Annotated in this window: 56 protein-coding genes (1 of these 56 running past the window's edge); 21 read left to right on the forward strand and 35 right to left on the reverse strand. The window is 34.7% G+C overall.

Annotation, left to right across the window (positions count from 1 at the left end; genetic code table 11):
- Nucleotides 1-401: 401 nt before the first annotated feature.
- From OA86_RS12955 to OA86_RS12995, 9 genes are all read right to left on the reverse strand, one after another.
- Nucleotides 402-881, reverse strand: coding sequence for a hypothetical protein (locus OA86_RS12955; protein ID WP_039354097.1), 480 nt, complete (start codon nt 879-881; stop codon nt 402-404).
- A gap of 233 nt (nt 882-1,114) precedes the next feature.
- Complete coding sequence (locus OA86_RS15410; RefSeq protein ID WP_052257521.1) at nt 1,115-1,846, reverse strand: hypothetical protein; 732 nt, start codon at nt 1,844-1,846, stop codon at nt 1,115-1,117.
- A 71-nt stretch (nt 1,847-1,917) separates the two neighbouring features.
- Nucleotides 1,918-4,530 carry a DNA gyrase/topoisomerase IV subunit A gene (locus OA86_RS12965; protein ID WP_039354100.1) on the reverse strand — a complete coding sequence of 871 codons (2,613 nt, stop codon included), beginning with the start codon at nt 4,528-4,530 and terminating at the stop codon, nt 1,918-1,920.
- A complete protein-coding gene (locus tag OA86_RS12970) occupies nt 4,530-5,009 on the reverse strand; it encodes a hypothetical protein (RefSeq protein ID WP_039354103.1) in 480 nt (159 codons plus the stop codon). The genes OA86_RS12965 and OA86_RS12970 overlap by 1 nt, the downstream gene beginning before the upstream one ends.
- A gap of 31 nt (nt 5,010-5,040) precedes the next feature.
- On the reverse strand, nt 5,041-6,924 hold the full coding sequence (locus OA86_RS12975; RefSeq protein ID WP_039354106.1) for a DNA topoisomerase IV subunit B: 1,884 nt from the start codon (nt 6,922-6,924) through the stop codon (nt 5,041-5,043).
- Between the two features lie 117 nt (nt 6,925-7,041).
- Nucleotides 7,042-7,590 (reverse strand): NADPH-dependent FMN reductase, encoded by a 549-nt coding sequence (locus OA86_RS12980; protein WP_039354108.1) that lies wholly within the window; start codon nt 7,588-7,590, stop codon nt 7,042-7,044.
- Nucleotides 7,591-7,705: 115 nt separating this feature from the next.
- A complete protein-coding gene (locus tag OA86_RS12985; RefSeq protein ID WP_039354109.1) occupies nt 7,706-8,500 on the reverse strand; it encodes a T9SS-dependent choice-of-anchor J family protein in 795 nt (264 codons plus the stop codon).
- A gap of 97 nt (nt 8,501-8,597) precedes the next feature.
- Nucleotides 8,598-9,689 carry a redox-regulated ATPase YchF gene (gene ychF / locus OA86_RS12990; RefSeq protein WP_039354110.1) on the reverse strand — a complete coding sequence of 364 codons (1,092 nt, stop codon included), beginning with the start codon at nt 9,687-9,689 and terminating at the stop codon, nt 8,598-8,600.
- 149 nt (nt 9,690-9,838) lie between these two features.
- A complete protein-coding gene (locus tag OA86_RS12995) occupies nt 9,839-10,390 on the reverse strand; it encodes a ferritin (protein ID WP_039354112.1) in 552 nt (183 codons plus the stop codon).
- A 258-nt stretch (nt 10,391-10,648) separates the two neighbouring features.
- Here OA86_RS12995 and OA86_RS13000 point away from each other — a divergent pair, with 258 nt between their 5' ends.
- From OA86_RS13000 to OA86_RS13030, 7 genes are all read left to right on the forward strand, one after another.
- Nucleotides 10,649-11,014 (forward strand): BlaI/MecI/CopY family transcriptional regulator, encoded by a 366-nt coding sequence (locus tag OA86_RS13000; RefSeq protein WP_039354115.1) that lies wholly within the window; start codon nt 10,649-10,651, stop codon nt 11,012-11,014.
- The gene (locus OA86_RS13005; RefSeq protein ID WP_039354118.1) at nt 11,014-12,618 is read left to right on the forward strand and encodes a M56 family metallopeptidase; all 1,605 of its coding nucleotides are present in this window, start codon (nt 11,014-11,016) and stop codon (nt 12,616-12,618) included. The genes OA86_RS13000 and OA86_RS13005 overlap by 1 nt, the downstream gene beginning before the upstream one ends.
- Before the next feature lie 34 nt (nt 12,619-12,652).
- The gene (locus tag OA86_RS13010) at nt 12,653-13,519 is read left to right on the forward strand and encodes a GLPGLI family protein (RefSeq protein ID WP_039354121.1); all 867 of its coding nucleotides are present in this window, start codon (nt 12,653-12,655) and stop codon (nt 13,517-13,519) included.
- An 89-nt stretch (nt 13,520-13,608) separates the two neighbouring features.
- Complete coding sequence (locus OA86_RS13015) at nt 13,609-13,842, forward strand: HP1242/YdcH family protein (RefSeq protein ID WP_039354124.1); 234 nt, start codon at nt 13,609-13,611, stop codon at nt 13,840-13,842.
- Nucleotides 13,843-14,051: 209 nt separating this feature from the next.
- Complete coding sequence (gene typA, locus OA86_RS13020) at nt 14,052-15,857, forward strand: translational GTPase TypA (protein WP_039354127.1); 1,806 nt, start codon at nt 14,052-14,054, stop codon at nt 15,855-15,857.
- Between the two features lie 187 nt (nt 15,858-16,044).
- Complete coding sequence (locus tag OA86_RS13025) at nt 16,045-17,613, forward strand: glycoside hydrolase family 10-like protein (protein WP_039354130.1); 1,569 nt, start codon at nt 16,045-16,047, stop codon at nt 17,611-17,613.
- 91 nt (nt 17,614-17,704) lie between these two features.
- Entirely contained in the window at nt 17,705-18,478 is a 774-nt protein-coding gene (locus OA86_RS13030) for an ion transporter (RefSeq protein WP_039354134.1), read from the forward strand.
- Nucleotides 18,479-18,608: 130 nt separating this feature from the next.
- Here the strand turns inward: OA86_RS13030 and OA86_RS13035 are convergent, their stop codons facing one another.
- The 9 genes from OA86_RS13035 to pdhA form a co-directional block, all read right to left on the reverse strand.
- On the reverse strand, nt 18,609-21,347 hold the full coding sequence (locus tag OA86_RS13035) for a sodium-translocating pyrophosphatase (RefSeq protein ID WP_039354137.1): 2,739 nt from the start codon (nt 21,345-21,347) through the stop codon (nt 18,609-18,611).
- Between the two features lie 145 nt (nt 21,348-21,492).
- Nucleotides 21,493-22,104, reverse strand: a complete 612-nt coding sequence (locus OA86_RS13040; protein WP_039354139.1) for an inorganic pyrophosphatase — start codon at nt 22,102-22,104, stop codon at nt 21,493-21,495.
- A gap of 8 nt (nt 22,105-22,112) precedes the next feature.
- On the reverse strand, nt 22,113-22,622 hold the full coding sequence (locus OA86_RS13045) for a DUF7935 family protein (protein WP_039354140.1): 510 nt from the start codon (nt 22,620-22,622) through the stop codon (nt 22,113-22,115).
- A 36-nt stretch (nt 22,623-22,658) separates the two neighbouring features.
- Nucleotides 22,659-23,534 carry a hypothetical protein gene (locus OA86_RS15415; protein WP_052257522.1) on the reverse strand — a complete coding sequence of 292 codons (876 nt, stop codon included), beginning with the start codon at nt 23,532-23,534 and terminating at the stop codon, nt 22,659-22,661.
- A complete protein-coding gene (gene radC / locus OA86_RS13055) occupies nt 23,531-24,208 on the reverse strand; it encodes a RadC family protein (RefSeq protein WP_039354143.1) in 678 nt (225 codons plus the stop codon). Before radC ends, OA86_RS15415 begins: the two co-directional genes overlap by 4 nt.
- Before the next feature lie 49 nt (nt 24,209-24,257).
- A complete protein-coding gene (locus OA86_RS13060; RefSeq protein ID WP_039354146.1) occupies nt 24,258-24,815 on the reverse strand; it encodes a murein L,D-transpeptidase catalytic domain-containing protein in 558 nt (185 codons plus the stop codon).
- A gap of 17 nt (nt 24,816-24,832) precedes the next feature.
- Entirely contained in the window at nt 24,833-25,501 is a 669-nt protein-coding gene (locus OA86_RS13065) for an ABC transporter ATP-binding protein (protein WP_039354245.1), read from the reverse strand.
- Nucleotides 25,502-25,745: 244 nt separating this feature from the next.
- Nucleotides 25,746-27,431 carry a dihydrolipoamide acetyltransferase family protein gene (locus OA86_RS13070; protein WP_039354148.1) on the reverse strand — a complete coding sequence of 562 codons (1,686 nt, stop codon included), beginning with the start codon at nt 27,429-27,431 and terminating at the stop codon, nt 25,746-25,748.
- Nucleotides 27,432-27,504: 73 nt separating this feature from the next.
- The gene (gene pdhA, locus OA86_RS13075) at nt 27,505-28,509 is read right to left on the reverse strand and encodes a pyruvate dehydrogenase (acetyl-transferring) E1 component subunit alpha (RefSeq protein ID WP_039354151.1); all 1,005 of its coding nucleotides are present in this window, start codon (nt 28,507-28,509) and stop codon (nt 27,505-27,507) included.
- 165 nt (nt 28,510-28,674) lie between these two features.
- Here pdhA and OA86_RS13080 point away from each other — a divergent pair, with 165 nt between their 5' ends.
- The 3 genes from OA86_RS13080 to OA86_RS13090 all read left to right on the forward strand — a co-directional run bounded on the left by OA86_RS13080 (nt 28,675) and on the right by OA86_RS13090 (nt 31,613).
- Nucleotides 28,675-29,277: a phosphatase PAP2 family protein gene (locus OA86_RS13080; protein WP_039354154.1), complete on the forward strand. Its 603-nt coding sequence runs from the start codon at nt 28,675-28,677 to the stop codon at nt 29,275-29,277.
- 4 nt (nt 29,278-29,281) lie between these two features.
- Entirely contained in the window at nt 29,282-29,761 is a 480-nt protein-coding gene (locus OA86_RS13085; RefSeq protein WP_039354248.1) for a BlaI/MecI/CopY family transcriptional regulator, read from the forward strand.
- 61 nt (nt 29,762-29,822) lie between these two features.
- Nucleotides 29,823-31,613 carry a DUF4153 domain-containing protein gene (locus tag OA86_RS13090; protein WP_052257523.1) on the forward strand — a complete coding sequence of 597 codons (1,791 nt, stop codon included), beginning with the start codon at nt 29,823-29,825 and terminating at the stop codon, nt 31,611-31,613.
- A 47-nt stretch (nt 31,614-31,660) separates the two neighbouring features.
- On the opposite strand, the gene rbp is transcribed toward OA86_RS13090, so the two are convergent.
- Both rbp and OA86_RS13100 read right to left on the reverse strand, forming a co-directional pair.
- Nucleotides 31,661-32,041, reverse strand: a complete 381-nt coding sequence (rbp, locus tag OA86_RS13095; protein WP_230379899.1) for an RNA-binding regulator — start codon at nt 32,039-32,041, stop codon at nt 31,661-31,663.
- 138 nt (nt 32,042-32,179) lie between these two features.
- Nucleotides 32,180-33,043, reverse strand: a complete 864-nt coding sequence (locus OA86_RS13100; RefSeq protein WP_039354156.1) for an aldo/keto reductase — start codon at nt 33,041-33,043, stop codon at nt 32,180-32,182.
- A 104-nt stretch (nt 33,044-33,147) separates the two neighbouring features.
- On the opposite strand from OA86_RS13100, the gene OA86_RS13105 reads away from it, so the two are divergent.
- A complete protein-coding gene (locus tag OA86_RS13105; RefSeq protein ID WP_039354158.1) occupies nt 33,148-34,611 on the forward strand; it encodes a T9SS type A sorting domain-containing protein in 1,464 nt (487 codons plus the stop codon).
- Between the two features lie 312 nt (nt 34,612-34,923).
- Nucleotides 34,924-35,790: a sigma-70 family RNA polymerase sigma factor gene (locus tag OA86_RS13115; protein WP_039354162.1), complete on the forward strand. Its 867-nt coding sequence runs from the start codon at nt 34,924-34,926 to the stop codon at nt 35,788-35,790.
- A 46-nt stretch (nt 35,791-35,836) separates the two neighbouring features.
- Here the strand turns inward: OA86_RS13115 and OA86_RS13120 are convergent, their stop codons facing one another.
- The 3 genes from OA86_RS13120 to OA86_RS13130 form a co-directional block, all read right to left on the reverse strand.
- Nucleotides 35,837-36,424: a Crp/Fnr family transcriptional regulator gene (locus OA86_RS13120; protein WP_039354167.1), complete on the reverse strand. Its 588-nt coding sequence runs from the start codon at nt 36,422-36,424 to the stop codon at nt 35,837-35,839.
- Nucleotides 36,425-36,435: 11 nt separating this feature from the next.
- Nucleotides 36,436-36,810: a bacillithiol system redox-active protein YtxJ gene (gene ytxJ, locus OA86_RS13125; RefSeq protein WP_039354169.1), complete on the reverse strand. Its 375-nt coding sequence runs from the start codon at nt 36,808-36,810 to the stop codon at nt 36,436-36,438.
- 115 nt (nt 36,811-36,925) lie between these two features.
- Nucleotides 36,926-37,462: a YfiT family bacillithiol transferase gene (locus OA86_RS13130; RefSeq protein ID WP_039354172.1), complete on the reverse strand. Its 537-nt coding sequence runs from the start codon at nt 37,460-37,462 to the stop codon at nt 36,926-36,928.
- Nucleotides 37,463-37,605: 143 nt separating this feature from the next.
- On the opposite strand from OA86_RS13130, the gene pncA reads away from it, so the two are divergent.
- Together pncA and OA86_RS13140 are read left to right on the forward strand one after the other, a co-directional pair.
- Nucleotides 37,606-38,211 (forward strand): bifunctional nicotinamidase/pyrazinamidase, encoded by a 606-nt coding sequence (pncA, locus tag OA86_RS13135; protein ID WP_039354174.1) that lies wholly within the window; start codon nt 37,606-37,608, stop codon nt 38,209-38,211.
- Nucleotides 38,212-38,306: 95 nt separating this feature from the next.
- Entirely contained in the window at nt 38,307-39,851 is a 1,545-nt protein-coding gene (locus tag OA86_RS13140) for a S41 family peptidase (RefSeq protein ID WP_039354255.1), read from the forward strand.
- Between the two features lie 69 nt (nt 39,852-39,920).
- Here the strand turns inward: OA86_RS13140 and OA86_RS13145 are convergent, their stop codons facing one another.
- Nucleotides 39,921-40,298, reverse strand: coding sequence for a GreA/GreB family elongation factor (locus OA86_RS13145; RefSeq protein WP_039354176.1), 378 nt, complete (start codon nt 40,296-40,298; stop codon nt 39,921-39,923).
- 467 nt (nt 40,299-40,765) lie between these two features.
- Between OA86_RS13145 and tpx the strand changes: the two genes are divergently transcribed.
- Entirely contained in the window at nt 40,766-41,338 is a 573-nt protein-coding gene (tpx, locus tag OA86_RS13150; protein ID WP_082017337.1) for a thiol peroxidase, read from the forward strand.
- An 80-nt stretch (nt 41,339-41,418) separates the two neighbouring features.
- Here the strand turns inward: tpx and OA86_RS13155 are convergent, their stop codons facing one another.
- The 4 genes from OA86_RS13155 to OA86_RS13170 form a co-directional block, all read right to left on the reverse strand.
- On the reverse strand, nt 41,419-41,718 hold the full coding sequence (locus OA86_RS13155; protein WP_039354180.1) for a type II toxin-antitoxin system RelE/ParE family toxin: 300 nt from the start codon (nt 41,716-41,718) through the stop codon (nt 41,419-41,421).
- Complete coding sequence (locus OA86_RS13160; protein ID WP_052257526.1) at nt 41,696-42,043, reverse strand: hypothetical protein; 348 nt, start codon at nt 42,041-42,043, stop codon at nt 41,696-41,698. The genes OA86_RS13155 and OA86_RS13160 overlap by 23 nt, the downstream gene beginning before the upstream one ends.
- 79 nt (nt 42,044-42,122) lie before the next feature.
- Nucleotides 42,123-42,800: a peptidoglycan DD-metalloendopeptidase family protein gene (locus OA86_RS13165; protein ID WP_039354182.1), complete on the reverse strand. Its 678-nt coding sequence runs from the start codon at nt 42,798-42,800 to the stop codon at nt 42,123-42,125.
- Between the two features lie 221 nt (nt 42,801-43,021).
- A complete protein-coding gene (locus OA86_RS13170) occupies nt 43,022-43,744 on the reverse strand; it encodes a DUF6261 family protein (RefSeq protein ID WP_052257527.1) in 723 nt (240 codons plus the stop codon).
- A 418-nt stretch (nt 43,745-44,162) separates the two neighbouring features.
- On the opposite strand from OA86_RS13170, the gene OA86_RS13175 reads away from it, so the two are divergent.
- A complete protein-coding gene (locus OA86_RS13175; RefSeq protein WP_039354185.1) occupies nt 44,163-45,236 on the forward strand; it encodes a type I restriction endonuclease in 1,074 nt (357 codons plus the stop codon).
- A gap of 62 nt (nt 45,237-45,298) precedes the next feature.
- Here OA86_RS13175 and hutU read toward each other — a convergent pair whose 3' ends face one another.
- Both hutU and OA86_RS13185 read right to left on the reverse strand, forming a co-directional pair.
- Nucleotides 45,299-47,284: a urocanate hydratase gene (hutU, locus tag OA86_RS13180; RefSeq protein WP_039354188.1), complete on the reverse strand. Its 1,986-nt coding sequence runs from the start codon at nt 47,282-47,284 to the stop codon at nt 45,299-45,301.
- Between the two features lie 145 nt (nt 47,285-47,429).
- Nucleotides 47,430-47,723: a hypothetical protein gene (locus OA86_RS13185; protein ID WP_039354190.1), complete on the reverse strand. Its 294-nt coding sequence runs from the start codon at nt 47,721-47,723 to the stop codon at nt 47,430-47,432.
- A 306-nt stretch (nt 47,724-48,029) separates the two neighbouring features.
- Here OA86_RS13185 and OA86_RS13190 point away from each other — a divergent pair, with 306 nt between their 5' ends.
- Nucleotides 48,030-48,434, forward strand: a complete 405-nt coding sequence (locus OA86_RS13190) for an acyl-CoA thioesterase (protein ID WP_039354193.1) — start codon at nt 48,030-48,032, stop codon at nt 48,432-48,434.
- Between the two features lie 51 nt (nt 48,435-48,485).
- On the opposite strand, the gene OA86_RS13195 is transcribed toward OA86_RS13190, so the two are convergent.
- Nucleotides 48,486-48,737: a hypothetical protein gene (locus tag OA86_RS13195; protein ID WP_039354195.1), complete on the reverse strand. Its 252-nt coding sequence runs from the start codon at nt 48,735-48,737 to the stop codon at nt 48,486-48,488.
- A gap of 175 nt (nt 48,738-48,912) precedes the next feature.
- Here OA86_RS13195 and OA86_RS13200 point away from each other — a divergent pair, with 175 nt between their 5' ends.
- The 3 genes from OA86_RS13200 to OA86_RS13210 all read left to right on the forward strand — a co-directional run bounded on the left by OA86_RS13200 (nt 48,913) and on the right by OA86_RS13210 (nt 53,605).
- A complete protein-coding gene (locus OA86_RS13200; RefSeq protein WP_039354198.1) occupies nt 48,913-51,372 on the forward strand; it encodes an FtsK/SpoIIIE family DNA translocase in 2,460 nt (819 codons plus the stop codon).
- Nucleotides 51,373-51,435: 63 nt separating this feature from the next.
- A complete protein-coding gene (gene lolA1 / locus OA86_RS13205) occupies nt 51,436-52,083 on the forward strand; it encodes an outer membrane lipoprotein periplasmic chaperone LolA1 (protein WP_039354201.1) in 648 nt (215 codons plus the stop codon).
- Between the two features lie 67 nt (nt 52,084-52,150).
- Complete coding sequence (locus tag OA86_RS13210; RefSeq protein WP_039354205.1) at nt 52,151-53,605, forward strand: LptF/LptG family permease; 1,455 nt, start codon at nt 52,151-52,153, stop codon at nt 53,603-53,605.
- Between the two features lie 134 nt (nt 53,606-53,739).
- Here OA86_RS13210 and OA86_RS13215 read toward each other — a convergent pair whose 3' ends face one another.
- The 4 genes from OA86_RS13215 to OA86_RS13230 form a co-directional block, all read right to left on the reverse strand.
- Complete coding sequence (locus OA86_RS13215) at nt 53,740-54,309, reverse strand: glutathione peroxidase (protein WP_039354208.1); 570 nt, start codon at nt 54,307-54,309, stop codon at nt 53,740-53,742.
- A gap of 187 nt (nt 54,310-54,496) precedes the next feature.
- On the reverse strand, nt 54,497-55,159 hold the full coding sequence (locus tag OA86_RS13220) for a histidine kinase (RefSeq protein WP_039354211.1): 663 nt from the start codon (nt 55,157-55,159) through the stop codon (nt 54,497-54,499).
- Nucleotides 55,160-55,321: 162 nt separating this feature from the next.
- Nucleotides 55,322-56,062 carry a 3-deoxy-manno-octulosonate cytidylyltransferase gene (gene kdsB, locus OA86_RS13225; protein ID WP_039354215.1) on the reverse strand — a complete coding sequence of 247 codons (741 nt, stop codon included), beginning with the start codon at nt 56,060-56,062 and terminating at the stop codon, nt 55,322-55,324.
- Nucleotides 56,063-56,066: 4 nt separating this feature from the next.
- Entirely contained in the window at nt 56,067-57,320 is a 1,254-nt protein-coding gene (locus OA86_RS13230; protein ID WP_039354217.1) for a pyridoxal phosphate-dependent aminotransferase, read from the reverse strand.
- Between the two features lie 317 nt (nt 57,321-57,637).
- Between OA86_RS13230 and OA86_RS13235 the strand changes: the two genes are divergently transcribed.
- Nucleotides 57,638-57,671, forward strand: partial view of a hypothetical protein gene (locus OA86_RS13235; protein WP_052257528.1) — the beginning only. It continues 791 nt past the right edge of the window; only the first 34 of its 825 coding nucleotides appear in the window; the start codon lies at nt 57,638-57,640; its stop codon lies beyond the right edge, outside the window.

The following is a 57,671-nucleotide window of genomic DNA, read 5'->3' on the forward strand; positions in this document are numbered from 1 at the left end:
ATCTGATCAACCTATTCCTCATTAGTTGCTCCTCAGCAGAGCTAATTTCCGCTTCAGTTGATAACAACAAATGTAAAACTATTTTAGGACTAAAATTTAAATGTAAATTTGTACAAGGACTATCAATAAATAAAAGTTAAATCTGTAAACTTTTTTTAGGACGGGTCAGAACCTCAAAATTGAGCCTCCGAACCTCAAAAATGACGTTACCTAACCCCAAAAATGGGGTTCCGAACCCCCATCGATGAGCCGACGAACCCCATCGATGGAGCAATTTGCGCCATGCATGAGGTTCTGAACCTGAATTCCTTTTTATAATAATCTGGATGATCATTTGTTGAACAAGAAAAAACCCATCTCAAATCGAAATGGGTCTTTAATCAAAGGGAAAAATTGATTGCTTACTCGGGAATCGCTGGCGCAGTTTTACCACTTCGGTTAAAAAACTGTTTAAGTTCATTTTGTTTTGTCTCATAACCCAGCGTTCCACCTCCCGCCCGATAAGAGGTATAGGCATAATCTGCGAGCGCAGTTTGATAATTATCGTAATCGTGCAGAATTTTTGCATTTCGCATGTTGAGCACCAGAGATTCTAAACGCGCGATCAAACTTTCATAATTTCCACGGCTGTTATAATCGCGGTCAAACTCGTCCCAGTCTACATCGGTTACCGAAAGTTCGGGACTGTTGGTATGAAAGTCTTTCACTTTGTTCACCAAAAGTTTGTTCTGTTCATTGATGCTTCCATAGCGCAGGCGATCTTCTGGGGTTAAGGGAACATTTACATTTTGTAAGGTAGTTTCTAAATCGGTCATCGCCTGCTTGATGGTGGCGAGTTCGGCTGGTGTAAGATGTACACTTCTTAAATTAATGAGTGGCATAATGTTAATTTTTAATTGATTAATAGCCTAAAGATAAAATCATTCCTCAAAAATATACTGAGAGAAAACACCCTTTCTTGCTGGGTTTAATCACCTAAAAATTTGCATAAAAAAGACGCTCTTTAAAAAAAGCGTCTTTATTATAAACTTTTAAGAAATAAATAAGTGAGTGTTCAATTTTTTAGCGGACACCACAACTTAAAATACTAAAAGTCGGTGGAGGATAAAGCTATTTAATTCGTTTGATCATATTCCTTCATTCCTATGTAGTTTTCAGTCAGTTTAATTTCTGGTCGTCCTAAAACGACACCCATATTGACAGCGCATCGAACAAAATATTCTTCTCCTCTTTCTACATTAATCTGTACTTCCTCCTTCGTCTCCAGAGTTCCCGAGAAATTTTGAGATCCAAATACTTTGGTTTTGTAAACAAATTTTTCTCCATTTCGCAAGCGTCCAATAATGGAATCTTTGGAATCTTTGATCTTATAACCCAGCATTGCACCCGCTCCCGCAGAAGGTCTGTAAAAATGGATCAATGCATAATCGCTGTCTTCAGCAAGTCGCGATTTGTTTCTGCTGTTTCTTTTATCTGCAATGTTAACCATAGACGCTTGATCCATATTGCGATATAATTTCGCCGTGATCCTGTAGCACGTACTTCCTAAGGCGGTAGGTTTTTTCACCTGATTTAACTGAATGATATTGGCACCCGCATTTTTGGCAGAACTGGTTGCCTCTGCAATTACTGTATTATAACCACAGTCTGTGCTGAAGCCAGAATCTCCAACTTTTAGATCACCGATGAACTCTGAATTCGTTGGTAATGCTTCTTCTTTTTCTAAAATATAAACCGGCGTGCTTTCCCCTAATTTCTGATAGCTTTTGTTCGCTATTTTTGTTGAAACACTCGCAGCACAACTGGATAATAAGATTGTTAAAGAAAAGAGTAATGATTTGTTCATTTTAATTTGATTAATTGCTAAATTTTTAATGGATTTTGTTCTGGTGTACAGGTAATAAATAAATTTAAATTCTATTCTTCCGGAAATTCAAACAGATCACCAATCGTTCCCTCTTCCGGGAAATCTGCGTCTTTCACATCTTCGTCAATAAAACTGATATGACCTTCCGTAGATTCTACCACATCGAAACCTTCATTAATTTCTTCTGTTGGTTCAGGAAGCGTGATGTTGATCGTCTTCACCTTGCTTTTCGTCAACTGATTTCCGAGGGCTTTTATTCCTTTGATCCCTATAAATTCATCGGTATTGATGATCTCCGGATCTTTTTGTTTGTCCTTATCTTTCGCAAAAATGAGTTCTAAAGTAGAATTGTTCGCCACAATTACATTCTCGATAAACGATTTCGGATGGTCTGAAAGCATGAACTGCTGTACATTGGTCGTGTTTTCGAGTAAAAATCTTTTGATAAAGTAGATCTGCTTTTCCCCATCAAAATAAATAGCGGTGATCGCCTGCTCTGGATTCCATTTTTCCAGGATCAAATAATCGTCATCGAAACGGTTGCTCAATTCAAACGTAATAAGTTTGGCCTCTCCCTGAGAATTGATGGTCAGAATTTTATCATCGCCTTTAAAACTACCCAGCAAAGTTCCTCTCGCATCGGCGTTTAAACGTCGTACGGTATCATCGAACCAAATTTTTCTCGGTGCTAAAGTAGAATGACCTTCTTCTTTGAGATCCACTTTTTTCACCGCATATTTGGTGACGAGATTTCCTTTTGAATCTCTTCCTTTGATACCTAACTCCGAGAAATCAAGTTCAATTTTATTTTTGCGGACTCTGGCATTAGGTTTCAATAAAACGGTTACAGATTCTGCTTCACCATTAGGATTTGCAGAGAAGTAAAGCATTTCTGAACCTTTTTTATCAGAGGCTAATTTGTAATCTGTATTTCGCGTAACACCTGTAACAGAAAAGCGTTTCATGTAAAACGGACCTTCTTTTCCTTCCCGATAGATCATATTGTAAACCGTTCGTTTATCATTCTTTTTCCAGATCGCGACGTGCTCGATATTTTTTCCGATGAAGGTTTTTGGTTCTACTTTGACCACTTTCATGGTACCATCTTTTTGGAAGGTAATAATATCATCAATGTCGGAACAGTCGAATAAATACTGGTCTTTCTTCAGGGAAGTTCCGATAAATCCTTCTTCAAAATTCGCGTAGAATTTTTCGTTTGCCACGGCAACTTTCGTCGCATCGATGGTATCGAAAATTCTGAGTTCAGTTTTGCGTTCTCTTCCTTTGCCGTATTTTTTCTGAATATTAAGGTAATACTCGATCGCATAAGGGATCAAATGCAGCAAATGGTGTTTTACCTGCTCTATTTTTCCTTCGAGTGCTACAATATTTTCTTTGAATTTATCGAGATCAAAACGCGAAATTCTTTTAATTCGAATTTCTGTTAATCTTAAAATATCTTCTTCTGTTACGGCTCTTAATAAATGTTTGGTGTGCGGTTTTAATCCTTTGTCAATGGTCGAAATTACATCTTCCCATGATTTTACTTCTTCAATATCATGGTAAATTCTGTTCTCGATGAATATTCTTTCCAAAGAAGAAAAATGCCAGTTTTCCTGCAATTCGTGGAGTTCAATTTCGAGCTCTTTTTTCAAGAGAGAAACCGTGTGATCGGTATTTCTTCTTAATATTTCTGAAACCGTTAAAAACTCCGGTTTGTCACCAACAATAACGCAGGCATTCGGCGAGATCGGAATTTCACAATCGGTAAATGCGTATAAAGCATCGATGGTTTTGTCGGGCGAAACATCATTATTCAAATAAATATTGATCTCTACTTTATCGGAAGTGTTGTCTTCGATTTTTTTGATCTTGATCTTGCCTTTTTCGTTGGCTTTAATGATCGAATCAATTAAATCACTGGTATTCTTCCCAAAAGGAAGTTCATTAATGCTGAGTGTATTTCTGTCTTTTTGAATGATCCTTGCTCTTGCACGAATTTTTCCGCCACGTTCACCATCGTGATAACTGGAAACATCGAGCATTCCACCCGTTAAAAAATCTGGAAATAATTCGAACTTTTTGCCTTTCAAATGTGCAACTGAAGCATTGATCAATTCATTAAAATTGTGAGGCATGATCTTCGTTGACAACCCTACTCCAATCCCTTCAACTCCTGCAGCGAGAAGCAGCGGAAACTTTACAGGCAGATCGATCGGTTCATTATTTCTGCCATCGTAAGATTTGGACCAGTCAGTCGTTTTCGGATTGAAAACAACCTCTAAAGCAAAAGGTGTTAATCTTGCTTCAATATATCTTGCTGCAGCTGCAGAATCTCCCGTGTAAATATTTCCCCAGTTTCCCTGAGTGTCGATCAATAATTCTTTTTGACCGATTTGCACCATCGCATCGGTAATCGACGCGTCTCCATGAGGATGATACTTCATGGTATTTCCTACAATATTCGCAACTTTGTTGTAACGACCGTCTTCCAACTCTCGCATCGAATGCATAATTCTACGCTGAACCGGCTTGAATCCATCGAAAATTGAAGGAATGGCGCGATCTAATATTACGTAAGACGCATAATCTAAAAACCAGTCTTTGTATAAACCGGAAACTTTTCTTAATGATTCTTCGTGGTGATTTTCTTGTTCTTCCATTAACTTTTTTCTCTCTCTTTATTTGCTTTAATCACTTTGCTTAACGAAAATTTCAGGTCATTTAACTCTTTTTTCTTTAAGTACGAAATGTCATATTTCAAAATAATCGAATTATTTTTTTTGCTTGAAATTGTGATATACAATCTTCTAAGAATGACAAGATCGAGTATTTCATATTTCAACAGTTTATATTTAGGAAATTCATCAGTCGTTGCTTTATTTAAAAACGGAAATATATTCCTGTTCTTAAAAATTAAAGCTTCGCCATCACTGTCATACTCGAAAATTTGTCTTCCTCTAAAATAAAAGACGAGTAAGATCAATGTAGGAATAATTAAGAATAATACAGAACTCGAATCCAGATAATCATAAAAATAACGCTCTAAAAAAAAAGCTAAAACTCCAACCAAAAAAATCATAATGACCAAAGTACTTAAAAAGTGGTATAAGCCAATTCTGCTGCGGTTATTTAATCTCATCTCTCTTAATTTCTTATTTTTTGTGATCTATTTAGAGTTCAATATCACTCAAAACTTCTTTTTTATCGATATCCGGATCTTCAACCACCAGATTTTCCAAGATAAAAGCTTGTCGGTCCGGCGTATTTTTGCCCATATAAAATTCCAGAATTTGTTCGATTGTCTGATCTTTTCCTAAAACTACAGGCTCCAAACGGATATCTTTTCCAATAAAATGTTTAAACTCATCGGGAGAAATTTCTCCTAATCCTTTGAATCGGGTAATCTCAGGGTTTTTTCCAAGTTCGTTTAAAGCTTTAATTCTTTCGGCTTGAGAATAACAATAGCGTGTTTCTTTTTTATTACGAACTCTAAATAAAGGCGTTTGCAAAATATAAAGATGTCCGTTTTTAATTAGATCCGGAAAGAATTGCAGGAAAAAGGTGATCATCAACAAACGGATGTGCATTCCATCAACATCGGCATCTGTAGCGATAATTACGTGATTGTAACGCAGATCTTCCAGAGAATCTTCGATGTTTAAAGCTGCCTGCAAATAATTGAATTCCTCGTTTTCGTAAACAACGCGTTTCGTTAAACCATAACAGTTCAGCGGTTTTCCTTTTAATGAAAATACAGACTGCGTTTCTACATCACGGGATTTGGTAATTGAACCAGAGGCGGAGTCTCCTTCCGTAATAAAGATCATGGTTTCTCCTTTTCTCAGGGCTTTCTGATCATTATAATGCTGTCTGCAATCACGAAGTTTTTTATTGTGAAGAGAAACCTTTTTCGCTCTTTCTCGTGCGAGTTTTTGGATGCCAGAAAGTTCTTTTCGTTCTCTTTCGGAAATAATAATTTTTCGGTGAATTGCTTCTGCAATATCCTGATTTTGATGCAGGAAATTATCGAGTTTATTTTTTAGGAAATTGGTAATGAAAGACCTAACCGTTTCCTTTCCAGGCTCCATTTCATTAGAACCCAGTTTGGTCTTGGTTTGTGATTCGAAAACAGGTTCAACCACTTTGATGGCAACCGCCGCAATGATCGATTTACGAATATCTGCCGCTTCAAAATTCTTATTGAAATATTCCCGGATCGTTTTCACATAAGCTTCCCGGAAAGCATTTAAGTGCGTTCCACCTTGCGTTGTATTTTGTCCGTTGACAAATGAAAAATAAGTTTCAGACTGTGATTTATCAGAATGCGTGATCGCGACTTCGATGTCTTCATCTTTCAAATGAACGATCGGATAGATAATTTCGCCTTCAATTTCTTCCTGAAGCAGATCTTTCAATCCATTTTCAGAGAAATACGTTTCGCCATTAAAAACTATTTTCAAACCTGGATTCAGGTAGCAATAGTTTTTGAGCATCTTTTCGATATACTCTTTCCGAAACTTGTAGTGCGTAAAAATACTGGCATCAGGAATAAAAGTAATTTCGGTTCCGTTTCGATCTGTTGATTCCGTTTCTTTGAAATCTTCTGTAATTATTCCTCTGGAGAATTCCGCGATCTTCATTTTGCCGTCGCGAATAGATCTTACTTTGAAAAACTCTGAAAGCGCGTTCACCGCTTTACTTCCTACTCCATTTAAACCGACTGATTTTTTAAAAGCTTTTGAATCGTACTTTCCACCGGTATTCATTTTAGAAACTGCGTCAACGACTTTTCCTAAAGGAATTCCACGACCATAATCGCGAACTACGGCTTTACCGTCGTCGATCTTAATTTCAATTCTTTTTCCAGATTTCATTACGAATTCATCGATCGAATTATCGATGATTTCTTTGAGCAAAATATAAATTCCGTCGTCTGCAGAAGAACCGTCGCCTAATTTACCAATATACATTCCCGGACGAAGCCGAATATGTTCCTGCCAATCGAGGGTTCTAATATTATCTTCGGAATAATTAACAATGTCGTTTTCGCTCATATTTTTTTGAAAGTGCTTTAAATTCAGGAACTCACAAAAATAGTGAAAGGAAACTGATTTTTAAAATTTTGTGGAAAAGTTTTGATGATGTTCTCAATGTAAATGCAAAGAATTTTATTAAAATCTTTGGATCCACTTCTCGAAAGCGATCATAAAATCGGTGATGAATTTTTCTGTGGCTTCGTTTACAGTTATAGCATCTTCTAACAAACGGTCTTTAACTCCGCCTATATAAGCTGCAGGCTGTTGCATCATTGGAATGTCTAGTGACATCGCCGCATCACGTATATTGTGATTTGCTCCTAAACCGCCAATTGCACTGGGCGAAACGGTTGCAATTGCACCAGGTTTTCCTTTCCAGGAGTTTTCTTTCGGAGGGCGTGATCCAATTTCCATGGCGTTCTTTAAAACTCCGGGAAGAGTTCTGTTGTATTCAGGTGAAACAAAAAGCACGGCGTCTGAATTCTTAATTTCATTTTTAAAATCGGTCCATTCCTGTGGTGGTGACTTTTCAATATCTTCATTAAAAAAACCGAGATCTTTGATTTCTACGATCTTTAATTGTAAATTTTTCGGGGCAAGTCGAATCATTTCGTTTGCTATTTTTCTATTGAAAGATTCTTTGCGTAAACTCCCGACTATAACTGCTACTTTTTTGTTTTCCATAAAATAATTTGATCCCAATTTACGTAAAAAAAACAGGATATTATGAAGTCTGAAAAATTAATTTTAGTCCTAAAAAAAGCGAACCGAAGTCCGCTTTATATTGTAATTGAAATAGTTATTTCTTGATGAATTTTCTGGAGATGATCTCATTTTCAGTATAAACATTAACGATATATTGTCCTTTTGCAAAGGCTTGAACATCGATCTCTTTTGCAGAAGTTTGTTTTACTAATTTTCCGGTCATATCAAAAATACGAACTGTTTTAATGTCTTTAACATTGTCGATCTTAATAAAATCTGAGCTTGGATTTGGATAGATTTTAATCTGATTTTTTTGTGAATCTGATACCGCGAGAGAACTTTGAGTTACCGTAACATCATCAATTCCAAGATAGAAAATATCAGTACAATCGTAATGTCTAAAAACTAATTTCACGTCCTGACCTTTGTAAGAAGAAACATCAACATTAACTACTTTCGCTGCGGCAAGATAACCGCCATCTAAAGTTTCCTCGAATACTGGAGTTTCAGTGCCCGTAAAAGTAGTATTTGCCGGAATTACATAAACTGCGTAATGCTCATCAAATAATTCTTCATCACCAGCTGCTACCTTAAACGTTAATTCTAAATTTCCCGTTGCAGGAAATGTAATTGCAGGACTTGTTAAAGTATTATCGGGAGTGAAAGCTTCTAAATACCAGGAAAATGAAGTCGCAAAATATCCCTGAAAAGAATCAACTTCATTAAGCTGTGCATCTAAAAATTCCCAACTTTCGGTATCGCCATCACGATCTCCGATGGTCCATAATGCTGCAGTTGCTGGTTCAAAATTTTCTTGAAAAACAACTGTTTGTCCGTAATACAATGCACCTAATCCGAGAGCAGATGCCAAAAATAATTTTTTAACCATAACTAATTTAATTTTTTTTAGGCCGCTAATATATAAAAACAAAAAAAGTTTACCGGCAAAACGGTAAACTTTATGATATAAAAAAGTGCTTTTTTAATTACACGTTAAATCTAAAATTCATCATATCACCGTCCTGAACGATGTATTCTTTTCCTTCAACTCCCATTTTTCCGGCTTCTTTCACTTTGGCTTCTGATCCGAATTTCAAAAAGTCTTCATACTTGATCACTTCTGCGCGGATAAATCCTTTTTCGAAATCGGTGTGAATAACTCCGGCTGCTTGTGGCGCGGTCCAACCTTTTCCAATTGTCCAGGCACGAACTTCTTTTACACCTGCTGTAAAATAAGTCTGCAACTGCAACAGATCGTAAGCTTTTCTGATCAACCGGTTAACGCCGGGTTCTGTTAAACCTAATTCTTCCAAAAACATTTCACGCTCTTCGAAAGTATCCAATTCATTGATATCTGCTTCGATCTGCGCGGCTAAAACAACTACTTCGGCATTTTCGTTCTTTGCCATTTCTTCGATCTTCGCGATCCAGTCATTTCCGTTTTTGATTGAATTTTCATCAACATTACAAACATATAAAACCGGTTTATTGGTCAACAACTGAACTTCCGAAATAATTGGAGTAGAAAAATCGTCCATTGGAAATTCACGGGCATTGTTACCTTCCTCCACAAATTTCTGAAGATTAAGTAGCGTTTCGTAAGTCATAACATCCTCCTTTTTACCAGACTTGATGAATTTCTTCGCCTTCTCAACTGATTTTGCCAAGGTTTCAATATCTTTCAACTGAAGTTCGATATCGATAATTTCTTTATCTCTGATAGGATCTACCGTTCCTTCAACGTGAATAATATTTCCGTCTTCAAAACATCTTAAAACGTGAATAATAGCTTCACATTCACGGATGTTTGCCAGGAATTTATTTCCTAAACCTTCGCCTTTACTTGCACCTTTTACCAAACCGGCAATATCTACAATTTCTACCACAGCCGGCAACACTCTTTCGGGTTTTACTAATTTTTCCAGTTCAAACAAACGCTCATCCGGCACAGAAACTGTTCCGATATTGGGTTCGATGGTACAGAAAGGATAGTTAGCCGATTGTGCTTTGGCATTGCTTAAACAGTTAAAAAGGGTTGATTTACCTACATTGGGTAAACCTACGATTCCACATTTCATATCTTTAGTTCAAAGTTTAAAATTGCAGGTTTAAAGTTGATTTAAACCCAGTAAATAACAGTTTGCAAAGATAAAGATTTTGATTGGGTTTATTGCATAAAAAAATCCAGACCGATTTGGACTGGATTTTATAGATATTGTGAAATATTTTAAGGATTTTCTGAATTTGCATTTCTAGCCAGTTCAGCGTCATCTTCAGCTTTTCCTAAATCTTTATCTAAATTGAAAAGGGATTCATCGGTCGCTCGATCGCCGCCTGCAATTTTTAATTTGTCAATAAGATCCATCGCCAGTGTTTCTTCTTCAATCTGTTCTTTTACAAACCATTGTAAGAAATTCCAGGTTGCCCAGTCTTTTTCTTCAAAAGCCATATTAACCAGGTTGTAGATTTTTTCGGTATTTTCAACTTCATGTTTGAAAACTCTGTTGAAACAATCGGTTAGATTTTGAGGATCTCCTTCAGCTCCTTTCAAGGCACTTACGGTTGGTTTTCCGCCTCTGTTTAAAACATATTGCATGAATTTAATGGCATGATTTCTTTCTTCCAGAGAATGTCGCATCAAAAAATTTCCAATTCCATCGTAACCTTTATCAGTTGCCCATATTCCGTAAGACAGGTACGTGTGAGATTGAAACAGTTCAACATTCATTTGTGTGCTTAATGCCTCTTCCAGAGTTGCTGAAATTCTTTTAGTATCCATATTTTAAATTTTAATGATTTTCGTATTTAATATCAAGAATAATTCCTTTGTTCAATTCTTACATTATTTTAAGGATTTTTTAACAAATCAGATAGAAAAAATTAATGTTCAGATGGTTTTAATAATAATTTTTAGCTTGAATTAGTAATTAATTGCATTGATTATCAGTTAAATAAATAAAAGCCTAACTTATCACTACAAAAATAGTTGTACATTAAAAATTTAATTCTACATTTGTATCACTAAACAATTAGTGATATGCAAATTTCTCAATTAACAAAAGCGGAAGAACAAGTGATGCAATATCTGTGGGACTTGCAAAAAGCCTTCCTTAAAGATATTCTGGAGCAGTTCCCAGAACCGAAACCACACACGAATACGGTTTCTACAATCCTGAAAGTTTTAAAAGAAAAAGACTTTGTTGATTATGAAGTTTTCGGGAGACAACATCAATATTTTCCTCTGATATCAAAAGAGAAGTACAGCGGGAAATCAATGAAAAGTCTGGTGAAAAATTATTTTGAAGGATCTTACACGAATGCAGTTTCTTTTCTCGTAGAAAAAAATGAAATCAGTGTCGCAGACCTGGAAATGCTATTGGATGAACTTAAAAATAAAGACTGATGGAAGCACTTTTTTTCTATTTCGCCAAAGTTATTTTGAGTTCGGGAATACTGTTTTTGTACTATAGATTGTTTCTTAAAGACAAGACTTTTCATCATTACAACCGGTTTTATCTGTTAGCAGCAGTTATGATCAGTTTGTTATTGCCTCTATTGAAAGTGAGTTATTTTACACTTGAAGTAAACAGCAATGTGTATTTCCTGATTGATCGATTACAAAACATAAGTTCTCCGAATAATTCTAACAATGATTTCAATTATATTAAAATTGGCGCTTTACTTACTGGATTGGTTGCTGTCTTTTTTCTAGCAAAATTAGTTTTAGGACTGCTTAAAATTCAGATCTTAAAAAAGAAATTTAGGAAAGAAAATTTCGAAGGAATCAGTTTTTATCAAACCAATTTAGAAGAAGCACCATTTTCTTTTTTCAAAAATTTATTCTGGAAAAATTCAATTGAAATTCATTCAGATCTAGGACGTCAAATTCTAAAGCACGAAATGGTTCATATTGAACAGAAACATTCCTGGGATAAAATTTTCCTGGAAATCATCACTTCCCTATTTTGGTTTAATCCTTTCTTTTATCTGATCAAAAAAGAAATCAATTTAATACACGAATATCTGGCTGATAAAAAAGCCCTAAAAAACTCGGACACCAAAGCATTTGCGCAGATGCTTTTGGCAAGTCACTTTTCCGGAAAACTGTTACCTGCAACGAGTCCATTTCTTAGTTCTAACCTCAAAAAAAGATTAACAATGCTTAAAAAATCTAAAACAAAATTCAGTTATGCGCGGCGAATATTAGCGTTGCCTTTATTATTCACTTTAGCTTTTCTGTATTTGGTGAATGCGAAAAATAAAGAAATTAAAACGACAAATCAGGAAATTGAAAAATTAGTTTCCCAATTCAAATCAGAAGATCTTTCTGCTCAAAAAAATAGTGAAAACAAAGAACAAAAAAATTTCGCTTTCGGAACTGATGTAACAAAAACTCATCAGGAACATCCAGAATTATTCATTAATAAGGATACTATCAAATCAGAAAGTCTTCAGAATTCTGCTACTGATCAGAAAAGGATTTTAGATGCTGACAGAAAAGCAGCGGAAGCAGATCAATTAGTAAATTCAAAAGAATTCAAATTGAAAATAAGAATTGCAGAAAAGCGGGCAAAAAAAGCAGACGCACGTGCAAAGGAATTTGAAAAAAAATATAATTCTCCGGAGTTTAAAAAGAAAATTCAGGATGCGGTAGAACAAGCTGTAGAAGCAGACAAAACAATGAATTCTCCGGAATTTAAAAAGAGAATTGAAGATGCCGTAAATAGTGCTGTAAATGCGGAACAGCAAGCAAAAGAAGTAGATAAAGCAGTGAATTCTCCAGCATTTCAAAAGAGAATTAAAGATCCGGAAAAAAACGGTCAAAAATCTTCGGTGAAATTTCTAGGAAATGCAGGTGAAAATATTGATATTTTCATTGATGAAAAACCCGCGACTTCTGCAGAAGCAGAAAGCTTAAACCCCGATAAAATTGAATCAATGAATGTTTATAAAAAAGGATTTGATGGGAAAGTTAAAGGTGCGATTTATATTAAATTGAAAAAGTAATTTATATTTTAAAATAATTTCTAATTCTTCAAAGATGAACAAACTACTTTTTCTTTCAATCTTTATTTTCTGTTTAGGAAATGCTCAAAATCAGCGATTCAGTTATGTCTATCAATTTGTTCCTGATTCTACCAATCAGGCAGACGTAAAATCTGAAATGACGATTCTGGATGTTGTGCCGGAGTTTTCGAAATTCTATAGTGAAACGGTTTTCAAAAGTGATTCCGCTTACAAGAAAGTTTTGGAAAAAGAAATTATTGCAAGTGGCACAATGAATGTAAAAATGGAAAACCGTAAAGGTTTGTTCAGACATACCATTATTAAGGAATCTCCGGAATTCAAGACATTTTTGGTTACAAGAAGCGGGCAAACGAAACTTAAAGTATTAGACGAAAGAAAAATAAACTGGAAAATTTTACCCGAGAAAGAAAAGATCGGCGAATTCCAAACTCAAAAAGCAGAAACGGAAATGTACGGTAGAAAATGGACCGCTTGGTTTACGACCGAGATCCCACTTCAGGAAGGACCTTATAAATTTCATGGTTTGCCCGGATTGATTGTAAAAATTGAAGATCAAAATAAAAGTCATTCTTTCATGCTAAATGCAATAAAAAACCTGACGCAGGAAGAAGTGAAAAATATTGATCCCAATAAAAATTTCGTCTTCGATTCAGGGGATTATCTAAATATGGATCGAGCTGCCTATAAAAAGTTTTATCTGGATAACAGAAATGATCCCAACAAATCGATTCGTTCATCGTTACAGCAATCTAATATTGTACAGGTGAGCGTTGCAGGACAAAAAACAGATATGACTGAATTTCTGCGGGAGCGCGAAAAAAAGGAAAAAGAAAAAATTGCAAAAGACAATAATATTATCGAACTTGATTTACTGAAATAAATTAAAGAAGATAACTGACAATTTTCATATCTCTTTAGATTGAATTTTTCCCTAACTTTATTCTATTAAAAATTCAAAAAATTATCGTCATGGAAAATCACAATCTTACCCACGAATTCCCAGAGCTGGAAGAAAAAATCAATGATTTTAGACTGAATGATGAAGGCTTCAAAAAAATGTATGTGAATTATGAAGAAGTTAACGCACTCATTCAGCATTATGAAGAAGGGGAACAAAATCATACAACAGACGACCATTTAACAGATTTACGAAAAAAAAGAGTTTCCCTAAAAGATAATCTTTATTCCTATTTAAAGGAATAATCGATTTATAACTAAGAATTTATTTGTTTGAGCGACTGAAAAGTCGCTTTTTTGTTTGTTAAAAACCTTATTTATACTAAAGTTTTTATATTTGGGCTTTCTTATTTTTTAAACTTTCTGTAATTTTTAGCATAAAATTTTATTAAATTCTAATACTTACGTTCGTTTTTCACGAAAAAAGCTTACTTTTGCACCGTCAAAAAACGATTATGCAAAACATTAGAAATATCGCAATCATTGCGCACGTTGACCACGGTAAAACGACTTTGGTTGACAAAATCATTCACGCTACCAGTGTTTTCCGAGACAATCAGGAATCTGGAGAATTGATCATGGACAATAATGATCTGGAACGTGAAAGAGGAATTACCATTTTATCAAAAAATATTTCGGTGACTTATAAAGACACCAAAATTAATGTTATCGATACTCCCGGTCACGCCGATTTCGGTGGTGAAGTAGAAAGAGTTTTGAAAATGGCAGATGGTGTTCTACTTCTCGTAGATGCTTTTGAAGGACCAATGCCACAAACAAGATTCGTCTTGCAAAAAGCATTGGAATTAGGATTAAGACCAGTTGTGGTTATCAATAAAGTTGATAAATTAAACTGTCGTCCTGATGAAGTTCACGATAAAGTATTTGATTTATTTTTCAATCTTGATGCTACTGAAGAGCAGTTAGATTTTCCTACTTTCTACGGATCGTCAAAACAAGGCTGGTTTAATACTTCATTGGAACAAACAGAAGATATTTTTCCATTATTAGATGGTATTTTACAATATGTTCCCGCTCCGGAAGCAAAAGAAGGTCCTTTGAGAATGCAGATTGTATCATTAGATTTCTCTTCATTTTTGGGACGAATTGCGATTGGTAAAGTGATGCAAGGTTCTGTAAAAGAATCAGAATGGATTGGTTTAGCACAAGAAGATGGTAAAATCGTCAGAGGAAAAGTAAAAGAACTATACGTTTTTGAAGGTCTTGGAAAAAAGAAAGTTCAGGAAGTAAAAGCAGGTGATATCTGTGCAATCGTTGGTTTTGATAAATTCCAGATTGGTGATTCATTTGTTGACTTAGAAAATCCAGATCCATTGCCAAGAACGGCGATCGATGAGCCAACTTTGAACATGACATTCTCTATTAACAACTCTCCTTTCTTTGGAAAAGATGGTAAATATGTAACTTCAAATCACCTGAAAGAAAGGTTGATGAAAGAGTTAGAGAAAAATTTAGCTTTAAGAGTTGAACCTACCGAAGATGCAAATACATTTTTAGTATTCGGACGTGGTATTCTTCACCTTTCTGTTTTGATCGAAACGATGAGAAGAGAAGGTTACGAGATGACCATTGGTCAACCACAAGTAATCATCAAAGAAATTGATGGTGTAAAATGTGAGCCTTATGAATCTATGGTTGTTGATGTACCGGAAGAATTTTCTTCTAAAGTAATCGATTTGGCAACTCAGAGAAAAGGTGATCTTCACATTATGGAAACAAAAGGTGAAATGCAACATATGGAATTCGAAATTCCTTCAAGAGGTTTGATTGGATTGCGTTCTCAAATGTTGACAGCAACTGCAGGAGAAGCAATTATGGCGCATCGTTTTACAGAATACAAACCTTACAAAGGAGTAATTCCTGGAAGGTTGGTTGGAGTATTGATCAGCAAAACGCAAGGTCCGGCTACAGAATATTCGATTGCCAAATTGCAGGATCGAGGTAAGTTTTTCGTTAGTCCAGGCGAAGAAATTTATGCAGGAATGATCATTGGTGAGCAAAACAAACCGGTAGATATGGTTGTAAATATTGTTGAAGCAAAACAGTTGAACAACATCCGTGCTGCTGGAAAAGATAAAGACGGAAGCATTGCTCCAAAACAATTGTTTTCCTTAGAAGAATGCATGGAATATATTCAGGGTGATGAAGCGATCGAGGTAACTCCAAACTTCATTAGAATGCGTAAGAAAGTGCTTTCCGAAGACGAAAGAAAACGTATTGAAAGAGGCGCGAAAGCTTAATTTTTCTTTACCTATAAAAACATATTAGCTTTTGCTAAATTGATAAAAGAGTTCCAAATTTATTTGGGACTCTTTGTTTTTAAAACACTTTATAGGTTTTTTTGTGCTTAAATCAAAGACTAAATTCTTATCGCTTTTTATATATTTGTAAAATCTTAAAATAAATCTCCACATTCAAATATTAATAATGTCAAAATATTTTTCTAAAGTATCTCTCCTCCTCCTTTTTTTATTATTGATCATTTCTGCATGTACGACACAGAAAAAACCGATAACGAAATCTACTGTTAAAAATACGCCTTCAATTCCAAAAAATCCAAAAGAAACACCAGTAAAAGAGGAAGCAATAAAACTCAATTTACCCGAAGTCAACCGTGAATTTCGTGCAGCCTGGATCGCAACTGTTGCGAATATAAACTGGCCTTCAAAAAATAATTTGACCTCACAGCAACAAAAAGACGAAGCGATTAGAATTTTAGATCTGCTGAAAGATGCTAATTTCAACGCGGTTATCTTTCAGGCAAGACCTTCTGCAGATGCGATGTATAAAAGCAATTTAGAACCGTGGTCTTATTTTTTGACGGGAGAAATTGGCAAAGCTCCTACTCCATATTATGATCCTTTAGAATTTTGGATCACAGAAGCACACAAAAGAGGAATGGAACTTCACGTTTGGCTCAATCCGTACCGAGCTCAACACACGACAGGCGGACCGATTACAAGCGAATCTATCGTGAAAAAAATGCCGGAGCAAATCATTAAGTTGAAAAACGGAATGTTTTGGATGGATCCATCCGACGAAAAAACGCAGGATCATGTTTCTGCAGTCATCAAAGATTTGGTGAAAAGATATGATATTGATGCGATTCATATTGATGATTATTTTTACCCCTACAAAGAATACAATGGAGGAAAGGATTTTCCTGATAGCAGAACCTGGAATATTTACCAGAAATCCGGCGGAAATTTATCGAAAGCAGATTGGCGACGGGGAAATGTAAATAAATTTATCAAAAGAATTCACGACGAAATTAAATCTGAAAAAAGCTACGTTCAGTTCGGAATCAGCCCATTTGGAATCTGGAAACCAGGTTTCCCAGAAGGAATCAAAGGTTCATCGCAATATGACGAATTGTATGCCGATGCCAAATTATGGTTAAATCAAGGTTGGCTGGATTATTTTTCGCCCCAACTTTATTGGAAAAACGACGGACCACAAAGTTTCACCTCATTATTAAAATGGTGGGAAAGTGAAAACACGCAAAAGCGCCATCTTTATCCGGGATTAAATACGGTTGGATTACGCGATGTTTCCGATCGTCCCGCAGAAATTGTACGCCAGATCAATTCTACGCGAAATATCCTTAAAAATGCAGCAGGAACCATTCATTATAGTGTTGATGGATTGTCAAAAAACTTAACAATGTACAATGCGGTGAAAAATTCTTACAAAACCAAAGCTTTGGTTCCTCAAACACCCTGGATCAAAACGACGTCTCTCGATAAGCCAGTTTTATCGATTGATAACGGCAGTAATTCAGCAAATGCGAAATGGAATGCGCGTGATAACCAAAATGTTTTCCAATGGATTCTATATATAAAATACGGCGATACCTGGGAAACCGAAATCCTGGAAAAGAATATTGTCTACAGAAGTTTACCTTTAAATAAAAATGGTAAAAAACTCAACACAATCGCGCTGAAATCTGTGGATCGCTTAGGAAATGAAAGTGATTATGATGCAAAGAGATTATGATTTTGTTGATTTAAATACAGGAAAAACAGAAAACTAAAAACGTTTTTGTACTTATAAAAGAATATCCTACATTTAATAAAAATAAAACTAAATGTTAAAAACAAGAGTGTATGCATTCTTAAATGAGAATTCATATTTTCAGAAATTCATTTATACTTTAATAATTTTAAATGTATTTTCCTTAATTATAGCATCTTACAAAGAAATTTATACTCCTTATGAAATCATTTTCGATGGATTCGAATTTTTCTCTGTAATTGTATTTTCAATCGAATATATATTGAGGTTTTGGACGGCCGATTTAGCATTTGAAAAAGGTTCATCATTTTCTAAAAGAATAAAATTCAGTTTTTCAACATTTGGTCTGATTGATTTATTTGCAATTTTACCTTTTTACCTGCCTTTCATTTTTCCTTTTGATTTGAGGGTTTTAAGAATTTTACGACTATTCAGGCTTTTAAGAATATTTAAATTAGGTCGCTTATCAAAGTCACTTCAAACAATCACCAGTGTTTTAAAAGAATCAAAATCGGAGTTATCAATAACGATTTTCGTTGCATTTATTTTGATGATTTTATCTTCAACATTAATGTTTTATGTGGAAAATGATGCGCAACCGGAAAAATTTGAAAATATTGGACAATCGCTTTGGTGGTCTGTAGCAACTTTGACTACCGTTGGCTATGGTGATATTTATCCGATTACCAATTTGGGTAAGATTTTAAGCTCAGTGATTGCATTGATCGGAATCGGTTTTGTTGCTTTGCCAACCGGAATAATAAGTTCTGCATTTATCAGCCGGATGCAGAGTGAAAAAGAAAAAGGAAAAGGTTGTAAATGCCCAAAATGTGGGACAGAATTTTAAAAAGAACTCTCCCTCTTTATTTTGACATTTCAAATTTCTGATTTTGAATTTCTTCCAATAGATTCCAAGATATTTTAACAAAAAAAATCCCAACTTTTCAGCTGGGATTTTCTATTTAATAAGTAAGATGTTAGAAACTTAAAACTCTTACATCAATTCTTCTGTTTTGTGCTTTGCACTCGTCGGTATCATTATTCACGCAAACCGGAAATTGTGAACCGTAACCTTCAGTTTCTACTCTGTCGGCAGCGATTCCCATCTCCAGTAATTTCAGTTTCGCAGTTTTTGCACGAAGACTTGAAAGTTTCAAGTTGGTATCATCATTTCCTGTATTATCAGTATAACCACCTAATTTTATTTTCATGTTCGGATAAGCATTCATAATCTCCGCTAAGTTGTTAAGCTGAGTTTCAGAACCTGGTTTCAATTCGCTGCTTCCACTTTGAAAAAATAAATTTTCGATCGTAAACCATTTATCATTAGTTAGAACTGATTGATCTTTTGATTTTATTCCATTGTATAAAGCAAATAATTTACTATTTTCACCTAAGGCAATAGTTTTATCAGCTAATTTCACTTGCTGAACATTTCCAGTGTTATATACGTAATCACCATCTGAGTTTAATGTTCCTGTTCCTTGAGTCGCAACAACTGGCGTTGTAGAATTGACTCCCACAACTGTTGCAGTCCCTGCAGAAATTCCTGCTAACCTGTTGAGAGATTCTAATTTTTCTCTTCTGTTTTCCTGAATTTTATCTTTATGTAAAACTGCCAAAGTTGGTGCAATCACCAAAGAAACGATTGACATTAATTTAATCAAAATATTCATCGATGGTCCAGAAGTATCTTTAAATGGATCTCCCACAGTATCTCCTGTTACGGATGCTTTGTGAGGTTCAGAACCTTTGTAATAAGTCTGTCCGTTGATTTCTACTCCTTGTTCAAATGATTTTTTTGCATTATCCCACGCTCCACCTGCATTGTTTTGGAACATTCCCATCAAAACTCCTGTTACAGTAGCTCCTGCTAAAAATCCTCCTAAAACTTCAGGACCGAAAATAAAGCCCATTAATAAAGGGGAAACAAGTGCGATTGCACCTGGAAGCATCATTTTTTTAATGGAAGCGTCTGTAGAGATTGCTACACATTTTTCATATTCAGGAGTTGCTGTTCCTTCCAAAATCCCTGGAATTTCACGGAACTGACGACGAACTTCTTCTACCATTGCCATTGCTGCAGTTCCTACCGCTTTAATTGCTAAAGAGGAGAAAATAAATGGAATCATTCCACCTACAAATAAACCAGCTAAAACATCTGCGCGGTAAATATCAATACCATCGATTCCTGCAATTCCCACGAAAGCTGCAAATAATGCAAGCGCTGTTAAAGCTGCAGAAGCAATTGCAAACCCTTTTCCTGTTGCAGCTGTTGTATTTCCAACCGCATCTAAAATATCAGTTTTTTCCCGAACTTCTTTTGGTAATTCGCTCATTTCAGCAATTCCACCTGCATTATCTGCAATCGGTCCGAATGCATCAATCGCTAATTGCATTGCTGTTGTAGCCATCATTCCGGCTGCAGCAATTGCTACCCCGTAAAGTCCCGCACAAAGAAATGATCCGTAAATACCTCCGGCTAAAACCAGAATCGGTAAAAACGTAGATTCCATACCAACAGAAAGCCCACCGATAATGTTGGTAGCGTGACCTGTAGAAGATTGTTTAACAATACTTTTAACCGGGCCTTTTCCCATTGCGGTATAATATTCAGTGATGATACTCATCAAAGTTCCTACAACCAAACCAACGATTATCGCTCCGAAAACTCCCATCTTGGTGAATTCGTGACCTCTTAAAGTCATGGTTTCGGGCATCAAATAATTTACAAGGAAATAAGAAGAAATTGCGGTCAAAACAATACTTCCCCAGTTTCCTAAGTTTAATGCATTTTGAACTGGTGTCGTATCTAATTCGGCAGTTTCTGCAATTTTGACAAATAAAGTTCCGATCATGGAATAAATAATTCCTGTACCGGCGATTAACATTGGTAAAAGAATCGGTGCAAATCCTCCGAAAAGATCTTGAGAAATCGTTTCGTTACCCAAGACCATGGTCGCTAAAACCGTCGCAACGTAAGAACCAAATAAATCGGCTCCCATTCCGGCAACATCTCCTACATTATCTCCTACGTTATCAGCGATCGTGGCTGGATTTCTAGGATCATCTTCCGGAATTCCGGCTTCTACTTTTCCAACTAAATCAGCTCCAACATCGGCAGCTTTAGTATAAATTCCACCACCTACTCTGGCGAAAAGAGCAATTGATTCTGCACCTAAAGAAAATCCGGTAAGGATTTCAATTGCTTTTTCCATCTCATGAGAATTGGCCATTGCATCTGGTGCAAAAATTTGTTTAATAACCAGGTATAATGAACCCAATCCTAAAACTGCTAAACCAGCAACACCCATTCCCATTACAGAACCTCCGGTGAAAGAAACTTTCAAGGCTTTTGCAAGAGAAGTTTTTGCAGCTTCTGCCGTTCTCACATTCGATTTTGTGGCGATTTTCATCCCAATAAAACCTGCCGAAGCAGAAAGAATAGCACCTAAGATAAACGAAATACCCAAACTCCAGTGGGAATTTGAACTTGAAGCGCCCATTAAACCAAGTAAAACGGCAACGATAATTACGAAATAACCCATCACTTTGTATTCCGCTTTCAAAAACGCCATCGCTCCATCAGAAATGTAGCCAGCAATTTCCTGCATTCGGGTGCTTCCTGCGTTTTGTTTGGTCACCCAAGAACTCTGAATAAAAGTGTAGATCAAGGCAATAATACCAAATATTGGTACTAAATAAAATAGATTCATAGTTTATAATTTAATGTTAATTTTTTGTTAAATAAAATGCAAGCCGAAAGTACAAATTTTATTTTAAAATGTGGCTCATTTTCTTCGTAAAAACAAAAAAGACAGAGTAGAAATTCTGTCTTTTTATAAATATTAATCGTTTTAATTAACCTCCAAATTTATTTGCATAATCTTGCTCTGAAGCCTGGATCACTTTTTTAGCGTGTTCTGCTCCATAAACCTCCTGTATTCTACATTTTGCAGGTTCATCCGGAAGATTTTTATAGGTTAAGAAATAATGCATCAGTCTTTTCACTTCAGCTTGTGGCAAATCTTCGATATCGCGGAAATGACCGAAAGCATGATCGCCTTTCATCACTGCAACGATTTTGTCATCAGCTTCGCCTTTATCGATCATTTTGAATCCACCAATTGGAATTGCTTCCAACAACATTCCACCTGAATGGATATTGTGAGAACTCAAAACACAAATATCCAGCGGATCTAAATCACCCGTTGTGACATCGGTTGCGCCACTTTCGATCGCAAGTTTTAAAACTTCGTCATGACAATATGTTCTTGGAATAAAACCATATAATGCCGGAATGATATTCGAGAATTGCTGCGGACGGTCAACCTTTAAGTAGCCACTCTCTTTATCCACTTCATATTTAATGGTATCGCTTGGAACGATCTCCACAAAAACATTCACAATATCTGGCGCCTCGCTCCCTACGGGAATTCCATGCCAAGGATGGGCTTTAAAATTTGGTATCATTATTATTTTTAATTTACTATTAAGTTTTCTTTTCTTAAATCTTCGATCGTCTGTGAAATAAAATCTGCGTCATTCATATAATTCATTAAAAAAACCGTTTTGAAATCATCCAAAGTCGAATTATCGTTTAGATTTTCATACGTTTTATGCAAAAGATGCAGGGTATTATTTTTACAGTTGACTACATTTTTCCATAAATTTTTGGTGAGATAAAGTTGTTGCGATGCGTTGTAGTCAAACTCTTCATTAATGGTTTTTTCAACCAAAAAGATAAATTCGTGCGGCGCTAAATTTCGGTCAAATTTGGTCACTAAATTTGAGGGTTTCAATCGCTCCAGAAACAAAGTTATTCTTTCGTAGGCATGAACTCGTTGCTCAGAATTTCCTTTTACCGTTAATAATTTGATCTCCTGATTTTTCAATTTAATGTAGCTGAAAACAAACTGTCGGATATAAATCAGAAAAGGTAAAGCAATCACTAAAGCAAATGCATACGGAAAATAAGGCCAATCAATCATATGGAATATTGAGGTTGCAAAATTACTAATAATTTGCTACTTTTTATAAAAGTTTTTCAACAAATCTTTTTTGGAATTTTCCAGCACTGGATATTCCTGCAAAACCGAGCCAAAACTTTTGAAGAAAACCTCAATTCCACGGATGCTTCCACCCATAAAGTTAAAAGATTTTTCGTGAATGTTTTCTTTCAGAATGCGGTCAATCAGGAAGGAAGCACCATTATCAGATTTATATTGATCATCATTGATTAATCCTAAAAGTGAAAATTGATTTTCATCATCAATAATAATTGCCATATTCGTAAGATCATTTTCTTTGTAGGAACCAAAAAGCCTTAATTTATTTTCACTTTCTAAGAAATTCATGTACGTGAAAAATTGATCCATATCTCCTTTTTTATCTAAACCTTTGAAATTATTTTTGATAAAATCTAAAAAATCAGCAGCTCTTAATTCTTTAAAATTCAAATATTGCGCGGTTTTTACAGTAGATTTTCTTCCTTTAAAATAGTTTTTTCTTAAAAGTTGATAGTCGGTCTTCTCAATAAAATAATTTTTTTTCTTTTTTAAATTTTGGGCGAGTAAATTTTTATCATTAAAAAAATAAGAAAATACTTTGAAGTTTTTCTGCAAAAAGTTTAAAAACTGAAGTTCGATTTCGTCGTTACTTTTTAGTCCAAAAACCCCAAGTTGCTGACAAAAAAGCGGCATGATCACAATTCGGAAACCCAATTTTTTCTTGATCGGAATCGGCATTACAAATTCATAATCTCCATAAACAAGAAGTTCCCAAGACTCGCAAAGCACATCGAGTACCTCCTTTTTTGCGTACTGATTTTTTTGTAAAGACTGATCTAAACACTTGCTATACCGAGAAAAATCGACTTCTTTATATTTCAGTTTTTTGATCATAATAAATTTTCGTCGGCAAAACTTAAATAAGAATTTTGGGTAATAATTAAATGATCGAGCAGTTGAATATTCAAAATTTTTCCGCCTTCACTTATTTGTTTGGTTATTTTCAAATCTTCCTGACTTGGTTTTAAATTTCCTGAGGGATGATTATGAGCGATGACAATTCCCGTTGCAAAATTTTCAAGGGCAGCTTTGAATAAGATTCTTACATCAACCACAGACTGGTTGATTCCGCCTGATGAAAGTTTTGATTTTCCTAAAATTCGATTGCTTTGATTCATGAAAACAACCCAAAACTCTTCAGTTTGTAAATCTCCCAAAAACGGCTGCAAAACTTTAAAAAGATCTGAACTCGAATTGATCTGAATTTTTTCGGGAACTTCCTGCGAGGCTCTTCTTCTGCCGATTTCCAATGCTGTTGCTATTGAAATTGATTTGGCTTCTCCAATGCCTTTAAATTTTATAAGATCTGAAATTTGCAGGAGTGATAAATTATGCCAGTTATTTCCGACGGAATCGAGAATTTTTCTTCCTAATTCTACGGCCGAATCTTCGCGGTTTCCGCTGCCCATAATAATCGCTAACAACTCTGCATCAGAAAGCGAATTTTTACCTTTCAGTAAAAATTTTTCTCTGGGGCGATCGTCTTCTGCGAGGAATTTTATAGACATTTATTTGATGAGTAATAAGTGAATAATAATTAATATAACTCTCTTGTAATTAATAAAATGCGTAGAGAATTAAAGGTTTTTTGGAGTTATCAATATATTTTTCTGCTGTTCGAAAAAATTCTTTCGAAATCATGGGACAACCTAAACTCAAACAGGCAGGTTCAGAGCTTTCTTCATTTTTAATACAGGGAAATGAATGCATAACAATTGCACGTTTCACAGCATTACTATTGGTTCTGTCAAGTCCTTTTAAACGATAAGATTTTCCAAAAGTTCCAAGATAGGAATTTCCAATTTCATATTTCCCCACGGAACTTTGATAAGAATTTTCAATATTACTGAAACGCAACGAATTGGAATTTTTGATAACTGAACCTGAACCGTGCGAAACAATCGCTTTTTCCACTATTCTTTCCTTTTTCAAATCATAAATAAAAAATCTGAATTTGCTGGAAGGAATTTTAAAATCTATAAAAATCGCGAGGTCTTGATTATAATTTTTTCCTTTGATGAAATTTTTAACTTCTGAAATTTTTGCACTGGAAATTGATTGTGCTGAGATGCCACAAAAAAGTAAAAAACTAATTACAAGTAAAATCTTTTTCAAATCCTGATATTATATTTTTAATAAATAATTTGACCGTCTTTCATTACCAATTTACGGTCGGTTGTATCTGCAAGATGAATGTTGTGCGTCACGATCACAAATGTTTGATTGTATTTAGATCGTAAATCAAAAAATAGTTGGTGCAGATCGTCGGCATTTTTTGAGTCTAAATTTCCTGTTGGTTCATCGGCAAAAATAATTTTCGGAGAATTGATAAGCGCTCTTGCAACTGCAGCTCTCTGCGCTTCTCCTCCCGACATTTCGCTCGGTTTATGATGAAGTCGATGTGCAATATTAAGATCTTCAAAAAGGGAATAGGCTTTTTCTAAAGATTCTTTTTCGTTCTTACCCGAAATTCTGGTAGGTAACAAAACATTTTCTAATGCTGTGAATTCTGGTAAAAGCTGATGAAACTGAAAGACAAATCCAATATTTTCATTGCGGAATTTCGAGAGTTGGCGGTCATTCATATTGATAAAAGACTGTCCTGCTAAAGTAATTTCTGTGTCAAAATTTTTCGGATTTGTAGGCGTATCCAAAGTACCGAGAATCTGCAGAAGTGTTGATTTTCCGGCACCTGATTCACCGACAATCGAAATCACTTCGCCTTCTTTGATATGGATGTCTACGCCTTTCAAAACTTCTAAATCTCCGTACGATTTATGAATATTACTTGCTTTTATCATGGTTTCAAAATTAGTGAAAATGATTGTAATCTGCGATTTATTTAATGCCTTTTTGCGCAAGGGCGAAGTGCATTGTTGGAGCTCGTTTATAAATTAGGCGGCGGCTTTGCCGTCGCCTAATTTATAAACAGCGACTGCACGCAGACCGACCCGAGAAATGGCAGAAGCTTTGGCGAGGGTTGCGCCCAAATAAAAAATCCTTCCAACATTAATTGAAAGGATTCATATAAAGTACTGTTAAAATTTAGAGCAGCAACGTTAACGGCTGTTCCAAATAAGTTCTTAAAGTCTGTAAAAATTGTGCTCCAGTTGCACCATCAACAACGCGATGATCGCATGCAAGAGAAAGTTTCATCGTATTCCCGACAACAATTTGTCCGTCTTTTACGATTGGTTTTTCGATGATCGCACCAACGGATAAAATCGCTGAATTCGGCTGGTTGATGATTGAAGTAAAGGTTTCGATCCCGAACATTCCTAAATTAGAAATGGAGAATGTAGAACCTTCCATTTCGTTGGCTTTCAAACCTTTCGATTTCGCTCTTCCTGCTAAATCTTTTACGCTTTCAGAAATCTGGTTATAATTCATTTGATCTGCATTTTTCAACACAGGAACAACCAAACCGTCTGGAATTGCTACTGCAACGCCAACATTGATATTTCCGTGGTGAATAATTTTATCAGCTTGCCAACTTGAATTTACCTGCGGATGTTTTCTTAAAGCCATCGCAGTCGCTTTAATGATCATATCGTTAAAAGAAATTTTGGTATCTGGTAAGGAATTGATTTCTTTTCGAGCTACAATCGCTTTATCCATGTTGATCTCAACAATCAGATAATAATGAGGGGCTGTAAATTTACTTTCAGAAAGTCTTTTCGCGATAATATTTCTAACCTGAGAATTTGGGGTCTCAGAATCCTGTCCCTGAACGAAATTCATTGTTGTCTGAGCCGGCGCTGCGGAAACCGTATCACTTGGCTTGTTATCACTCGCAGCAACTTCTTTCGTACTTGGCGTGAATCCTTCGATATCTTTTCTTACAATTCGTCCGTTTTCCCCAGTTCCTTTTAAAGAATGAACATCGATTCCTTTGTCTTCTGCCATTTTCTTGGCTAAAGGAGAAATCGCAACTCTTTCAGAATTGCTTGCAGAAACTTGTTTGGTATTTTCAGTTTGTTCAGATTTCGGAGTTTCTGTTATTTCTGTTTTCTCAGGAGATTTGTGTTCAGAAACTGCAGCTTTCGGCGCAGCATCTTTTTTTCCACCGCCAGAAACGACAGCAGAGACATCAGTTCCTTCCGGTCCAATGATTGCTAAAACAGAATCAACCGGATTTGCTCCACCTTCCTCTGTTCCAACATATAATAAAGTTCCGTTAAATTCTGATTCGAAATCCTGAACAGCTTTATCGGTTTCAATTTCAGCCAGGATATCTCCTTCTTTAACTGCATCACCAACTTTTTTGTGCCATTTCGCCACTTTTCCTTCCGTCATGGTATCTGAAAGTCGGGGCATGGTAATCACTTCAACTCCAGCAGGAATTTCTGCAGAACCTTTGCTTTCATCAGATTTAGAAGTTTGCTCAGTAGAAACTTTTTCCTCCGTTTTATTTTCTTCTGTTGATTTTTGGTCCGCAGTATCTGACTTTTTATCTTCAGAACTACCACCTTTTAAAGCAGAAATATCTTCACCTTCCGCACCAATAATGGCTAAAACTGAATCTACGGGAGATGATCCACCTTCTTCAGTCCCAATATATAAAAGCGTTCCATTGATTTCCGATTCGAAATCCTGAACGGCTTTGTCTGTTTCAATTTCGGCTAAGATATCGCCTTCTTTTACGGTGTCGCCTACTTTCTTGTGCCATTTCGCCACTTTTCCGTCTGTCATCGTATCAGAAAGTCGGGGCATGGTTATTACTTCTGCCATAATTTTTATTTTTTAATTATTCCTTACCCTAAATCCCTCTCTAACAGACAGTGATTTTTTGAGCAGGTAATTTTTAGTTATTCTCTAATTTATTTAAAAACGGATAATCTTCCTGGGCGTAAACATATTCGTACAATTTATCCTGCGTTGGATATGGAGATTGCTCCATAAATTCTACACATTCGTCAACAAATTCTCTGGATTTTTCATCAGTAGCAGCTAATTCTTCTTCAGTCGCCCATTTATTTTCTAAAATTCTATGTTTTACGATTTCGATCGGATCATCTTTTTTGCGTTCTGCAACTTCATCTTTGGTTCGGTAAGCTTCTGCATCAGACATTGAGTGTCCTCTGTAACGATAAGTTCGCGCTTCAATAAATGTTGGTCCGTCTCCTCTTCTTGCTCTTTCGATCGCTTCATAAGCTGCTTCTGCAACTTTTACAGGATCCATAGCATCTACAGGAAGACAAGGCATTTCATAACCTAAACCTAATTTGTAAATATCTTCGTGATTCGCAGTTCTTCCAACGGAAGTCCCCATCGCATACCCATTATTTTCAACTACAAAAACGACTGGTAATCTCCAGTTCATTGCCATGTTGAACGTTTCGTGAAGTGAACCTTGGCGTGCTGCTCCATCTCCGAAGAAACAAATATTTACACCGCCAGTTTCAAAATATTTATCAGCAAAAGCGATTCCTGCTCCCAAAGGAATTTGACCGCCTACAATTCCGTGACCGCCATAAAATCTTTTTTCTTTGCTGAAAATGTGCATAGAACCACCCATTCCACCAGAAGTTCCAGTAGCTTTACCGCATAATTCTGCCATAATTCTTTTCGGATCCACTCCCATTGCCATTGCGTGAACGTGGCATCTATAAGCGGTGATCATGCTGTCTTTGGATAAATCCATGGCATGAGCAAAACCTGCAGGAATTGCTTCCTGACCATTATATAAGTGTAAAAATCCTCTGATTTTCTGTTTTAAATAAAGAGATCGGCATTTGTCTTCAAACCTTCTCCACATTGTCATTTCTTCATACCATTTAAGGTAAACTTCTTTCGAAAATTCTTTCATGAGTTAGCTGTTGCTTTTTTAGATACACAGAACCGTTCGGTTTTATGTCTGTTGGAAATATTCAGCAAAAATAATAAAAATCTTTGTCTTTATTGGTAGCATATCAAAACAAAGTTGAGTTTCTAACCAATAAAAAATATTACTTTTGAAAGCACAATCTTATTTATGATGAAAACCCGCGATTCGTTTATTATTACCATTTCAAAAATCATCTCTAATTTTTTCAATCCACTGACTTCGCTTTTTATATTTTTTATTTATCGCAATTTACAATTACATACTTTCAAAGAAACTATTTATCTATTTTTACCCCTATTTCTCTTTACCGCTGTTCCTATTTATTTATGGATCATATGGAATGTAAAAAAGGGAAAATACACGAATATGGACGTTTCTAACCGTAAACAAAGGAAAAGTCTTTACTTTGTGATCGCTGGTATTTTACTAGCTTACCTTTTATATGATTATTTGGTCAATCAAAATACAGACCTGATCATTTTATTTATTCTTCTTTTGCTTTTCGCAATGCAGGTCAGTAACTATTTTATTAAAAGTTCAATGCACACTTCATTCAATATTTTTGTAGCGGCTTTGTTTTTTGCGGTAAATCCGATGATGGGATTGATCTGGTTCGGAATTGCAATTACAGTTGGGGTTACCCGAATTATTCTAAAAATGCATACGACTAAAGAAGTGTTTGCAGGAGCAGCGGTCGCGATTTTAGTTTCTTTTATTTACCTTTATGCCAATATCCAAATTCAGTCTTAAACTTATGAAAATAAATCATCTTACACCTTCCGAAGAAATCTTAATGAGTATTTTGTGGAAACTCGATTCTGCTTATATGAAAGATGTCATCGAGCATTATCCTGAACCAAAACCGCATCAAAATACAATTTCTACTTTCATGAAAATTTTAGTGGAAAAAGAATTTTTGACCACCGAAAAAGAAGGCCGAATTTTCAAATACACCGTTGCAGTTCCGTTTGATGTCTACCGAAAGTTTCTACTGAAGAATTTTTTGAAAAGTTATTTTGATGATTCTGCGAGTGAATTGATGAAAACTTTGCTGGATGAAAACTTGCTCCAATTTTCAGATCTCCACCAGTTTTTTGAGATAAAAACCATTGGCAATCCGATCGTGGACCACAGAGAAAAAGACGAATCTATAAGCGATTTTATTGAAGAAATTACCTCCAAAAAGAAATCAAAAAAGAAAAGTAAAAAAAAGAAGGATAAGAAGAATAAATAGAAAATTATTACATCAACTTTCATTTGTATTACAGTTAATCAAATCATTTAAATTAAGCAGAATGCGAGAAAAATTCAGAGAGATTTTTGGTAAGACAGATGATATTTTTCGCGAATATCCCATGGTTTTACTCATGGCATTTTTAGCTGCGGTATCTTTTATGGCGACTGCGCGAGGAAATTTTAACCTAAATCATAATGATTTTGTTTTCGTTAAATTTGGTTTAGTTTCCTGTTTGGGAATTTCTTTAATGTTTGGTTTAAAAATACTTTCACAACGCATTGGAAAAGGTATTTTATTTGAAATATTAGGTGTTATTTTTTTAATTTTATTTTACTATTTACTTCCAGAGACAGAAAAATATTTTACAGAACCCTATGCGTTTCTGCTTATTCCCACTTTCATTTTATCGCATTTACTCGTCTCATTCATAGCCTTTTTTGGAGAAAAAAAAGAACTCAATTTCTGGCAATACAATAAAAACCTTTTCATCAATATCTTCTTAACTTCAGTATTTACTGGAGTTTTAATTGGCGGCGTTGAACTGGCAATTTTGGCAGTTGACAAGCTCTTTGATTTTAATTTTAATAGTCATTATTATCTCCAAACCTTTTATTTTCTTGCAATTTTTGGCAGTTGTTTTATCTTTCTACTCTTTAATGAAAAGGGGTTGCAAGATTTAGAAAAAGATGGAAACTATCCTTTAATTCTAAAATTTTTTACGCAGTATATTCTGATTCCTCTCCTTCTTATTTACGTAGTTATTCTTTATTTCGATGGCGCAAAAATTTTGATCAATTGGGAACTTCCGCGCGGATGGGTTTCTTACTTGGTTTTAGCTTATTCTATTGTAGGGATTTTAGGTTTGTTGCTGGTTCATCCATTAAAGCAAGAGGCTGCAAAATCCTGGGTGAAAATATTTTCTAAAATATTTTATTATACGATGATTCCTTTGATCGTCTTACTTTTCATTGCAATTTTTACCAGAATTCTACAATACGGCTATACAGAACCGAGGTATTTCGTTCTGTTACTAGCACTTTGGCTCACTGCAGTTGTTTTGTATTTTGTATTTACAAGAAGAAATACCATCAAATTTATTCCAATGAGTTTATTTGCTTTTGGTTTATTTGCTTTGATTTTCCCTTATCTCAATACATTTTCTGTAGCAAAGAGAAGTCAAAAAACTGAATTACAAAAGATCTTGGTTGAAAATAAACTATTGGAAAACGGAAAGATCAATTTTGCTAAGAAAGTTTCCGATACTATTGCAGATGAAATATCCGATAAGTTTAAATTTTTGGCAGAAAGGAAAGCAGGAGATTTTTTGTTCAAATATTTAAAAGCAAATGATCAAAAAATATTTGCTAAAAATATAGAGAAAGCTGATTTTTACAAGATAGAAAATGATATCAGAAATCGCTTTTCAAACATTGAAAATACAAACAGAAAAACAGGAGAAATTCGTTTGGAATTGGTCTCTCTAGCGAAATTTGAAAGTATTGAAAACTTTGATTATATGATCAATGTTCCTTATTCAGAAGAAAATAAATTCATTTTAAACGGCGATAAATTCCAGATCAATAATCAACAATACAAAGAGAAATTGTTGACCATCAAAATAAGTGATAAAGAATGGAATCTTACCCCATTTATCCTTCAGACTTTGAAAAAATACGAAGGTCAAAAAGGAAATATCGAAGTCACTGAAATTACTGCAGAAAAAGATTTAGGAAATTATCGTTTAAAAATAGTGTTCGCCAATTTGGTCAACGAAAAGATGGATAATGTGAAAATGTTAAACAACGGAATTTATTACAGTCCACCAATTTTATTAGTAAAAAAGAAATAAAAAAAAGCGACTTTAAAAAAAGTCGCTTAAATTATTTAGGTAAGTTTCTACCAGTTAGATCCACCTCCACTTCGGCTTCCACCTCCGTATCCGCTTCCACCACCGCTTCCGCCACGACTTCCACCGCCGTAACCACCACCTCCGCCTCCGCTTCGGTTGTTGTCAAAACTTCTTCTTGGTTTGTCTTCTCTTGGTTTAGCTTCAGAAATGTTAAGTTCTTTACCATCCAATTCTTTTCCGTTTAGAGCTTCGATAGCATTCTTGCCATCTTCGTCGCTCATTTCTACAAAACCGAAACCTCTGGATCTCCCAGTTTCTCTGTCTGTAATAATTTTGGCAGACGATACGTCACCAAATTCTGAAAATAAATCTTGCAACGATTGTTCTTGAGTTGCATAGTTAATGTTTGAAACAAAAATGTTCATCATAAAAAAAATTAAAAAATTAATACTTGATTGTAAATTATAAATGAAACTCAACAATGGATGAACATCAATTGACTTCGCATATAAAAACAGGTGCAAGATACAATATAAAATTAATAATAACAATATTTTATTTAAAGTTTAATCAACTATTTTTCCTTCTTTCGCTTCTAAAAGTTTGAACCAATCTTCCCGCTCCAAATTAACGCTTAAACTATTTTTAAATTTAATAATATTCTCTGCGCGCGAAGTCCCGATAACAGGAAATATTTTGGCTGGATGTTTCAAAATAAAGGCCAGTAAAATTTGATTTTCTTCTGCATTATATTTTTCGCAAAGAGTCCCAAGAATTTTTTTTATTCTTGAATTTTCTGCAGAATCTTCCGAAAAATAATTTCCCATGACAGAATAAGCCATTGGTTTTAGTTTTTTGAGCATCATTTGATCCAGCGTTCCATCGTAAAAAGCTTTAGTTTGATTCAAAGATATTTCTACCTGATTGGTGATTATTGGAAAAGCATTATTAATCAAATCAAATTGGGACGGCGAAAAATTTGAAACTCCGAAATGACGGACTTTATGCTGCTCTCTTAATATATTGAAAGTTTCAGCGATTTCATCTGGATTCATTAATGGTGATGGACGATGAAGCAGGAGCAGATCAAGATAATCAGTCTTTAAATTTTCTAAACTTTGGTCAACCGATCTTAAAATATGTTCCTTCGAATAATTGTAAGATTTAAGGGTGAAATTTCTATTTTCGCAGGGCATTTCGATTGCACATTTAGAAATAAACTGCACTTCTTCCCTCTTCACATTCATTTCCGAAAATGAATCACCAAATAATTTTTCCGTCGTGTGATTTCCATAAATATCTGCATGATCAAAGGTGGAAAGCTTTTGTTCCACAGAAGTTTCAATTAATTTTTGTACTTCTTTTTTGGAATGATTAGCGCCCCAAATTCCCCATCGCATGGTTCCTATAATGATTGGTGAAAAATTCATAATGATATTTTTTTCAAAATTAAAAAATAACCTCTCAAGTTTTAACATTTGAAACTTATATTTTCAGCATAATATTTTTAACTTTGAGAAAAATTTTATCAGTTATGAAGAAGCTTTCTATTTTTTTACTGTCCTTATTTTCGGTTTTAATGTTTTCGCAATTTGTAAGTCCGGGAACTGGAATTACCTATAATTTAGCATCACTTTCAACGGCAGCTCCCACTGTGGTTGTAAATAACGGCACTTATTACCAAATGACAGCAAATGTGACCATTTCTGTAGGCGATAAGCTTTTGATGGATGAAAATACTACTCTGAAAATCGACGGCGCAGTACAACTTACGATTTTTGGAACTTATGATACAACTTCAACTAATTTTCTAATTACCGCAACCACTCCGGCAACTGTTTTTAAAGGAATTAGATTTGAAGAAGGTTCGGCGGCAACTTTTAAAAATACCATTTTAGAATATGGTGGTGGAATTCAGGTTTTGACTGCTACTTTTTTAATGGATAACTGTACAGTAAGAAATTTTAAATCAGGATTGGTAACCGGTGCTGCAATCAACTTCTCCCGCGGAAATCCTGTGGTTAAAAATTCTACTTTTAAAGATAATGATCTGCCCGCAGTTGCTTCAGGAGCGAACCAATCTGTAGTCTTGGAGTTTTCAAATAATTATCTTTCCGGAAATACGAAATTAAACTCCAATCGCCCACAAATTAATATGGGACCAAGTGGAACTGGTACAACCAAGATTTTAAATAATATTGTACTCGGAGACAGAACTCTAACCAAAGTAGGTGGCATTTCTGTTTCTTCACTTTTAGGAGTAGAAAACAATGTGTTGATCGATGGAAATACGGTTACAGACAACCGTTACGGAATTACATGCGCAGGAAATGCTTCTTCTGGAACGATTTCTAACAATATTTTGACGAATAATAATTCTGAAAATATTCCAAACAACGGCGGTAGTGGAATTTCTTTAAACGGAAGCGGAACTGTTGGTGCAGGATTTAAAATTGAAAAAAATCAGATTCGTGGGAATCTTTGGGGAGTGACGATGATCGGAACAGCGACCGCTGATTTTGGAGGCGGAACTTTGGGAAGTGTTGGTCAAAATATTTTTAAAGATAATGGAAACGGTGGAAATCTTTTCGCCCTTTTCAACAATACGCCAAATGCTTTAAGTGCAACCAATAATTGCTGGAGAGAAGGCGAACTTTCAGATGATGCGATGGTAGAAGCTGTAATTTCGCACAAAGTTGATGACCCTGCTTTGGGATTGGTCAATTTTAAACCTTACTTGTGTGCTGCTCCTTTGGCTACTAATAATTCATCAACTATTCAAAATAAAATTTATCCGAATCCGAGCAAAGGAACTTTTACTTTTGTCGCAGAAAATTCTGGCAATATAAATATTTCTGATGCTTCTGGAAAATTAATTTATTCGGGAACCGTTAATAAAGGAAATAACACAATTTCTGTAAAAGCAAAATCTGGCGTTTACTTTTTGAGGTATGAATCGCAAAGTAAAAAAGAATCTACTAAATTAATTATTAAATAATTGAAAGTCCTCTAATTAATTTGAACTCATTCTGTGCCACTGCAGAATGAGTTTTTTTTGAAAAATGATCTTTCTATAAGATGCATAAACCGCGACCCGGCTTGAGTGGAGCTCTTTTTGTGAAACGCAGTGGAACAAAAAAGCGGGAACGGAAGACGGAATTGTTCGCCAAAAACAAAGAAAAAACACGATATAGCAAGCATCAAATTTTCACTAAAATAAATATTCTACAAATATTACTGAACTTTTGTAACCTTTTGATAATTCTTATCGTATAATATAATGCAGTCCTAAAGTGGATTGTTTTACTACATGAGACAATTAAAAATTACAAAGCAGGTTACCAACAGGGAAACCGCATCGCTGGACAAGTATTTACAGGAAATCGGAAAAGTAGATTTGATTACCGCCGACGAAGAAGTTGACTTGGCGCAAAAAATTCGTGCTGGAGACCGTGTTGCCCTGGAAAAATTGATTAAAGCCAACTTGCGTTTCGTGGTTTCTGTATCTAAACAATACCAGAATCAAGGTCTTTCTTTGCCCGATTTAATTAACGAAGGAAATCTTGGTTTGATGAAAGCTGCGAAAAGATATGATGAAACAAGGGGTTTTAAATTTATCTCCTACGCCGTTTGGTGGATTCGTCAGTCGATTCTACAGGCTTTGGCAGAACAGTCGAGAATTGTAAGATTGCCATTAAATAAAATTGGATCGATCAATAAAATTAACAAAGCTTACGCACATTTGGAGCAGGAAAACGAAAGACCTCCGTCCCCAGAAGAGTTAGCGGAAGTTTTGGATATGAGTGAAGATGACATTAAGGAATCAATGAAAAACTCCGGAAGACACTTGTCGATGGATGCGCCATTGGTTGAAGGTGAAGATTCGAATTTATACGACGTTTTGCGTTCAGGTGAATCTCCAAGTCCGGATAAGGATTTGATGTTGGAATCTCTTCAGATTGAGATCGAAAGAGCATTGCAAACTCTGACTCCGCGTGAGGCTGATTTGGTTCGTTTGTATTTCGGTTTGAACGGAAAACATCCAATGACTTTAGAAGAAATCGGTGAAACTTTTGATCTAACAAGAGAAAGAGTTCGTCAGATCAAAGAAAAAGCGATCAAAAGATTGAAACATAATACAAGAAGTAAGATCTTGAAATCTTATTTAGGTAAATAATAATTATCAGAAATATAAAAAAGGAACTCAAATCGAGTTCCTTTTTTTATGAAATTTCAAAATTCTTCCGCGCCAGTTCTTTTCGAACCCTGCTCAAACTTTCCGGCGTAATTCCCAAATAAGATGCAACCATCCATTGTGGAACTCGCAATAAAATATCGGGATACATCTTGATGAAATTCATATAGCGTTCTTCTGCTGTATCTGCTAAGAGCGAATTCACGCGATTCTGTAAATTTCGAATGTGCTTCTGCAATAATAAATCATTTTTTTCTGCGGTATGCGGATAAATTTCAATGAGCTGGCTGAAGAAATCTTTTTTCATCAAAATCACTTCTGTATCTTCAACTGCTTCGATATAATAATGAGATTTTTCGTTGAAGAAAAGAGAACTTCGATCAGACATCAACCATTTTTCCGGTGCAAATTGTATGATGTGTTCCTTGCCGTTTTTATCAATTGAATACATTCTCAACAAACCTTTTTCTACAAAATAGGTTTCATGACAAACCTCGCCTTCCTGTAGCAAAAATTTATTTTTATCTACTTTTTTGGAGTGATAAAAATTACTGCAATACGAAACAGCATCCTTTGGAATTTCTAAAGTTTCTGACAAATAATCTTCGATATCCATTTGAAAAGAAATTAAATTATTGAAACAGAAATGCTTTGGTGAGAAGCATTTTTTATAGCTTTTCCATTTTCCAGAATAATTAGTTGTGGACTTTGATGAGTGACGTCAAATTGATCGGCGATTTTATTGGAGATATTTCGGTGTGCCAGCAAATCCAGAAAATAATAGGAAACGTCTTTATCAGAATTCGCAACTTCTCTTTCAAAATTTTTCAAAACAGTTTTGCTGATAAAACAGCTCGTGGAATGTTTAAATATCGCCACTTTCTTAGTGGCAGACTCTTCTACTGCTTTATCGAGATCTTCTTCGGAAGCAATATTTTTCCAAAAAGTTTCTGAAGATTTTTCTTCTTCTGAACTGCCAAATAATTTATTTAAAAAACTCATATTCTATTCTATTTAATGATGATTAATTTCAATGCGGATCAGTTTTACGTAAATCCATTCGTCCAAAATTACAACTTTCTGATGACAAATATTTTCTATTTTATCTGAGAAACTCTTACCAACCTTTTTCTTTTCTCAGGTTTTCGATGTGTGCAAAATGATGATCGCAATGCCAGGAATAAAAACCAATACTTTCTCTAAGTGTAATATTTCTATTTTGTTCAGGATGATGAAAAGTGCTCTTCAACTCTCTATTGGTGAGGCATTTAATTTCATAAACCCATCTTTTGTGCAAACCTTTTAAAATTTGAAGTGCCGGTTTGATCTCAATATTGAAACTATCCTGCAGTTCCGCCCATTTTGCTTCGTCGTAAGGTTTGATCGTAGGATTATCTTCCGTTAAAGCCAGTTTAAACCGAATAAAACTATTCATGTGACTATCGGAAAGATGGTTGATCAACTGCCGAACTTTCCAGCCACCTTCTCTATATTGCGTATCCAACTGATCGTCGCTCCAGTTTTCTACCAGATGTTTCAATTTTGAAGGAAAATCTTTCAAGGTTTTTATATAATGATCCAGATCGAGATCAGAAATTTTTTCAGTCAGTTGAAATTTCCCGATCGGATATTTTTTATGCTCTAAATTGTCCATGATGTTATTAATTTTTGTCGATTTGTCTGAATAATCCTTTTGGCTAAAATTTTGCCTTTTCTCTTTTGTAAATTTACGATATTAAATCAAAGTTTTATTTCGTGAATTTCTTAAAGTTATTATAAAATCTCAAGTATCAAGATATGAAAAAAGCCTTAATTATAACCGATGTTCAAAATGATTTTTTTGAAGGTGGTTCTCTCGCGGTTCCAAACGCAAGTGAAATAATTCCGTACATCAATCTTTTGATGGAAGAAAATGAATACGATAAAATTATTCTGACCCAAGACTGGCATCCGGCAGATCATAAAAGTTTCGCCTCCAACAACGGAAAAAACGTCGGCGACACAATAATTCTGAATGAGATCCCACAATTTATGTGGCCAGATCATTGTGTACAGGGAACTCCTGGCGCAGAATTTCATAAAGATCTAAACCGTGAAAAAGTAGATCATATCGTCCAAAAAGGTACAAATGCAGCGTTCGACAGTTACAGCGGTTTTCAGGATAATAATCATCTTGTGAAAACCGGTTTAGATGATTATTTGAAATATCACGATATTCAACTGGTAGAAATTGTAGGTTTAGCCATGGATTTTTGTGTAAAATATACGTGTTTAGACGCGGCAAAACTGGGTTATGTAACCTGTTTGCATTTTAATGGAACCCGCGCTGTGAATACAAATCCAGATAGTGGAAAGAATGCGATCTACGAAATGTTACAAAATACGGTGACCATTTTAGGGTAAAATCTTTGAGGTCATTTTTTTTAACTCTGCAGTTTTCTGTAGAGTTTTTTTTGTATTTAAAGGAAAAATTTTTCTATTTTTATAAAAATTTTGTCTTGAAAAATACTTTCCGTCTTTTATTCATTTTCCTTCTTACTTCTTGTATTTCCGTTAAAAAATTCAACGAAAAGCTTGAAATTCCAATCGCACCAGAAAAATTAAAAATGGATGTCGATTTTACGAATATAAAACTTCAAAACTTACATCCAAATCTGTACTGGTATATTTCTAAAGAAAAGTTAGATTTTAAGTTCGACAGTTTGAAAGCGACGATCAATAGGCCGTTAAAACCGAATGAATTTTTTCAGAAATTAGCACCTATCATTGCTCAGGTTCGCGAAGGTCATTTAAGTTTGAGGCTTCCCAGCAAAAAATTAACAAAACAGGAAATTAAAAATCTGAAAAAACAAAAAGGTTTGTTGAGCCGCTATAATTTTGTTTTAGATGGCGACCGAATTTTCGTAAAAGACAATGCAGACAAAATTCCAGACATGAATGTTGGAACGGAAATTCTTAAAATAAAAGATATTCCGGTAAAAGATTTACTCGATCAATACAGCCCTTTCATCAATAGTGATGGGTATAATGAAACTTTTCAAAAATACATTTTAGCTTTAAGATGGCCTGCTTATTTTACGATAGATCATGGGATTTTAGACAGCGTGAAAGTCGAAACTAAATTTCAGAATGAAATTAAAAGTTTCTATTTACACCGGGAAAAAATCACCAAAATAGAAGAGAAGGAAATAAAAACAGAAAATAAAAAGCTCACCAAAAGTGAAAGTGGAAAAACAAAGGATTACAATATTATAACGAAAAGTTTCAATCGTGATCTGCAGTTTCCGACCAAAGACAGCACGGTTGCTTACATGAAAATCAAAACATTTTCGGGAACTTATTCGAAGAAATTCTACAAAGAAAGTTTTGCAGTTTTGAAAAATTCGAAGGCAAAATACTTGATCTTAGATATCCGCGACAATCTGGGCGGTTCACTTTCTGAAATTAATAATCTCTACTCCTATCTTGTTTCCGAAGATTTTAAATTCATTAATGACATCAAAGTAACATCGCGTTCAGCTATGTTTCAGGCAGATTATTTATCTGATATTCCTTTCGTTTTTAAACCGGTTGCAATTATTGGTTATCCACTTTACTTGGCGGGAACGGCATTTTCCACAAAGAAAATCGGAGATCAATTCTACCTACGAAACAATGGCATATTCGGTCTGAAAAAACCTAAAGAAAATAATTTCAAAGGAAAAATTTACATTCTGATCAACGGAAGCAGTTTTTCGGCTGCCTCTATTTTACCTTCAAAATTAAAAGATGATCAACGTGCCTTTTTAGTTGGTGAAGAAACAGGTGGCGCAAATGACGGAACCGTTGCCGGAAGATATTCAACAGAGAAATTACCAAACTCAAAATTATACTTACCGATTGGTTTAATGTTGATTCAACCCAACATCAAATTTACAAATACAAAAAAAGGAGTAACACCTGATAAAGAAATTTTGCTTTCAACTTCACAAATTTTGCAGAAAAAAGACCTTCAGTTAGAATGGATCATGGAGGATATTAAAAGTGATCAACTTCAAAAATAATCTCAGATTTTGCACAAAAAAAACTCTCAATTTGAGAGTTTTTTTCGGTTTTTTAAGGAAACTAAAAAATTAATTTTGGTGCTGTACACTTAGAATTTCAATTTTTTTCTCGCCATCTTTGAAAGGCCATTCGATAATATCACCCACTTTATTTCCAACGATCGACAAAGCGATATCTGATAAGATAGAATATTTGCCTCGCTTCACTTTTTCTAAAGCAGCAGGAACGAACTGATAATTTTTCTCCTGATTATTAGAGAAATCTTTGAGTCTCACTAAGCTGTTAACGGTTACAACATCGGTTGGAAGTTCTTTTCTCAGCACTTGTTTCGCTCCTTTTAATTGTGCCAAAAGAATTTCTTCTTCTTGCGCGGTTGTTTGTTTTCTTCTTAAATGATCTTTGATTAGATCATAAACTCCAGTTGTTAAAACGATACTATTTGACATGCTATTTTTTATTTGAAACATTCTTTTTTGAAAAAACTTTTATACAGACTTAGGCATTAAAACGCAATCCAAAAAAACTGGAATTTATTTTATGCAAAAAGCTGGATCGAAAAAGAAATCGGTAATGATGATTATTTAATATACGGTGTAAAACGCCCTGTCCTAAGTCGTGACAGGGATATTAGATAAACTCTTTAGAATTTTTTAGAAAAATATCATCGTGAAGATAAGACAACAACAAAGAAAGTCCCAGTGGGAATTTTTGCTTTGAAATTAATGAAATTGTTGTCATTTTTTATTGTTGAAAGGCAAACTTACGCCTTATATATGACAAAAGCAAAGTCGGAGATTTTTAGCGATTTTATCCAGAAAATTGTACGAAATGATAACCAATAGATTTTTCTTATTTAGAATATTTAAAACTTTATTCTAACTCAAAAAGAATAATTTTGTTTAAAATTAAAAATATGTTTTCAAAATTAGTTTTCAGTGCGTTATTATTTTTCTCTGCATTTCTATTTGCTCAAAATTCTAAAACTGCAAATACGGTTTTGATGGGCGGAAAAACTATTCATACCTATTCAAAATTACCTGCAGTAAATAAGCAAGCGCCGAAATTTACTTTAACGGGTGTTGATATGAAAGATCAAAATCTGGATTCTTACAAAGGAAAATATTTGATCCTCAACATTTTTCCGAGTGTAGATACAGGAGTTTGTTCCGCTTCAGTACGGCATTTCAATGAAGATGCAGCAAACATTCCGAATACAGTTGTGCTTTGTATTTCTAAAGATCTACCATTTGCGCAGAAAAGATTTTGTGGCGCAGAAGGAATTAAAAATGTGGTAATGCTTTCGGATTACCGTTCAGATTTCGGGAAAACTTATGGCGTAGAAATCACAGATTCTGCGATGAAAGGTCTATTGAGCAGAGCGGTTGTCGTGATTGATCCTTCCGGAAAAATTGTTTATGAAGAACAGGTTTCTGATATTTCGCATGAACCAAATTATGAGGCAGCGATTAAGGCGGTGAAAATGTAAGAATACATTTTTCTGAAATATAAAAACCTGCTTCGTGCAGGTTTTCTTTATATTCACAATCTTTGTCTGACTAATTTATTTTAATCTAAGATATCTTTGTAATTATGCTCAGGATTTTGAAAGTTTTGGAGAATTCTAATAATTTTTAAAACATCATTCTCAACAAGGTAAATGAGTGTGTTATTTTTAGTTAGTAGAATTTTGTGATAATCAGTATCTTCATATTTTTGAAAAATGACATTACCTTCTAAAATTATTTCCACAATGCTATAAAAACGATCTATGAAATTATCAAACACAGTTATACTCCACTTTTCTAATAGATAATTTTCTATTTCATATAAATCTTCGAGTGATTCATCGGTGAATTGAACTCTCATCTTTATATTTTTGAATACGTTTCTTTGTAGCTTCCATCACTTCATAGAAATCGTGCACTCTACCATTTTTGAAATCCTCTTCCGAACGTTTCAATGATTCCAAAATTTCTTCTTTCGTTTCATTTCGCCAAACTTTAGTTTCTACGATTTTAGAAATTAGAAGAAGTTCTTCGGGAGTAAATCTTTTTTCTTTTAATTTTTTAAAGAATGTAGGCTTTTTTATTCCAGATTTCTCAATGATATAGGACATTTTGAAAGGAGAGTTTTTCAAAATCTCATCGATGTTATTTGAAATCTCGATGTATTTTTCTATTTCTGCTGTCATAGTATCATTGTTTTTAGTATCAATTAATGAGACGAATATAATAAATTTTCGATATCAAAAAGGATTTTAGAAGTTAATTTTACTTAATCTTTAATAACAAATTTGGATCAGGACAATTTTCTTTATAAAAATCGACTTCTTTCAAACTGCAAACTCCGGGATAGTCGCCATTTTTATTCTGAATATTTTTAATAATTTGAAAATGAAGATGCGGTGCGTAATCTCCATTAATGGGCGGTTTCCCGAGTTCCGCAATTTTCTCCCCTTTTTTCACCAACTGTCCTACCCTTTTATTTTCCAGACTTTCCAAACTTAAATGTCCATATAAAGTGTAAAAAGTAAAACCTTCAATTTCGTGTTCGAGAATAATTGTCGGTCCATAATCTCCTAGCAAAGTATTGTTTTGGAAACTGTGAATTTTCCCTTCCAATACGCTTAAAACAGAAGTTCCCGCTTTGATCCACAAATCTAAACCAATATGAATATTCCGTTCTTCTGTATTTTGATCATTAAAATTTGTACTTCTTTTATAAAGATTTCGGTGTTCCAAATAACCACCAAAAGCGACTTTCGCGTTGTTTTTCGAAAGGTGATTTTCTACAAATTCTTCGAACATTTTCGCATCCGTTAAATCCAAATCCAGTTGATCGGTATGTTCTGCCGAAAGATCGAATGCGACGTAATTTTTGTAATCAATCGTTGAATCAATTACTTTTGTTCCGTTCAGATTTTGAAAAATATCTTCTAAGGTCTTCATTCGTTTTGTCTTTTTAAATTTCAAAAATAATTGTTATCAACTTCTATCAAAAAAAACTCAGCCAATTGCTGAGAATTTGTCTAAATTTTTAAATACTATTTTCTTCGAAGATCAAGCAGAATCAATAAAAGATAATCTGCTTAATCTGCTAATGCCGTGAGAATTTTTTAAGTTATTAGTATTTAACCTTGTCAAGGGTTGAAACCTTGACAAGGTTTTTCCTAAACAGTTTCTGGTCCTGAATTCTTGATTGTCGCCTTTGGATTCACTTTGTGATCCGAATTTTTCGCTGCTTTTGCCATTTCATTCGTATCGCTGTAGAGCAATTCCCACCCCGAAACATCCTTCATCGCCGTCAAAAGATTGAGGTAAGATTTCAGATTTTTCTCCAGATCTTTTCGAATCGACGACGCACTGCTCATCTGTCTCAAGTCTGCATTCGCTTCTGCCTGTTCCTCAAAAATCGCTTCAAAAGCTGCATGTTTTGTTTTCATATCTTCAAAAGCAGCATTCAAGGAAAGAAGGGTAATTTTCTGCAGCTGGTCTGGATTTTCCAAATCTTCGATCAGTTTTTTCATTTGCGCCGTTTGAGAAGAATAAGTTAGGCGGTCAAGATCCAACCCGTATTTTTGAAAAACGCCATACAAATCTCCGGCTGCTTCATAATTTGGCGCCGAAGAAAGTGACCGATAACCGTTCAAAAAAGCTTTCAAATTAGCATAAGCAACATCTCTTTCATGATCTGCGGTGGCAACATTTTTTCCTTTTCCGCTGTAGATTTGCTTCGTATAAACCAAATCATATTCCGCGTAAGAGGTCTGCAAAGTCTGTGTGAGCGGATGATTGTCGATCACCGGATATTTCCCGGAGAGATTGTTCGCAATAATTCTTTGTGCTAAAGTTGCCAAATCTTTGGTACTGAGTTTAGTAAGTGTAATTTTCATGGTATTTGTTTTTTATTAATATAAAGATATAAAAACTTCTTTAGTTACAAACATCCCAGTTTCACCCCAAAGAAGTCCGCCGAAAATTCCCGACAAGTTACAGGAGTCTTCGGGAGAATTGCGGAAGAAAAAATTAGGGGTGTTTTAAACAAAGGAAGAATGGCGGAAGTTCCGCGAAAGTTGTGGGAGACTTTCGGAGTTGTTGGGTGAAGAGAAATTGAGGTGGTTTAAATGAATCTAATTTTTAGATTACGGGAAAATATAAATTTTATGGCGATCTTGTTTATAAATTTGGTGAATAACTGTAGATAGTGTTTCAAATGAAATATCACTTAACTTAAAAAAAATATGTAGATTTAATAACTCAATCATTATTTTAAATAAAAATTTAAGTGTCATTAAAAACAAAAAATAATTCATGGAAGCAGATTTAAAATTAAAATTACAACAATTACATCAAAGAGTCGATGTGTTGAAAGATCAAATTAATACGGAAGAAGCAACTAAAAATGCTTTCGTAATGCCTTTTATACAAATTTTGGGTTATGATATATTTAATCCGACAGAAGTTATCCCAGAGTTTATATGTGATATCGGAACAAAAAAAGGAGAAAAGATTGACTACGTTATAAAAATTGATGGAGAACCAATTTTAATTATAGAATGCAAACATTGGAAAGAAAATGTCGATGCACATAATTCGCAACTGCACAGATATTATCATGTTTCCAAGGCAAGATTTGGAGTTCTAACAAATGGTCACATCTATAATTTTTATTCTGATTTAGAAAAACCTAATATAATGGATGAAAAACCATTTTTTACTTTAGATCTTTCTAATTTAAAAGATGCAAGTTTAAAAATATTAGAGAAATTCTCCAAAACTGGTTACAACTTGGAAGAAATTTTAGATTCAGCAGAAGGTTTAAAATATATTAAAGCGATCAGAAATGAATTCGAGAAAGAGATTCAAGATCCTTCAGATGAGATGGTAAAACTTCTTGTAAATCGATTTTTTGATAAACCTTTAACAGCAACAAGATTAGTTGCGTTTAAAGAATATACAAGAAAAGCTATTTCAAACTCTATTAATGAATCGATCAGTTTTAGATTAAAAAATGCGCTAAGTATTAATGAAACTGTTCCTTCAAAAACCAACGATCAGATTCCAGCAGTAAGTGAAACCGTTGATGTACCAAAATTTATCACAAGTGAAGAGGAAATAGAAGGATCACAAATAGTAAAGGCAATTTTAAGAGAAATTTTGCCTGCTTCTAGAATTGCATTTAGAGATACACAGTCTTATTTTGGGATTTTGCTTGATGATAATAATCGAAAACCAATTTGCCGTTTGCATTTTAATTCTTCAAATAAGTATTTAGAGGTTTTTAATAATGGTAAGGATAATGGTGAGAAAAAACTTATTTTATCACTTGAAGAAATTTATAATTTCAAGGAAGAATTATTAGCTACTGTTAAAAACTACGAATAATTCTAATTCATATTAAAGATAAAACCTGCCTCACAGCAGGTTTTTTTCATCTCTAAAAAATTTTAAAACAAACCCTCATCCACAAAATTCGGCAACGTCACTTTTAAATTCGGCTCCATTTCCATGGCTCTTTTAATGGCGAAAACTGCACCTTCATTTCTTGCCCAACTTCGGCGGGAAATTCCATTGTTCACATCCCAGAAAAGCATTGATTTTAACCGGCGATCCGCATCATCACTTCCATCAAGCAACATTCCAAAACCACCGTTGATCACTTCGCCCCATCCAACTCCACCTCCATTATGAATAGAAACCCAAGTCGCACCCCGAAAACTGTCGCCGATCACATTCTGAATCGCCATATCAGCCGTGAATCTCGAACCGTCATAAATATTAGAAGTTTCACGATAAGGAGAATCTGTTCCGGAAACATCGTGGTGATCACGACCTAAAACAATTGCGCCAATTTCTCCATTTTTGATTGCTTTGTTGAAGGCTTCTGCAATTTTCATTCTGCCCTCAGAATCTGCATAGAGAATTCTCGCTTGAGAACCAACGACCAGATTATTTTTCTGCGCACCTTTGATCCAGGTTATATTATCCTGCATTTGTTGCTGAATTTCTGGCGGAGATTTTTTGATCATTTCCTCTAAAACTTCGCACGCAATCTCATCTGTTTTCAGTAAATCTTCGGGTTTTCCACTTGCACAAACCCACCGAAACGGGCCGAAACCATAATCGAAACACATCGGTCCCATAATATCCTGCACATAACTTGGATATTTAAATTCGCGTCCCAAAGTTGGATTTTCTGACATTACATCTGCACCGGCTCTACTTGCTTCCAATAAAAATGCATTGCCGTAATCGAAAAAATAAGTTCCTTTTTCGGTATGTTTATTTATGGCGGAAGCATGTCTTCGCAACGATTCCTGAACTTTTTCTTTAAATAATTCTGGATCTTCAGCCATCATTTTATTAGATTCCTCAAAACTTTGACCCACCGGATAATATCCTCCGGACCAAGGATTATGAAGCGAAGTTTGGTCGGAACCAATGTCAATTTTCAGATTTTCCTGATCAAATTTTTCCCAAATGTCAACGATGTTTCCTAAGTATGCCAAAGAAACGGTTTCTTTATTTTCCTGAGCTTTACGAACTCTCACAACCAGTTCATCTAAATTTTCGTGGATCTCATTCACCCATTTCTGATCGTGCCGAATTTTTGCAATTTTTGGATTGACTTCTGCAATAACTGTGATGCAACCTGCAATATTTCCAGCTTTTGGCTGTGCTCCCGACATTCCGCCTAATCCGGAAGTCAAAAATAATCCACCTTTTGGATCTTTGTTGATTTTCCTGAAAGCATTCAAAACCGTGATCGTTGTTCCGTGCACAATTCCTTGCGGACCAATGTACATATAACTTCCCGCGGTCATTTGTCCGTATTGAGAAACACCCAACGCATTAAATTTCTCCCAATCGTCGGGTTTAGAATAATTTGGAATCACCATTCCATTCGTGACTACAACTCTCGGTGCTTCTTTATGACTTGGAAATAATCCCATTGGATGACCGGAATACATGGTTAAAGTTTGTTCATCAGTCATTTCCGACAAATATTTCATCGTCAATAAATATTGTGCCCAGTTTTGAAAAACCGCTCCATTTCCACCATAAGTAATGAGTTCATGCGGATGTTGCGCAACTGCGTAATCTAAATTATTCTGAATCATCAACATGATCGATTTTGCTTGCTCAGATTTTCCGGGATATTCAGAAATCGGGCGAGCTTTCATCTCATATTCCGGACGGAAACGATACATGTAAATTCTGCCGTATTTTTCTAATTCATCTTTAAATTCTGGTAATAATTCTGAGTGGCGTTTCGGTTCAAAATAGCGCAAAGCATTTTTTAAAGCAAGTTTTTTTTCTTCCGCCGAAAGAATATCCTTTCTTTTTGGGGCGTGATTAATATTAGATTCGTAAGGTTTTATATTTGGAAGTTCAGATGGAATTCCTTGTTGAATTTGTTCTTGAAAAGTCATTGAAAATAATTTTTAAAACTTTAATTAAATTGAATGCATTAAAGATATTCAAATTCAATATTATAATACAATAATCCACAAAAAAATTCCCCACAGATGCAGGGAATTAATTTATGTTAGAAGTAAATACTTTTTTTAAAAATACTTAAGATAAAAGATCTTCGTTAACTTCCTCATGATTGTCATTATTATCAGATTGGCTGTAGAAATTATTTTCCTCATCTTCCGAGCCAATTTCCTCCATTTCATCGTCTGCGGCAGCGCCCGGAACATCTAAATTAGATCCTAAAGAATTGGTGGATGTGGGATTTTCTAAAATTGGATTTCCGTCGCCGTCTAAAGAAATTGCTTCTTCCTGATTGAAAATATCATTTTCAGCACTGTAATTCATTTCTCTTAACTGCTCGTTTTGTTCGCTTTTGCTATTTTCTGGTGTCATAATGTAAATTTTAAATTTAAAGCTTCAAAAATGAGTCCAACTGTTTATATTATCAATATTATATTCTTAGTATTTTTTAAATCAACTATTAGAACAGAAAACCCATATATTTGCAACTAAGATTTCAATACTCAAGGTGAATCGTGTGGAAATCACGAACTGTCGCGCAACTGTAATCCTTTCCGGAAAGTCAGATCCCTTTTTTGAAATTTAAATGCTTTCGCGATTTGAAGCAGAAATTCCATTCTCAATTGGGTTTGTATTTTCTGTTCATGTCATTTATTAATGATTTAATTTAAAAACAGAATGAATTATCAGGAAAAAATCAAAAGTTCAGAAACCCACGTTTTCAAAGTAGTTTTCCCGAACATTACGAATCATCATAATACGATGTTTGGTGGAACGGTGATGGAAATGATGGACGAAGTTGCTTTTATGACTGCCACAAGATTTGCAAGAAAATCTTTTGTTACCGTAAGTTGTGATCGTATTGATTTCAAAAAACCTATTCCGGCAGATACTATAGTAGAATTAATCGGAAGAGTAAAATATGTGGGGAACTCCAGTTTAAAAGTAAGCGTAGAGGTTTTTGTAGAAGAAATGTATGCAGAAAAAAGAGAAAGGGCGGTCTCCGGCGATTTTACTTTAGTTGCAATCGGTGCGGAGAAAAAACCGGTTCCTATTTTTGAAAATGAAGGTAAAGTAATTTAGTTCAAAGTAATAAAATCCACTTTTCAGTGGATTTTTAATTTGTTCTAACATTTAAATATCATCTTCCAAATCGCGGTTTTTATTATTTTCCCAGGCTTCATTGTAAGCTTTCTTTTGATTTTTCCACGCTTCTGGCGGAACTGCATTTTCCGCAACTTTTACAATATGCCCTTCCTCATCATGTTGCACTCCAAATTTTTCAGCAGACTCACTTGATTTATTATCATTTAATGCTGGATCATTATGTTGGGATCGGGTTTCATTGCTTAATTCGTCGCCTTTAATTTCTTTATGATCATCCATAATTTTAAATTTTTGATTGTAATAAAAAGTGGTTCAAATAGTATTCCGAACGCTCAAATAAGTTTATAAATTTCGAAAAAAGCCATAATTATGCATCTCAAAAAAACAAGGAAAATTATATTTAATAGCAGAAAAAATCTTAAATTTTATTGTTAAATTTGCCCTTATCGACATTATGGAAAAAAATACAAAAAAAGCGCCGACACAAGCGACTGAGCAGAGCAAAATACTTTCAAAACCCCGCATATTTTTTGGAGTTTTATTTATCGCTACCTCAATCATTCTTACCTTCTCTTTTATTTCCTATCTTTTAAACTGGAGGGCAGATCAAAGCCAAGCCGGAACGATGCTGGATAAAACCGTAAAATCTTCGAATATTTTTGGTAAGATCGGCGATTGGTTGGGTAATTTTTTTATTTTTCAAAGCCTTGGAATTGCCGCTTTCGTAGTTGCATTTCTCTTTGTCGTTTTCGGAATGATGATCCTGAAAAAAAATTATTTCAAACCCTGGAAAACTTTCGGTCATTCCCTGTTTTTGATTTGTTGGGTTCCTATTTTTATGGGAGCAGTAACCAATGGACAAGGAGTTTTGAGCGGTGTTTACGGTTTTCAAATCATGGATTTCTTAAATTCTGTAATCGGTACCGTTGGTTTATGGCTGATTCTTTTGGTGAGCATTTCTTTGTATTTTATTCTTGAATTTAATTTAAATGCAAGCAATGTAAAATTAAAACTAAACAATCTGAACGATCAAACTTTAGGAAGAGTAAAAGCAATGATGCCAAATTCTTCTGAAAATTTTGAAGCAGATGAAGAATTAGAAAATGAAGTCGATGATATTGCAAGTAAAATCCCAAATTCTAAAGTAAATATAATTCGCGATTTTATTCCGGAAATTGAAATTGAACCGATTGTAACTCCAAACAGAACTTCTTTTGAGGATATTCCAAATGTAAGTGTAACCGAAAGTACCGGAAGTTCCATTAATTTAAATCCTGTTTCTATTCCAGTTGTAGATCCAACTCCGAAAGCTGATGACATTGAATTCAAAGTTGAAGTTCCTAAGACAGTCGATATTATCGATGAGTCAGATAAGAAATCTCAGGAATTAGTTGATAAACACGGACTTTACGATCATAAATTAGATTTGGCAAATTTTCAAATGCCAACTTTAGATTTGTTAAGAGATTACGGAAACGAAGAAATTGCCATTAATAGAGAAGAACTCGAAGAAAATAAAAACAAAATTGTTGGTCTTCTCAAAAATTTTAATGTAGGAATTGCCGAAATTAAAGCGACGGTTGGTCCAACAGTAACGTTGTACGAAATCGTTCCGGAAGCTGGAATTCGGGTTGCTTCCATCAAAAAATTACAGGATGATATTGCTTTGAACCTTTCTGCGCTGGGGATTCGAATTATAGCGCCAATGCCGGGGAAAGGTACGATCGGTATTGAAGTTCCAAGAAAAAATCCTGCGATGGTTTCTATGCGAAGTGTGATTGGTTCTCAGAAATTTCAAAATTCAGATATGGATTTACCAGTGGTATTTGGTAAAACTATTTCTAATGAAATTTTCATGGCAGATTTAACAAAAATGCCTCACTTATTGATGGCAGGAGCAACCGGTCAAGGAAAATCAGTGGGTATTAATGCAATTTTGACTTCCCTACTTTACAAAAAACATCCAAGCGAATTAAAATTTGTGATGGTTGATCCGAAAAAAGTAGAACTTTCGCTTTATTCAAAAATTGAAAGACATTATTTAGCGAAACTTCCAGATGGCGATGACGCGATTATTACGGATACTCATAAAGTGATCAATACCTTAAATTCGCTTTGTATTGAAATGGATCAGCGATATGACTTGCTTAAAAACGCTTTTTGTAAAAATATAAAAGAATATAATAAAAAATTCACGGAGCGAAAATTAAATCCAGAAAATGGCCATCGATATTTGCCGTACATCGTTTTGGTTGTTGATGAATTCGCCGATTTAATAATGACTGCCGGAAAAGAAGTAGAAATTCCGATTGCGAGATTGGCGCAGTTAGCAAGAGCGGTTGGAATTCATTTAATTGTAGCAACACAAAGACCATCTGTAAATGTAATTACAGGAATGATCAAAGCGAATTTCCCTGCAAGAGCGGCATTTAGAGTAATTTCCAGCGTAGATTCCCGTACTATTTTAGATTCTCCGGGAGCAGATCAATTGATTGGAAAAGGTGACATGCTTTATTTTAATGGAAATGAAATAATGCGACTTCAATGTGCATTTGTAGATACACCGGAAGTTGAAAAGATCGCTGAATTCATAGGGGAACAGAAAGGATATGCGAGTGCTTTTATGCTGCCGGAATATTCCGCAGACGAAACTACTTCAACCGTTGGAGCTTTTGATCCGAATGAAAAAGATGTTCTTTTCGAAGATGCCGCAAGAATCATCGTTTCAACACAACAAGGTTCTACTTCAATGTTGCAGCGACAGTTAAAATTAGGTTACAATAGAGCCGGAAGAATTATGGACCAGTTGGAAGCAAGCGGAATCGTAGGAGGCTTTAATGGCGCTAAAGCAAGAGAAGTACAAATCTCTGATCTAAATTCTTTGGAACACTTTTTGGAAGAATTGCGAAAGTAATTTTAAACTTTAAACAATAGTTTAACTTTATCTTAAAATTCTAATCAAAAAATAAAAGAAAGAATGAAAAATATATTGAAGAAAATTTCTGTTGGAATTCTAGTAGTCGCAACAAGTGCAAGTTTTGCTGCACAAAAAATTGATGCAAAGGCGAAAACTATTTTAGACGCCATATCCACTCAATACAAATCTAAAAATAATGTCTATTTCAAATTTGTTTATGGAACTGGAAATGGTAAAAAGATAACCAGAACAGAACCCGGAATTTTTTATTCTGCCAAAGACAAATACAAATTGAAAATCATGGGAACAGAACAGATTTTTGATGGAAATAAAATCTATAATATTTCCGCAGAAGATCAAGAAGTTACCGTTGCGAAACCAACTGGAAACGAACAAATGTTTTCTCCTTTAACTTATATTGAACAATATAAAAAAGGATATAACGTAAAATATATGGGGAAATTAATGATAAACGGTGTAAATTCTGATTACATTAAATTAACTCCTACTACCAAAACCAGCATTAAAGAAGTAAATCTTTTTGTAAATGACGCTAAAAAGCAAATCGTGAAGTTGGAGCAATTCTCTACTGATAATTCAGTTTCCGTAATTGCGATCAGTGATTATAAAGAAAATCAAAGTTTAAACAATTCTATGTTTAATTTTGACAAAGAACAATATAAAAATTACATTGTCACCGAACTGTAAAATATTTTAAATTCAAATAAAGTCACAAAGGAAAATTCTTTTGTGACTTTTTTGGTAAATTTGAACCATGATAAAAAAAATCGACGGTTACGTCATTAAAACTTTTTTCGGCCCGTTTATTTTTATTTTCAGTGTGTTGTTCTTCATATTTGTAGTTAACATCATCTGGATCAGATTGGCGCAGTTTACGGGAAAAGGTTTGAGTTACTGGGAAATCCTAAAACTCCTCTCCTATTTGTCTGCGATTGTAGTACAACTCGTTTTACCTTTGACAATCTTACTTTCTGCCATTATGACTTTCGGGGATTTTGGGGAGCGTTACGAACTCGCTGCGATGAAAGCCGCGGGAATTTCTTTGACGAGAATTATGTTGCCGCTCTTTTTTGTCACCTTTATATTCTCTCTCTTTCTCTTTTTCTTTTCAAATAACGTCATACCCGATTTTCAGCGGAAAGCAAAAAATATGCTCTATAACATTGCTGCGACGAAACCTGCACTCAATTTCACACCAGGACAATTTATTCAGCAAATTCCGGGATACAGTGTAAAATTTGATAAAATTTTAGGAGAAAATGGCGAGAATATCGAAGGAGTTTTCATTCATAAAATGGCAAATTCCTACGAGAATCAACAATCGATCATCGCGGAGAAAGGAAAATTTGTACCTGCAGATAACCGAAATTATTTAAAACTGGTTCTTTTTAATGGCCATATTTTCGAAGATAATATCGAAAATGTAGAATACACTCAACGTATAAAACAACCCGATCAGGCGATTAAATTCGATACGATGGTTTCGCATTTTAATATTTCAGAAATCATTAATAAAGCTTTGGAAGCAGAAAAGATCACCGATGATTATTCCTTCCAGAATTTTATTGAGCTGAACAAAACCATTCGCAAAGCAAAAGTTCAGAACAGCACTATTCTGAATAATATTAATTCAGAACTGGTGAATCAAACCAACGGTTTTGTAAGTTATATCGACAAATCGAAGACCAAAATAGCACTTACTCCTGTACCGAAATTAGACACCCTAAAAAAACAGAAAAAGCAGGAATTTCTTTATGCAGCTTATAATAAAATTGAAAGTGTAAAACAGCTGAACACTGCTAAAGCAGAACAAATTCAGGATTTACATGCTTATTATTCAAGGATCATTATTTATCAACAGCGGATTTTTGCGTACTCCGTTACCTGTTTAATTTTCTTTTTGATCGGTTCCAGTTTAGGCTCAATCATTAGAAAAGGTGGTTTAGGATTACCGGTTGTCATTGCGATCGTAGTATTCATCATTTTCTACGTCATCAATTTATCGGTAGAAAATATGGCCTGGTCTGGAAAAATGGATCCTTATCTCGCTGCATGGTTACCGAATCTCATTTTGTTTCCGTTCGGAGCCTGGCTCACTTACAAAGCATTAACAGATTCCCAACTGTTTGATGTTGAGAAATATAAAGCATTGTTCAAACCGCTCATTAACAGGTTTTCAAAAAATAAAGAACACGCGAGATATCGCTAGATTTTTAAACTGAAATTTAAAGGTTTCTAAAAATTCAAACAAATAAAAAAGCAAAATAGATCAACTATTTTGCTTTTTTATATCTTCTCAGTAAAACTGATTGTGATCCCTAAGTGCTTATCTTTAAATAAAAATTACTTTAAATATTTGGTGATCGATTCACTTGTAGGTTTCGTAGTACTGATAAAACTATCAATTAATTTACCATTCTCGTCTACCAAAAACTTAGTAAAATTCCACATGATGGTCGTATTTTTTACGCCGTTTAAATTTTTCTCAGTTAAATATTTAAAGATCGGCGCAGTGTCGGCTCCTTTCACAGAAACTTTTGCGGCCATTGGAAAAGTCACTCCAAAGTTTTTCTCGCAAAAAGCTCCGATCTCAGCATTAGTTCCCGGCTCCTGACCTCCAAAATTATTTGCTGGAAAACCCACAACAACCAATTTATCTTTATATTGATCTGCAACTTTTTCCAGATCCGCATATTGTGGCGTAAATCCACATTCTGAAGCGGTGTTTACGATCAATACTTTCTTTCCTTTGAAATCGGCAAAGTTGATTTCTTTACCGTCGAGACTTGCAACCTTGTAGTCGTATAAGTTTTTCATTTCCTGGGGTTTATCTTTCGATACTTCTTTTTTCTGATTGGTGCAGCTTTGTAAAAAAGCGCCTATTGACAATAGAACGATGAATAATTTTTTCATTGGGGAGAATTTGTAGACCGTGGGTCTTTTGTTAAGTAATTTGATGTTTAAATTTATTATTCAATTTAAAAACTAAAAAGTCATCAATAAATAATAATTTCTAAAATGAATTTTATGTCTGAAAATAATTTTTCAGCCCCAAATTCACATCAAATTTTGCACCATTAACACCAATAATTAATTAAATTTAAAATTTAAAAGTGTTCGCAGGAAAAACTTTATTGGTTTCAATTTTATTGATGATCATCAGGTAATCACTTTCTCTTTTCTGAGAAGATGATTCTAATCTAAAAGGCATTACCAAGCTTCCAACTTTCCGGTAATCGCCGTATATCAGCGTTTCTTCGCTTTTAATTTCTTTTACAAGCATATAGCTTTTCGTATCAAAATAGTAAATCGTTTTGTTCACATTTTTGGTCAGTTCTACTTTATGACAATAAGTTTCTCCAATTTTTTCTTTGCCGAGATATTGTGCATCAAATCCTTTATTTTCCCAATCGATGAAGTCGTTATCAAAACTTTCCGGGACATAATTTGGGTATTCCTGAATTTTATTAGTTGCATAATTCATCGCGTATCCTTTTTTACCATCATAACCTTCAATTGGCGTTTCCCTTTTATTAATGGTAATCACCGTTTTAGTAAGATTAGGTCGTTGCTGATAAATTTTTATCGGATATTCATCATTGATTCCCAAAGTTACTTTTCCCTGTAAAGTCACGGAATTTAAAAGTTTCCAGTTGGTCAGACCACCCGATAATTCTATGTTTTTGTCTATAATTTCTTTTGCAGTTTGTGCTGAAACGATGCAGCTCAACACCATTATAAATCCTAAAAATATCTTTTTCATTAAGGCAATCTATTTATTTTTCAAATATATACTTTTATTTCTTGTCGAATTATGATCGACTTTCGAAAAACACGCATATCTACTCTGTTTTGTGATCGTGAAGATCATATTTATTATTGTTGCAAACGCTCAATCACTTTTAAATGGATAAGTCGCGCCTTATCATTTCAAGGTTTGATTCTTCAAAATTTCCCGTGCTTTTTCCAGATCTTCCGGAACATCAATTCCGACGCCGACAAAATCGGTTTCTATCATTTTGATTTTCATTCCATATTCTAAATAACGAATGCATTCTATCTTCTCTGCTATTTCTAAAGGGCTCATCGGCAACTTTGCAAAATTAAGCAAGGCATTTTTCCTAAAAGCATAAACGCCAATATGTTTAAAATATTCTGCTTTTACTGCAGTTTCTCTCGGATACGGAATTACAGAACGGCTGAAATAAAGGGCAAAACCTTCGTTGTCAGTAATCACTTTTACATTATTGGGATTTTCGATCTCCTCTTTTTCTTTTAATTTGATCTTTAAAGAAGTTAAAGAAATTTTTCCTTCCACATCATCTTTAAAAACAGAAATTAACTGTCGCAAAGGTTCGGTTTTCAGAAACGGTTCGTCACCCTGTACGTTGATCACAATATCGCAATCTATATTCGAAACTGCTTCTGCGATTCGGTCGCTTCCTGTTTCATGTTGCGAAGTCATCACTGCATTTCCACCAATCTCTATAATTTCATTAAAAATAATTTCAGAATCTGTGGCCACAAAAACATCATCAAAAAGACCAGTTTCTACTACATTTTCATAGGTGGTTGCAATCACCGTTTTGTCCCCCAAAATCTGCATCAGTTTTCCGGGAAAACGGCTGGCTTCGTAACGCGCTGGAATAACGGCAATGATCTTCATTAAATTATTTTAATTGCGATAAAGCGTTTTCTAGTCGTGGCAACATTTTCTCTATTTCATTTAATGATAATCCACCTGCAGAAGCTCTAAACCAAGGCATTTCTGCTGAATTCCCAAAGGCTGAAAACGGAACTAAAGCTACTCCCGCTTCATCAATCAAGTAGAAAACTAAATCGGACGAATTTGTAATCTTTGTTCCATCAGGTTTTGATTTTCCGATATAATTGAGTTCTATTGTCAAATATAAAGCGCCCATTGGTTTGATGCTTTCAACGAGAAATCCACGAGATCTCATATCCTGAATTCCGTTGTGAAGGGTTTGTAAACTTTTTGAAATCTTTCCTTTAAAATCATCAACAAAATGGTCGACATTTTCAGTTTCATTCAAGAAAATACTCACCGCTTCCTGTTCAGGTTTTGGCGCCCAAGCTCCAACATGCGTAAGAAGTGCCTTCATCTTATCGATGATTTCGGCGGGGCCAAAACTCCAGCCTACGCGAACTCCTGTCGCAGCAAAACATTTGGAAATACCATCAATAAATACCGTATATTTGTTTAGCTCAGGAAAAAGAGAAACAGGATTGAAATGTTCATCCTCAAAAGTAAGCATCGCGTAAATCTGATCGTACATTAAATAAAGGGGCTTTTCGTTTTCGCCTCTTCTTTTATTTTCTTCCAGAACCAACTCACAGATTTCCGAAAGCTGGTCTTTCGTAAACATGGTTCCAGTCGGATTGAGAGGTGAACATAAAGCCAGTAAAACAGCACCTTCCAAATGAGGTTTTAAGTCTGCTGCAGTGGGCAAAAAATTATTTTCCTGCGAAGTCTCCACTTCAATTTTATTCGCGTTGGTCAGGTACGCATAATGGTTGTTATTCCAGGAGGGGATCGGATAAACCACTCTGTCACCATCATCAACAATTGTTTTGAAAGTGGCATAAATTAATGGTCTGGAACCGCCCGCAACTAAAATTTCATTTTCATTATAATCGAGATTCCAGCGATTTTTTAAATCTTTTGAAATGGATTTTCTTAATGATAACAATCCGTTTGCAGGTGGATAATTGGTTAAATTATTCTGATAAGCTTTGTTGATTTCTTCTTTTAGTCGAGCAGGAATCGGATAAATATCAGCGTTCAAATCTCCAATCGTAAGATTCGCGATTTCTGCACCTTGCGCCTTCAGATCATTTACCTGATTTCCGATTTTAATAATTTCTGAACCGATTAAATTTTCGGCGAGTTTTGATACTTTCATAGTTAATTTTTAGTAAGAAAATACAGGATTGAATCAACATTCTTATCCTTCTCAAATGTACAAATTTTAAATAATTTTAAAGAGCGAAAATACAAATTGGAAGACTGAAAACCGCATTTTTAATCTTAAAAAAAGTTAAATAATGATCTTTCAAATGAAAAAATATTTGCTTTAATCTACTGGAATAATCATTCAACAAAAAGAATTTTGCGAATTTAATGTACCCAATTTGTTTCGTAGTGCAGACTCCTTTACAAAATGAAATAAAATACCTATATTTAAATCGCTAACCAAACATTCATTAAAAAGAGAAAAACATGATTGAAAACCAGAATCCCGAAGAAATTGTTT

The sequence above is a fragment of the Kaistella jeonii genome, from assembly GCF_000812865.1.
GTDB classification, from domain to species: domain Bacteria; phylum Bacteroidota; class Bacteroidia; order Flavobacteriales; family Weeksellaceae; genus Kaistella; species Kaistella jeonii.

Excerpts from the sequence above, each read along its gene's own strand:
- OA86_RS13000 (WP_039354115.1), top strand. The coding sequence starts at position 10,649 with ATGCAAATTTCTCAATTAACAAAAGCGGAAGAACAAGTGATGCAATAT.
- OA86_RS13015 (WP_039354124.1), top strand. The coding sequence starts at position 13,609 with ATGGAAAATCACAATCTTACCCACGAATTCCCAGAGCTGGAAGAAAAA.
- OA86_RS15415 (WP_052257522.1), bottom strand. The coding sequence starts at position 23,534 with ATGATCAAAAAACTGAAATATAAAGAAGTCGATTTTTCTCGGTATAGC.
- OA86_RS13190 (WP_039354193.1), top strand. The coding sequence starts at position 48,030 with ATGAATTATCAGGAAAAAATCAAAAGTTCAGAAACCCACGTTTTCAAA.
- OA86_RS13010 (WP_039354121.1), top strand. The coding sequence starts at position 12,653 with ATGAACAAACTACTTTTTCTTTCAATCTTTATTTTCTGTTTAGGAAAT.
- rbp (WP_230379899.1), bottom strand. The coding sequence starts at position 32,041 with ATGATGAACATTTTTGTTTCAAACATTAACTATGCAACTCAAGAACAA.
- OA86_RS13200 (WP_039354198.1), top strand. The coding sequence starts at position 48,913 with ATGGAAAAAAATACAAAAAAAGCGCCGACACAAGCGACTGAGCAGAGC.
- OA86_RS13065 (WP_039354245.1), bottom strand. The coding sequence starts at position 25,501 with ATGATAAAAGCAAGTAATATTCATAAATCGTACGGAGATTTAGAAGTT.
- OA86_RS12955 (WP_039354097.1), bottom strand. The coding sequence starts at position 881 with ATGCCACTCATTAATTTAAGAAGTGTACATCTTACACCAGCCGAACTC.
- OA86_RS12995 (WP_039354112.1), bottom strand. The coding sequence starts at position 10,390 with ATGGATACTAAAAGAATTTCAGCAACTCTGGAAGAGGCATTAAGCACA.
- OA86_RS13175 (WP_039354185.1), top strand. The coding sequence starts at position 44,163 with ATGGAAGCAGATTTAAAATTAAAATTACAACAATTACATCAAAGAGTC.
- lolA1 (WP_039354201.1), top strand. The coding sequence starts at position 51,436 with ATGAAAAATATATTGAAGAAAATTTCTGTTGGAATTCTAGTAGTCGCA.
- hutU (WP_039354188.1), bottom strand. The coding sequence starts at position 47,284 with ATGACTTTTCAAGAACAAATTCAACAAGGAATTCCATCTGAACTTCCA.
- OA86_RS13115 (WP_039354162.1), top strand. The coding sequence starts at position 34,924 with ATGAGACAATTAAAAATTACAAAGCAGGTTACCAACAGGGAAACCGCA.
- radC (WP_039354143.1), bottom strand. The coding sequence starts at position 24,208 with ATGTCTATAAAATTCCTCGCAGAAGACGATCGCCCCAGAGAAAAATTT.
- ychF (WP_039354110.1), bottom strand. The coding sequence starts at position 9,689 with ATGAAATGTGGAATCGTAGGTTTACCCAATGTAGGTAAATCAACCCTT.
- OA86_RS13090 (WP_052257523.1), top strand. The coding sequence starts at position 29,823 with ATGCGAGAAAAATTCAGAGAGATTTTTGGTAAGACAGATGATATTTTT.
- OA86_RS13005 (WP_039354118.1), top strand. The coding sequence starts at position 11,014 with ATGGAAGCACTTTTTTTCTATTTCGCCAAAGTTATTTTGAGTTCGGGA.
- ytxJ (WP_039354169.1), bottom strand. The coding sequence starts at position 36,810 with ATGAGTTTTTTAAATAAATTATTTGGCAGTTCAGAAGAAGAAAAATCT.
- OA86_RS13170 (WP_052257527.1), bottom strand. The coding sequence starts at position 43,744 with ATGAAAATTACACTTACTAAACTCAGTACCAAAGATTTGGCAACTTTA.
- typA (WP_039354127.1), top strand. The coding sequence starts at position 14,052 with ATGCAAAACATTAGAAATATCGCAATCATTGCGCACGTTGACCACGGT.
- pncA (WP_039354174.1), top strand. The coding sequence starts at position 37,606 with ATGAAAAAAGCCTTAATTATAACCGATGTTCAAAATGATTTTTTTGAA.
- OA86_RS13100 (WP_039354156.1), bottom strand. The coding sequence starts at position 33,043 with ATGAATTTTTCACCAATCATTATAGGAACCATGCGATGGGGAATTTGG.
- OA86_RS12975 (WP_039354106.1), bottom strand. The coding sequence starts at position 6,924 with ATGAGCGAAAACGACATTGTTAATTATTCCGAAGATAATATTAGAACC.
- OA86_RS13165 (WP_039354182.1), bottom strand. The coding sequence starts at position 42,800 with ATGAAGACCTTAGAAGATATTTTTCAAAATCTGAACGGAACAAAAGTA.
- OA86_RS12985 (WP_039354109.1), bottom strand. The coding sequence starts at position 8,500 with ATGGTTAAAAAATTATTTTTGGCATCTGCTCTCGGATTAGGTGCATTG.
- OA86_RS13195 (WP_039354195.1), bottom strand. The coding sequence starts at position 48,737 with ATGGATGATCATAAAGAAATTAAAGGCGACGAATTAAGCAATGAAACC.
- tpx (WP_082017337.1), top strand. The coding sequence starts at position 40,766 with ATGTTTTCAAAATTAGTTTTCAGTGCGTTATTATTTTTCTCTGCATTT.
- OA86_RS12980 (WP_039354108.1), bottom strand. The coding sequence starts at position 7,590 with ATGGAAAACAAAAAAGTAGCAGTTATAGTCGGGAGTTTACGCAAAGAA.
- pdhA (WP_039354151.1), bottom strand. The coding sequence starts at position 28,509 with ATGAAAGAATTTTCGAAAGAAGTTTACCTTAAATGGTATGAAGAAATG.
- OA86_RS13215 (WP_039354208.1), bottom strand. The coding sequence starts at position 54,309 with ATGAAAAAATTATTCATCGTTCTATTGTCAATAGGCGCTTTTTTACAA.
- OA86_RS13210 (WP_039354205.1), top strand. The coding sequence starts at position 52,151 with ATGATAAAAAAAATCGACGGTTACGTCATTAAAACTTTTTTCGGCCCG.
- OA86_RS15410 (WP_052257521.1), bottom strand. The coding sequence starts at position 1,846 with ATGAACAAATCATTACTCTTTTCTTTAACAATCTTATTATCCAGTTGT.
- OA86_RS13030 (WP_039354134.1), top strand. The coding sequence starts at position 17,705 with ATGTTAAAAACAAGAGTGTATGCATTCTTAAATGAGAATTCATATTTT.
- OA86_RS13035 (WP_039354137.1), bottom strand. The coding sequence starts at position 21,347 with ATGAATCTATTTTATTTAGTACCAATATTTGGTATTATTGCCTTGATC.
- OA86_RS13040 (WP_039354139.1), bottom strand. The coding sequence starts at position 22,104 with ATGATACCAAATTTTAAAGCCCATCCTTGGCATGGAATTCCCGTAGGG.
- OA86_RS12970 (WP_039354103.1), bottom strand. The coding sequence starts at position 5,009 with ATGAGATTAAATAACCGCAGCAGAATTGGCTTATACCACTTTTTAAGT.
- OA86_RS13080 (WP_039354154.1), top strand. The coding sequence starts at position 28,675 with ATGATGAAAACCCGCGATTCGTTTATTATTACCATTTCAAAAATCATC.
- OA86_RS13155 (WP_039354180.1), bottom strand. The coding sequence starts at position 41,718 with ATGAGAGTTCAATTCACCGATGAATCACTCGAAGATTTATATGAAATA.
- OA86_RS13160 (WP_052257526.1), bottom strand. The coding sequence starts at position 42,043 with ATGACAGCAGAAATAGAAAAATACATCGAGATTTCAAATAACATCGAT.
- OA86_RS13105 (WP_039354158.1), top strand. The coding sequence starts at position 33,148 with ATGAAGAAGCTTTCTATTTTTTTACTGTCCTTATTTTCGGTTTTAATG.
- OA86_RS13185 (WP_039354190.1), bottom strand. The coding sequence starts at position 47,723 with ATGACACCAGAAAATAGCAAAAGCGAACAAAACGAGCAGTTAAGAGAA.
- OA86_RS13025 (WP_039354130.1), top strand. The coding sequence starts at position 16,045 with ATGTCAAAATATTTTTCTAAAGTATCTCTCCTCCTCCTTTTTTTATTA.
- OA86_RS13070 (WP_039354148.1), bottom strand. The coding sequence starts at position 27,431 with ATGGCAGAAGTAATAACCATGCCCCGACTTTCTGATACGATGACAGAC.
- OA86_RS13085 (WP_039354248.1), top strand. The coding sequence starts at position 29,282 with ATGAAAATAAATCATCTTACACCTTCCGAAGAAATCTTAATGAGTATT.
- OA86_RS12965 (WP_039354100.1), bottom strand. The coding sequence starts at position 4,530 with ATGGAAGAACAAGAAAATCACCACGAAGAATCATTAAGAAAAGTTTCC.
- OA86_RS13120 (WP_039354167.1), bottom strand. The coding sequence starts at position 36,424 with ATGGATATCGAAGATTATTTGTCAGAAACTTTAGAAATTCCAAAGGAT.
- OA86_RS13130 (WP_039354172.1), bottom strand. The coding sequence starts at position 37,462 with ATGGACAATTTAGAGCATAAAAAATATCCGATCGGGAAATTTCAACTG.
- OA86_RS13145 (WP_039354176.1), bottom strand. The coding sequence starts at position 40,298 with ATGTCAAATAGTATCGTTTTAACAACTGGAGTTTATGATCTAATCAAA.
- kdsB (WP_039354215.1), bottom strand. The coding sequence starts at position 56,062 with ATGAAGATCATTGCCGTTATTCCAGCGCGTTACGAAGCCAGCCGTTTT.
- OA86_RS13220 (WP_039354211.1), bottom strand. The coding sequence starts at position 55,159 with ATGAAAAAGATATTTTTAGGATTTATAATGGTGTTGAGCTGCATCGTT.
- OA86_RS13045 (WP_039354140.1), bottom strand. The coding sequence starts at position 22,622 with ATGATTGATTGGCCTTATTTTCCGTATGCATTTGCTTTAGTGATTGCT.
- OA86_RS13230 (WP_039354217.1), bottom strand. The coding sequence starts at position 57,320 with ATGAAAGTATCAAAACTCGCCGAAAATTTAATCGGTTCAGAAATTATT.